33 protein-coding genes and 1 pseudogene (1 of these 34 running past the window's edge) are annotated in these 57,671 nt (G+C 68.8%); 13 read left to right on the top strand and 21 right to left on the bottom strand.

What is annotated here, in order from left to right; translation table 11 throughout:
• Nucleotides 1-142, bottom strand: a pseudogene (locus tag G9373_RS46595) (HNH endonuclease); the annotation flags it as partial.
• Between the two features lie 210 nt (nucleotides 143-352).
• Between G9373_RS46595 and G9373_RS21920 the strand changes: the two are divergent.
• From G9373_RS21920 to G9373_RS21930, 3 genes are all read left to right on the top strand, one after another.
• Entirely contained in the window at nucleotides 353-1,078 is a 726-nt protein-coding gene (locus G9373_RS21920; protein ID WP_052024113.1) for a GAF and ANTAR domain-containing protein, read from the top strand.
• Between the two features lie 244 nt (nucleotides 1,079-1,322).
• Nucleotides 1,323-1,772 carry an STAS domain-containing protein gene (locus G9373_RS21925; protein WP_240960660.1) on the top strand — a complete coding sequence of 150 codons (450 nt, stop codon included), beginning with the start codon at nucleotides 1,323-1,325 and terminating at the stop codon, nucleotides 1,770-1,772.
• An 11-nt stretch (nucleotides 1,773-1,783) separates the two neighbouring features.
• Nucleotides 1,784-2,464 carry an endonuclease gene (locus G9373_RS21930; RefSeq protein WP_167116764.1) on the top strand — a complete coding sequence of 227 codons (681 nt, stop codon included), beginning with the start codon at nucleotides 1,784-1,786 and terminating at the stop codon, nucleotides 2,462-2,464.
• Between the two features lie 15 nt (nucleotides 2,465-2,479).
• On the opposite strand, the gene G9373_RS21935 is transcribed toward G9373_RS21930, so the two are convergent.
• Both G9373_RS21935 and G9373_RS21940 read right to left on the bottom strand, forming a co-directional pair.
• Nucleotides 2,480-2,629: a hypothetical protein gene (locus G9373_RS21935; RefSeq protein WP_166680587.1), complete on the bottom strand. Its 150-nt coding sequence runs from the start codon at nucleotides 2,627-2,629 to the stop codon at nucleotides 2,480-2,482.
• Between the two features lie 72 nt (nucleotides 2,630-2,701).
• Complete coding sequence (locus G9373_RS21940; RefSeq protein WP_054246542.1) at nucleotides 2,702-2,926, bottom strand: hypothetical protein; 225 nt, start codon at nucleotides 2,924-2,926, stop codon at nucleotides 2,702-2,704.
• A 271-nt stretch (nucleotides 2,927-3,197) separates the two neighbouring features.
• On the opposite strand from G9373_RS21940, the gene G9373_RS21945 reads away from it, so the two are divergent.
• A complete protein-coding gene (locus tag G9373_RS21945) occupies nucleotides 3,198-3,605 on the top strand; it encodes a YciI family protein (RefSeq protein ID WP_206032470.1) in 408 nt (135 codons plus the stop codon).
• A 2-nt stretch (nucleotides 3,606-3,607) separates the two neighbouring features.
• Nucleotides 3,608-4,753, top strand: a complete 1,146-nt coding sequence (locus G9373_RS21950; RefSeq protein ID WP_005575080.1) for a DUF6596 domain-containing protein — start codon at nucleotides 3,608-3,610, stop codon at nucleotides 4,751-4,753.
• A gap of 556 nt (nucleotides 4,754-5,309) precedes the next feature.
• On the opposite strand, the gene G9373_RS21955 is transcribed toward G9373_RS21950, so the two are convergent.
• Nucleotides 5,310-6,293: a magnesium transporter CorA family protein gene (locus G9373_RS21955; protein ID WP_043794220.1), complete on the bottom strand. Its 984-nt coding sequence runs from the start codon at nucleotides 6,291-6,293 to the stop codon at nucleotides 5,310-5,312.
• Nucleotides 6,294-6,367: 74 nt separating this feature from the next.
• On the opposite strand from G9373_RS21955, the gene G9373_RS21960 reads away from it, so the two are divergent.
• Nucleotides 6,368-6,778, top strand: coding sequence for an NYN domain-containing protein (locus tag G9373_RS21960; RefSeq protein ID WP_005575084.1), 411 nt, complete (start codon nucleotides 6,368-6,370; stop codon nucleotides 6,776-6,778).
• A 12-nt stretch (nucleotides 6,779-6,790) separates the two neighbouring features.
• Here G9373_RS21960 and G9373_RS21965 read toward each other — a convergent pair whose 3' ends face one another.
• Both G9373_RS21965 and G9373_RS21970 read right to left on the bottom strand, forming a co-directional pair.
• Nucleotides 6,791-8,410: an NAD(P)/FAD-dependent oxidoreductase gene (locus tag G9373_RS21965; RefSeq protein ID WP_120661139.1), complete on the bottom strand. Its 1,620-nt coding sequence runs from the start codon at nucleotides 8,408-8,410 to the stop codon at nucleotides 6,791-6,793.
• Nucleotides 8,411-8,414: 4 nt separating this feature from the next.
• Nucleotides 8,415-8,879, bottom strand: coding sequence for an SRPBCC family protein (locus G9373_RS21970; protein ID WP_005255793.1), 465 nt, complete (start codon nucleotides 8,877-8,879; stop codon nucleotides 8,415-8,417).
• Between the two features lie 91 nt (nucleotides 8,880-8,970).
• Here G9373_RS21970 and G9373_RS21975 point away from each other — a divergent pair, with 91 nt between their 5' ends.
• Nucleotides 8,971-9,660, top strand: a complete 690-nt coding sequence (locus G9373_RS21975; protein ID WP_120661138.1) for an HAD family hydrolase — start codon at nucleotides 8,971-8,973, stop codon at nucleotides 9,658-9,660.
• Here G9373_RS21975 and G9373_RS21980 read toward each other — a convergent pair.
• Together G9373_RS21980 and G9373_RS21985 are read right to left on the bottom strand one after the other, a co-directional pair.
• Entirely contained in the window at nucleotides 9,657-9,884 is a 228-nt protein-coding gene (locus G9373_RS21980; protein ID WP_005575089.1) for a hypothetical protein, read from the bottom strand. The two genes, G9373_RS21975 and G9373_RS21980, sit on opposite strands and share 4 nt — an antisense overlap.
• Before the next feature lie 42 nt (nucleotides 9,885-9,926).
• Nucleotides 9,927-11,249 (bottom strand): NAD(P)/FAD-dependent oxidoreductase, encoded by a 1,323-nt coding sequence (locus G9373_RS21985; protein WP_120661137.1) that lies wholly within the window; start codon nucleotides 11,247-11,249, stop codon nucleotides 9,927-9,929.
• Nucleotides 11,250-11,382: 133 nt separating this feature from the next.
• On the opposite strand from G9373_RS21985, the gene G9373_RS21990 reads away from it, so the two are divergent.
• Nucleotides 11,383-11,652 (top strand): DUF4235 domain-containing protein, encoded by a 270-nt coding sequence (locus tag G9373_RS21990; RefSeq protein WP_054246545.1) that lies wholly within the window; start codon nucleotides 11,383-11,385, stop codon nucleotides 11,650-11,652.
• 38 nt (nucleotides 11,653-11,690) lie between these two features.
• The gene (gene phoU, locus G9373_RS21995) at nucleotides 11,691-12,338 is read left to right on the top strand and encodes a phosphate signaling complex protein PhoU (RefSeq protein ID WP_005255784.1); all 648 of its coding nucleotides are present in this window, start codon (nucleotides 11,691-11,693) and stop codon (nucleotides 12,336-12,338) included.
• A 13-nt stretch (nucleotides 12,339-12,351) separates the two neighbouring features.
• Here phoU and G9373_RS22000 read toward each other — a convergent pair whose 3' ends face one another.
• The 5 genes from G9373_RS22000 to G9373_RS22020 are packed head-to-tail and all read right to left on the bottom strand — an operon-like array spanning nucleotide 12,352 to nucleotide 16,341.
• Complete coding sequence (locus tag G9373_RS22000) at nucleotides 12,352-12,969, bottom strand: class I SAM-dependent methyltransferase (RefSeq protein WP_043794229.1); 618 nt, start codon at nucleotides 12,967-12,969, stop codon at nucleotides 12,352-12,354.
• The gene (locus G9373_RS22005) at nucleotides 12,963-13,736 is read right to left on the bottom strand and encodes a PIG-L family deacetylase (RefSeq protein WP_005575095.1); all 774 of its coding nucleotides are present in this window, start codon (nucleotides 13,734-13,736) and stop codon (nucleotides 12,963-12,965) included. Before G9373_RS22005 ends, G9373_RS22000 begins: the two co-directional genes overlap by 7 nt.
• Nucleotides 13,737-13,738: 2 nt before the next feature.
• Entirely contained in the window at nucleotides 13,739-14,704 is a 966-nt protein-coding gene (locus G9373_RS22010) for an acyl-CoA dehydrogenase family protein (RefSeq protein ID WP_064080453.1), read from the bottom strand.
• Nucleotides 14,701-15,366 (bottom strand): glycosyltransferase, encoded by a 666-nt coding sequence (locus G9373_RS22015; RefSeq protein WP_167116775.1) that lies wholly within the window; start codon nucleotides 15,364-15,366, stop codon nucleotides 14,701-14,703. Before G9373_RS22015 ends, G9373_RS22010 begins: the two co-directional genes overlap by 4 nt.
• Nucleotides 15,367-15,423: 57 nt before the next feature.
• Complete coding sequence (locus G9373_RS22020) at nucleotides 15,424-16,341, bottom strand: amidohydrolase family protein (protein ID WP_054246534.1); 918 nt, start codon at nucleotides 16,339-16,341, stop codon at nucleotides 15,424-15,426.
• Nucleotides 16,342-16,416: 75 nt separating this feature from the next.
• Here G9373_RS22020 and G9373_RS22025 point away from each other — a divergent pair, with 75 nt between their 5' ends.
• Genes G9373_RS22025 through G9373_RS22035 form a run of 3 tightly spaced genes read left to right on the top strand, consistent with a single transcriptional unit; the run spans nucleotide 16,417 to nucleotide 20,026 of the window.
• Nucleotides 16,417-16,944: a 2Fe-2S iron-sulfur cluster-binding protein gene (locus G9373_RS22025; protein WP_005255769.1), complete on the top strand. Its 528-nt coding sequence runs from the start codon at nucleotides 16,417-16,419 to the stop codon at nucleotides 16,942-16,944.
• Nucleotides 16,941-17,933 (top strand): xanthine dehydrogenase family protein subunit M, encoded by a 993-nt coding sequence (locus G9373_RS22030; RefSeq protein WP_054246533.1) that lies wholly within the window; start codon nucleotides 16,941-16,943, stop codon nucleotides 17,931-17,933. The genes G9373_RS22025 and G9373_RS22030 overlap by 4 nt, the downstream gene beginning before the upstream one ends.
• Nucleotides 17,930-20,026 carry a xanthine dehydrogenase family protein molybdopterin-binding subunit gene (locus G9373_RS22035; protein ID WP_167116766.1) on the top strand — a complete coding sequence of 699 codons (2,097 nt, stop codon included), beginning with the start codon at nucleotides 17,930-17,932 and terminating at the stop codon, nucleotides 20,024-20,026. The genes G9373_RS22030 and G9373_RS22035 overlap by 4 nt, the downstream gene beginning before the upstream one ends.
• A gap of 13 nt (nucleotides 20,027-20,039) precedes the next feature.
• On the opposite strand, the gene G9373_RS22040 is transcribed toward G9373_RS22035, so the two are convergent.
• The 7 genes from G9373_RS22040 to G9373_RS22070 all read right to left on the bottom strand — a co-directional run bounded on the left by G9373_RS22040 (nucleotide 20,040) and on the right by G9373_RS22070 (nucleotide 52,942).
• Complete coding sequence (locus G9373_RS22040) at nucleotides 20,040-20,360, bottom strand: hypothetical protein (RefSeq protein WP_005246323.1); 321 nt, start codon at nucleotides 20,358-20,360, stop codon at nucleotides 20,040-20,042.
• Nucleotides 20,361-20,365: 5 nt separating this feature from the next.
• Nucleotides 20,366-20,755: an OB-fold domain-containing protein gene (locus G9373_RS22045; protein WP_005570623.1), complete on the bottom strand. Its 390-nt coding sequence runs from the start codon at nucleotides 20,753-20,755 to the stop codon at nucleotides 20,366-20,368.
• Nucleotides 20,756-21,030: 275 nt separating this feature from the next.
• Entirely contained in the window at nucleotides 21,031-23,388 is a 2,358-nt protein-coding gene (locus G9373_RS22050; RefSeq protein ID WP_120661485.1) for a LuxR C-terminal-related transcriptional regulator, read from the bottom strand.
• 74 nt (nucleotides 23,389-23,462) lie between these two features.
• Complete coding sequence (locus tag G9373_RS22055; RefSeq protein WP_005255758.1) at nucleotides 23,463-24,149, bottom strand: SDR family NAD(P)-dependent oxidoreductase; 687 nt, start codon at nucleotides 24,147-24,149, stop codon at nucleotides 23,463-23,465.
• A 120-nt stretch (nucleotides 24,150-24,269) separates the two neighbouring features.
• On the bottom strand, nucleotides 24,270-25,490 hold the full coding sequence (locus G9373_RS22060; protein ID WP_005570621.1) for a lipase family protein: 1,221 nt from the start codon (nucleotides 25,488-25,490) through the stop codon (nucleotides 24,270-24,272).
• 117 nt (nucleotides 25,491-25,607) lie between these two features.
• Complete coding sequence (locus G9373_RS22065; RefSeq protein WP_167116769.1) at nucleotides 25,608-52,394, bottom strand: non-ribosomal peptide synthase/polyketide synthase; 26,787 nt, start codon at nucleotides 52,392-52,394, stop codon at nucleotides 25,608-25,610.
• A 215-nt stretch (nucleotides 52,395-52,609) separates the two neighbouring features.
• The gene (locus tag G9373_RS22070; protein WP_005246337.1) at nucleotides 52,610-52,942 is read right to left on the bottom strand and encodes a hypothetical protein; all 333 of its coding nucleotides are present in this window, start codon (nucleotides 52,940-52,942) and stop codon (nucleotides 52,610-52,612) included.
• Nucleotides 52,943-53,114: 172 nt separating this feature from the next.
• Here G9373_RS22070 and G9373_RS22075 point away from each other — a divergent pair, with 172 nt between their 5' ends.
• Nucleotides 53,115-53,453 (top strand): RNA polymerase-binding protein RbpA, encoded by a 339-nt coding sequence (locus G9373_RS22075; RefSeq protein WP_005255751.1) that lies wholly within the window; start codon nucleotides 53,115-53,117, stop codon nucleotides 53,451-53,453.
• 531 nt (nucleotides 53,454-53,984) lie between these two features.
• Here G9373_RS22075 and G9373_RS22080 read toward each other — a convergent pair.
• The coding region annotated (locus G9373_RS22080; RefSeq protein ID WP_277346609.1) for a non-ribosomal peptide synthetase crosses the window boundary (this coding region is incomplete at its 5' end): on the bottom strand, nucleotides 53,985-57,671 show 3,687 of its 12,963 nt. The annotated region continues 9,276 nt past the right edge of the window.

The raw sequence follows: 57,671 nt of genomic DNA on the forward strand, positions 1-57,671 counted from the left end.
CCGCACATCCGACCGACTTCAACGCCTCGATCGCGTCGAGCAGGTCGATCCCCAACCCCGCGTCCCGACCCGCCTCGACACATCGCAGCCGCGCCGTGAACGCACGCAACTCGTCCAGATCCGGTGCCATCAATTCCCCCACAACCAACCTCCCCCAAGGCCATTCGAATGCATGTTCGAGTCTCGCGAGTCGCCGCACGCGTGGCAATACTCGGACGGAAGACCTCACCGCACGCGATGCCGGCCACCCTCGGCCCACCAGGGGTCGTTACCGTTCTGGCAGAATTGACCAGACGTCGCGAGAACTGCGGCGCCGGTTCACGCCGCGTTGGTGCACTTCGGGAGGCGAACGATGCCGAATGATCCTTCGGAGATGACGCATACCGGAGACGATGGACCCAGCGCCGTCTTCGCGAAGCTGGCCGAGATGGTGTACAACGGCGACGAGTTCGCTCAGGTCTACCAGGCCATCTGCGATGCCGCCGCCACCCTGGTACCCGGGTGTGACCACGCCAGCCTCATGCTGAAGGAGAACGATCGCCACGTCACCGTGGCCGCGAGCGACGACATCGCGGCCCGGGTCGACGCCCTCGAGCGAGCCGAGCAGGAAGGGCCCTGCCTCGATGCGATCGAGAACGATGCACCGCAGGTCGAAGCCGAGCTGGCCCGTTCGACCCAGTGGCCACGCCTTGCCCGTCGGGCAACTGCCGAAACCCCGGTCCGGGGCGCTGCCGGGTTCCGGCTGATGATCCGCGGCCGCAAGGTCGGCGCACTCAATTTGTTCTCGGACAAACCAGGAGAATTCACCGACGAATCGATTGATCAGGCGATTCTGATCACGGCGTTCGCGGCGGTGACGCTGACAGCGCTCCACGAACACCAGGAAGCGCAGACCCTGCGTGAGGGCCTGGCCAGCAACCGCGAGATCGGAAAAGCGATCGGATTGTTGATGGCCTTCCACGACATCTCCGAGGGTAGAGCCTTCGACTTGCTTCGCAAGACGTCGCAGGACATGAACATCAAGCTCACGGGTGTCGCACGGGAAGTCATCGCGCATCACAATTCGAAGTTCGACTGACACGTCCTCGGCTCACGAGCGGGACCCCCACCTGCCTCCGTTAGAGCGCGTTGGCAATCGGTTGATGCCGATCTGGTGGAGACGTAGTGTTGATCGCGCGTGGTTGAGAACACAGCCGCAGATTGTCCGGAGGCCGCAGCAGTGCGCGGTGGACAAATATTGTGTGCACTCCCACTGCGGTCTTGGTGCCGCTGCGCTCCATTCGGCGCGCGGACACCAACTGAGTGCACGCGATCGGAGGGTCATGAAACCATCACGCACGTCGTTCCGGGTCACTCCCCTGACCGCAAAGCCGACCGGCCACGTCACACGGGATGCGCTCAACCGTGACCGTGGATTGCGGATGGCCGTCGAGTTCGCGCCGGACGCCGACGCCACGGTGGGACGAATCTCTGGCGACATCGATGTGCTCGCCGCTCCTGCCTTCGCGCTCGCTCTCGCGCACCTGACCGACGGGGGCGCCCGTTCACGCATCATCGTCGACATGACTGCAGTCGACTTCGTCGGAACCTCGGGATTGTCGATCCTGTCCGAGTTTGCGGAATCTGCTAGGCGGCAGCACATTGCATGGGTGCTGGCGGGCAATCGAGCGGTGCTCCGACCTGTCGAGGCCATCGGCCTCGACGCGATGATCCCCACGTGCCGCACGGTTCGCGACGCCTTCGAGAGGGTGGAGAAAATCGCACACAGCTGATCGGAGTCGACATGTCCGGGAAGCAGCCCACTCGTGGGCGTCAGGAGGCAAGCGTCGCGGAGACCGCGCGTGCACTTCTCGACAACGCCCGCCCGACGTACGCGTCCGCGTCGCACGTGACCTTGAAGGACACCCCGACGCCGCTCTTCCAACTGCTGACACTGTCTTTGCTGCTGAGCACGCGGATCTCCTCGGAGATCGCTGTCGCGGCGGCCCGGGAACTGTTCCGAGCGGGCTTGCGCAGCCCACGCGCGGTACGCACGGCGGACCGTCGCACCATCATCTCTGCACTCGGCAGAGCGGGTTACGTGCGCTATGACGAGAGCACGGCTACCCGTCTGCACGCCGCCGCAGTTCGAGTCGACGACGAGTATGGCGGCGACCTGCGCCGGCTGGCCCGAGCCTGCGAACAGGAGATCTCCGGAGCAGTTCGGTTACTGACGGAGTTCGATGGAATCGGCCCGGTGGGCGCCGACATCTTTCTCCGGGAAGTTCAGGACGTGTGGCCGTGGGTGCGGCCCTACTTCGACACGCGAGCGAGCAAGTCTGCGCGCGAGCTGGGACTGCCGGACGATCCCGACGCACTGTCCGCCCTTGCCCCGGAGGGTCGAGTGGCGGAACTGGCGGCCGCCCTGGTGCGGGTCTCTCTCGACACGCAACTTCGGGAGGATGTGCGCGGCAATACGTGCTGAGAACCGGCGCCGGTACTACTCCGCTCTGATCGCCTTCGACTGGCGCTCGTCGTCCTCGCGGAACATTGCTTCGATGCGGTTCTTGATCTCCATCGTGCTCATCGAGCCACGAGAGGGGGCGAAGCCGCGATTGCGAGCGGAGGTGGGCGTGGTGAAGGTGTTCATGTGAGTGCTTTCTGTCTTCTGCGCCGGCGAGTGCCGCGTGGTGGTCGAAGGGTGCGCCCGCGAGGCGGACGGTTAGATCAGGAGCGCGGCGAGTACTACGGCGGCGAGCATTGACACGGAGGTGGCGACGGCGACGAGCACGGATCCCGTCACGACGACTGCGGGCGCGGTTGCGGTTGCCGCCGAGACAGAGGCGATGTACACGGTCGGACGCAGCGTGTGGCGGCGTCGCGGCTCCTCGACAGTGGGCGGCGACGTCGTGCGCTGATCGTCCTGGTGCACCGTGGTGCGGGTCATGAGTTGGCGTACCCCGTTGTAGCAGCTGAGTGACTTGAGTCACAAACTTACGAGTATGTTGTACATCACAACATGCCCTCGCGCCAGTCGGTGCCATCTACACCATGCGCAGGCCGGAGGGGATCATCGCCGAACGGTGGAGCAGCTGACCGCCCGTCACGGATCGCGACGATCGAAAAGAATCCGTGCAGGGATGTCGAGAACCCGCGCGTCGCTTCGTCCCCGGAGTGAACACGGCCAGAATGGGCCGCACCGCACCAAGGAGAACATGATGGCCAAGTACCTACTGCTCAAGCACTACCGTGGCGCGCCCGCATCGATCAACGACGTGCCCATGGACCAATGGACGCCGGAGGAAATCTCGGCCCACGTGCAGTACATGAACGACTTCGCCGCCCGGCTCGAGGGCACCGGCGAGTTCGTCGACAGTCAGGCGCTCTCCGCGGAGGGCACGTTCGTCCGCTACGACGGCGAGGGGCGACCGCCGGTCACCGACGGCCCGTTCGCGGAGACCAAGGACCTGATCGCCGGCTGGATGGTGATCGACGTCGAGACCCACGAGCGGGCGCTCCAACTGGCCGGCGAACTGTCCGCGGCCCCAGGGGCGGGTGGGAAGCCGATCCACGAATGGCTCGAGGTGCGCCCGTTCCTGACTGAGCCCCCGACCATCACGGAGTGACGGTGGACGACGCACTTCTGCGGACCCTCACCCCCACCGTGATCGGCGTCCTCGTCCGGCGCGGAGCCGACTTCGCGGCGGCGGAGGACGCCGTGCAGGATGCCCTGATCGAAGCCGTGCGCGCGTGGCCGGACAACCCGCCGCGAGACCCCAAGGGCTGGCTGGTCACCGTGGCCTGGCGCAAGTTCCTCGACGCCACCCGCGCCGACAGCTCCCGCCGAAACCGCGAGGTGCTCGTGGAGGCAGAGCCCGTACCCGGCCCGGGCGAGGCGGTGGACGACACACTCCAGCTGTATTTCCTGTGCGCGCACCCGTCCCTGACACCGGCCTCGGCCGTCGCGCTCACGCTGCGCGCCGTCGGCGGCCTGACCACGCGTCAGATCGCGCAGGCCTACCTCGTGCCCGAGTCGACCATGGCCCAGCGGATCAGCAGGGCCAAGCGGACCGTCTCGAGCGTCCGGTTCGACCAGCACGGCGACGTCGCCACGGTGCTGCGCGTGCTCTACCTGGTCTTCAACGAGGGCTATTCCGGGGACGTCGATCTCGCCGTCGAGGCGATCCGGCTCACCCGCCAACTGGCGGCCATGACCATCCATGAGGAGGTCGCGGGCCTGCTCGCGCTCATGCTGCTCCACCACGCCCGGCGTCCGGCACGGACCCGCACCGACGGCAGCCTCGTGCCCCTCGCCGAGCAGGACCGCAGCCTGTGGAACACCCGCCTGATCGCCGAGGGCGTCGACGTGCTCCAGACAGCCCTCGCCCGCGACCGACTGGGCGAGTTCCAGGCCCAAGCTGCCATCGCTGCGCTCCACGCCGACGCCCAGAAGGCCGAGGAGACCGACTGGGTGCAGATCGTCGAGTGGTACGACGAACTGGTCCGCCTCACCGACAGCCCGGTGGCCCGCCTCAACCGCGCCGTCGCGGTCGGCGAGGCGGACGGCCCGAGAGCAGGCCTGGCTGCCCTTGCGGGGCTCGACCCCACCCTTCCCCGGTACTCCGCGGCCGCAGCGTACCTACACGAGCGCGACGGTGACCCTGCGACCGCAGCGCGGCTCTACGCCGAAGCTGCCCGGTCGGCGCCCAACCTCCCCGAACGCGACCACCTCACACGACAGGCCGCGCGGCTCAACACGCAGCTGCGCAGTTGAACCGCGTCGTATGTGTCGGTTGCTGAGGTGATTGGTTGAGGAGAGGACGTTGGTTGTTGTGGTGAGGACGGTTGGTTCCTGCTGACGCAACTACGGAGGTGTTCGGTAAACCATGGCGTTCCGTCACGGGCCGAATCATATCCTCGTGAGGGATGAAGATTGAGCGGCAATGACCAGCGGTTGCGCGATTCGCGATCCAGTTGTCCCCTGAGTGCCTGAGTGTCGGCCGATGTGTTCCACTCCCCCGTGACCGCTCGGCCGCCCTGGCAGGCCCTCTCCCCCGCTCCGGCATCGGGACAATCCCCAGGGTCCGAGCAATGGGAACGGGATGAATGAGGTCGGGAGTTGTCAGTGGTAGTGCCACTACCCCGGCTCCGTGAAATAGCCACGCCAGAATTCGGGTAATCAACGCGTTCCGTCCGAGTCCGAGTCAGATGTGTTGGATTCCGAGGGGCCTGATGCGGTGTTGCCGACGATCATGCAGAGACGACACACACGGTGGGGATCCCACGTACTGCCCTGCCGCCGAGTCCCCCACTCCCCCGATGGACGGACTTCAGAACCAGCCTTTGCGCTTCGCCCAGACGAGGAGTGCCCCGGACATGGCGAGCATCACGAGCACGATCGCGGCGACCGAGAGCCATTGTGTCCGTTCGTTCACGATCACATTCATGCCGATGATCGAGGACAAGGCAGTGATCGGCAACGTGACGGCCGCGATGACGGCGAGTCGCTCGGCGGCGATGGTCATCTTGGTGTTCGTGCGTGCCTGGTAGAACTCGATCGTGCCCTGGAGGTAGTCCTTCTGGCCCTTGGCCATCACGGTCAGATGCTGGAACTGGTCGACCGCATCGAGCAGGAGATCCTGCCCCTTGCCGGTGCCGAACGCCTCGATGGTGACCATTCGGCCGTAGACCTCTCGGCTCAACGCGGCCATGGTCCCGACCGTGAGCAGACCGTGTCGCACCCGGAACATCTCGTCGAGAAAGGTTTCCGGGTTACCGAGGTGCCCGCCGGTCACCTGTTGCTCGAGCTTCCACACGTCCTTGGTCAACTCGGCGGTGTACGCCCGCATCCGAGCCGTCAACGCGGCGAGCAACGCGAACGACAATTCGAACCCGGTGACCGGCTGCAACTTCCCCGACTCCAGCCGGCCCAGTACCGTATTCACCTCGACCATTGCGGTCGAGGGATCGATCGCAGGATTTACCGGGCCGTGCACCGTCACCAGGTACCGGCTGCCGATGAACTGGTCCAGTTCGACGTAATGTACGTGTCCGTGCGCTCCTGACTGCGGCGCGTGCAGAACCACGAAGAAGTGGTCCACATATCTATGCACCTTCGGCACCTGATTGCGGTTCATCGAATCCCGCACGGCGAGAGGGTGAAAGCCGAAAACCGTGGTCAATGCGTCGTCCGCCTGATCGTCCCAGGTCGGGACATCCACCCAGACCAACCCGTCGGGGCGGTCGAGCAACTCCCTCAGTTCCGTCACCGCACACGAACGCACACCGTCACGGGAGATGAAGCGGATATCCATATCGGCCTCCTCGCCACGACGGACCGTCACCTCTGTCATAGCACTGCGAGCAGAGACGAGAGGAGACTGAGGCCATGGCTGACGACAGGACTGTGCTGGTTGTGGTGGACGCTGCGAACGTCGTCGGCTCGCGACCCGACGGTTGGTGGCGTGATCGTGCCGGCGCGGCCCGACGATTACTCGCCGAGCTCGCCACCTTCGAACAGCGCCTGGATCAGCCCGCCGAGGTGGTGGTCGTCCTCGAGGGCGCGGCGAAGGCCGCCGTCACCGGAGCGACGAGCGCGGAATTCGAGGGCCTGCGGGTGGTATCGGCGGACAGTTCGGGCGACGACGCGATCGTCGACGTGGTGGCCGCAGCCGCCGAGGCGGACGGCGACCGGCCGATCATCGTCGTCACCGCAGACCAGGGACTCCGCAACCGAGTCGAGGCGCTCGGGGCCCACACGTTCGGTCCGCGCTGGCTCCTGGACCGTATCGACTCCTAGCGGTCCCGCCCCTCAGCGGTGGTGCGCGGACCGCTTACCGTCGGTGACCACGAGGTCGAGGATGCGGCCGCGGACCTTCCTCCGCACCAACCCCCACCGTCCGTGGTCGGCCAGCGCGGCACGGGCCGCGTTGTACCCACACATACCGTGGACACCGCCGCCCGGGTGGGTGGCCGAGCTGGCCAGGTACAGCCGGCCGATCGACGTGTCGGGCCCGGACGAACCGGGGGTCGGGCGGAAGACGAGCTGCTGGTACAGCTGGGCGGTGCCGCCGTTGACGGCGCCGCCGTGCAGGTTCGCGTTGCTCGCCTCGAGGTCGCCCGGACGCTGCACGTTGCGCCCGACCACCCGCTCGGCGAATCCCGGCGCGTGCGATTCGAGCATCGCGTCCACCCGGTGCGCGAGCAACTCCGCCGACTCGTCGTCCGTGATTCCCCGCGGCAGATGGGTGTAGGCCCAGGCGCTTTCGGTTCCCTCGGGCGAACGGCTGGGGTCGGATGTCGTCATCTGACCGAACAGCAGGAACGGGTGGGTCGGGATCACGCCTGTGGTCAGGTCCGCCATCCACCGGACCAGTCCGTTGTCGTCGGCGCCCAGATGCACGGTTCCGGCGGATTCGAGGCTCCGCGAGCGCCACGGAATCTTGCGGTCGAGTGCGTAGTTCACCTTGACGACGGGGGTATCCCATTCGAACTTCTCCAGGTCGGCTCGGACGCCCGCCGGCACCACGGAGGAATCCAGCAACCGTCCGTACAGTGCGGGCGCGGAGACATCCGCGAGCACCGCGCGTCTGGTCAGATAGCGGTCGCCGCCCGCAGTCCGAACCTCTGTCGCCACTCCCCCGGTGACCTCGATCGACGTCACCTCCTCGCCGCAACGAATTTCTGCGCCGTTCCGTCTCCCTCGTTCCGCCATCGCGGCGGAGAGTGCGCCGGCCCCACCGACCGGGACGACGTACCCGTCGTCCTGCGCGAGCATGGTCAGGAGATATCCCATGACTCCGCTTCCGGGTGCGTCGACCGGTGTGTCGGCGTGCATTGCGTTGCCCAGCAACAACACCCGGGCGGATTCCCCGTCGAACAGCTCGTGCGTCATCCGGCGTGCGGGCAGCATGAGGAAACGCACGAGCCGGAGTGCTTCCGCGGTGCCGAGCTGCGACAGCAGTCGTCGTGGTCCGCGGACGGGGGGAAACGGGCTGAACAGGGTGTCGAGGAACGGTTCCTTGACGTCCTTCCACTGCTCGAAGAGCCGGAGCCACGCCTGTCCGTCCCCCGGTTGCCTGCGCTCGAGGTCGGCCGCTGTGTCAGTGGGGTCCCGGTGGATCAGCGGGGCATCGTCGTCGTCCGGGTACCTGGGGTGCCCGACCGCAGCGGGCGCCTGACTCCATTGCAGACCCACACCCTCGAGGTCGAGGTGCCGGATCGCCGGCGACACCGCCGCCAGCGGATAGAACGCACTGAACAGGTCGGTACGGAAACCCGGGAAGAGTTCGGCCGACCTGACGGCGCCACCCGGTTCCGGTTGCTGTTCGAGGAGGACGACATCCCAGCCGGCCTCCGCCAGGGTGGCCGTCGCGGCGAGACCGTTGGGCCCGGCTCCGATGACGACGGCGTCGACTGTCCGCACTGTCACGGCGTCAGGGTTTCGTGTTTCGCTCGGCGAGGAACGAGAGCCGGCGCAGGCACTCCAGATTTCGGGGGAGGACCGCGAGGTCCTGCGCCGTCCGCGGAACCCACTTCAGCGGTACGGAGGCTGCGGCCTCGGACATCTGGAGGTGGCAGCCGGATCCACGCGGCTCCAGTCGCAGTCGCACAACAGCCTTCGTGGGCGTCACCTGGGCCAGCAGCCGCAGTTCACGATTCTCTTCGGCGAACAGGACCTCGGTGGAGTCGTCGATCAACGCGGGCCAGGCACCGACCGAGTGATGCAAACGGCTTCCGACGGCGGGCCAGTCGGCGGAGACGGCACGCATGCGTGACGCCCCGACCACCCAGGACGGGTACAGCCATCCGTTGGCGAGAACGGACCACACGTCCGAAGCCGAAGCCGACGTGTCGCAGTGTGCTTCGATGACGACCACTCCCTCGAACGAGTACCTCATGGACTCCCAGCGCTTACCCACGTTCCCCGGATCGAAAACGTGAGCTACGCAATGGTCGCCACGCACCGGGCACTGTGGTTTGCTCGAGCCTATGTCTTCGGAATCCTCTACCGCCGTGAGAGCAGCGCTGTTCGACGTCGACGGCACGCTGGTCGACTCCAACTATCTGCACGTGCGAGCGTGGCAGCGAGCGTTCCGGGAGGTCGGGCACGACGTCGACGCGTGGCGGGTGCATCGCGCGATCGGACTGGATTCGTCGCTTCTCCTGGAATCGCTACTCGGCGACGACGCGGACACGCTCGGGGACCGCGCGAAGGACCTCCACAAGACGTATTACCTCGGCGCGCGGGACAGCATGCGGCCGCTCGCCGGCGCCCGGGAACTGATCCGCGAACTGCACGGGCGTGGTGTGCAGGTCGTCCTCGCCACCTCCGCTCCCGAGGAGGAGCTGGACGTGTTGCGGGAGGTCCTGTCGGTCGACTCGTACATCGCGCACACCACGTCGTCCGAGGACGTCGATTCCGCCAAACCGGATCCCGGAGTGGTTCGCGCAGCGATGGACCGCTCGTCCACGTCCTCGGACACTGCGGTGATGGTGGGTGACGCGGTGTGGGACGGCAAAGCGGCGTCCCGCGCCGGGGTCACCTTTGTCGGTCTCCTCAGCGGCGGAATTTCCCGCGCCGAATTGACAGAGGCCGGCGCGGAGGCGGTGTTCGAGGATGCACAGGACCTACTGGACCACCTCGAGTCCAGTCCGCTCGCGAGGCTGTTGGGGTCCTAGGCTCCGCGGGACGACCACGCCTGCGCGATCTCGGGATACGCGTCAGCGATCTCGTCGACACGCTCGTCGGTCGCGGTGTCTATCTCGGCGCGATGGCGCTGCGCTGTGACCAACGGCCCCTCCGATCCCCCGGATCCCGAACCTCCGGCAGGCGCGTTCGCCTCCCATTCGTGGATCACCTCGTCGAGGCGAAGTGCGACGAATTCCTTCTTGCTCTCAGTCATCACCTGTTCCTTTCGTTGCGTCGTGCCGAAAACGCCGTGGTTTCACGACTGTGCCCCTACGCCCTCACCGGCTGCGAACCGCGATTCCGAATCGGTGACCAGCCCGATCGACACGAGTGGGCGGGGGAAGAGCAGATCGGTGAGGTAGGCAAGAGCGACCGCCCAGCGGTTGGCCGCGTTCGGCATCGCGTAGAGGTGGTAGGCGCGCGTGACCACCTTCGCGAGGAACCCCGACAGCTGAATGCCGAGGGGGTTCGCGACGGCGAACCCCGGGCCGAGATCCACGACGAGACCCATGTCGCGATGGCTGTACGGTTTCGGGTCGCCGACGCCCAGGCTTGCCGCGACGTTGCGGGCCAGGGCCTGTCCTTGCCGCACGGCGTGCTGGGCGGTGGGAGGGGTGACCGATCCGTTGTTCTTCGGATCGGGAACAGCCGCGGCGTCGCCGCCAGCGAAGACATCGGGATGCCCGTCCACCGAGAGGTCGGGGCGCACCGTCAATCTCCCCTTCTCGCTGGGTAACCCGAGCGTGTCGATGAGCGGGCTGGCGGTCACGCCCGTCACCCAGGCGACGGTGCGGGTGGGGACCACGGTGCCGTCGTCGAGCGTGACGTGGTCGGGTCCGAGTTCCGTGAGGGTGGTTTCCAGGCGCACGTCGATGCCCCGGGAGCGCAACACGTCCAGAACCTTGCCGCCCAGCTTCTCCCCCACCTCCGGCATCACCGTGTCGGCGGCGTCGAGCAGCAGAAACCGGATCTTCGCGGGGTCGAGTTTTCGCCGTGCGGCCGCTTCGTCGGCGAGGGCGCGCAGTTGCGCGGTGAGTTCCGTGCCCGCGTAGGACGCACCCACGACGACGACCGTTCGGCGGGCATCGGCAACCGAAGGGTCGGTGTCCCGCTCGGCGAGTTCGATCTGGGTGAGGAGCTGGTCGCGGAAGTACAGCGCCTCGGCCGGCGTCTCGAGCCCCCTCGCGTGCTCGGCGAGCCCGGGAATGTCGAACAGGCGGGTCACCGATCCGGGGGTGATTACCACCCGGTCCCAGGCCACGTCCTCGACGCCCTGCTCGCAGTCGGTCACGTGCACGGTGCGGGACTCGAAGTCGACGGAATCGACGCTGCCCTTCACCAGTTCGACGTTCGGCAGCGCCTCGGACAGAGGAACGGTGACGAACCGAGCGTCCAGGATTCCGCCCGCCACCTCCGGTAGGAGCGGGGTGTACAGCATGTAGTCGTGTGGCGAGATCATGGTGATGCGGGCATCGGTCCCCCGGAGACGCCGCACGAGAGCACGTGCGCATTCGAATCCGGCGAAGCCGCTTCCCACCACTACGATGCGAGTTGGCTCTCCAGCTGATTCGTTGGTCATACAGAACACTGTCCCCACCCTGGGATCGAACGAAACAATCGCCGGCGTCGCTGCACCGCGGTGTGAGGACGGCGAATACGGGTACTCGCCGTACCGAGAGCGATCGATGGGATCGAATGCGAAGGGCGGGAAGATGAGTGCCGTATCGAAGGCAATGTACAAACCGTTGGCGCTGGCCGCGAGTGTCGCCGGCGGAATCGCGGCCAGTGCGGTTTTCGGTCAGGTGTGGAAGCGTGTCGCCGGCGAATCGGAGGCTCCCGACCCCCAGGATCTCTCACGCAGCACCCGCGAAGTGCTGATCGCGGCGGCCGTGCAGGGCACCGTATTCGGCCTGGTCAAGGCGGCGGTGGACCGCGCAGGCGCGCAGGGATACCGGAAGCTGGCGCACGCCGACCCCCGGTAGATCGAGGCTGTTGTCATAGAACCCCTTAGGCTGAGCCGATGCGTACTCGTTTCGCGGAAAACCTCGACAGCCTGTCCGGCGATCTCGCCTCAATGTGCCGGCTGTCCGTTACCGCGATGTCGGAGGCGAGCGACGCACTGCTGCAGGCAGACCTCGAGCTCGCCGAGCACGTCATCGACGTGAGCGGCGAGCTCGACGATGCCGCGGCGCACTGGGAGAAGCGTGCCTTCGCCCTGCTGGCGCTGCAGGCACCGGTCGCGCACGACCTCCGATTCATGGTCGGCGGCCTCCACATTTCCGCGGATCTGCACCGCATGGGCGGTCTCGCTGTGCACATCGCGAAGATCGCCCGTAGACGGCATCCCGATCACGTCGTTCCCGACGAGGTGCTGGACGTGTTCACCGAGATGGGCGCCGTCGCCGTCGCGCAGGCGAGGGAAACCGAGCAGGTGCTGCAGCACCGCGATCCCGAGCGCGCACGCGGCTTGCTGACGGCGGACGAGGCGATGGACGATCTCCATCGGAGCCTGTTCACGATCACCCAGGCCGAGGACTGGCCGCACGGTGTCCAGTCGGCCGTCGACATCACCCTGCTCGGCCGCTTCTACGAGCGGTTCTGCGACCACACGGTCGAGATCGGCAGGCGCGTCATCTTCCTCGAGACCGGGAGCCTGCCCGAACAATGAGGGCGACTCCGGGTCAGCTCAACCCTTCCGCCGCGGCCACCGACGGCACCGGACCCCGGGTGTAGACGTCGAGGTGGAAGTCCGCGTCCCGGTACGCCCCGGCACGGTGGAGGCCGTCGGTCGCCGCGACCGTCTCGTGCACCGCGCGCCCGGTCTGCGGATACTCCGGTACCGAATGCTGCCAGTGGACCGCCACGAGGGTGCCACCCTCTTCGAGGGCGTCGACGGCACGTCCCAGCGTGGTCGTGAGGTCGGCGGGCGTCAGGTAGTACAGCACCTCACTGAGCACCACGAGGTCGAAGCTGCCGGGTGGCCACGGGTCGAGCAGCGATGCCCGGCCGAGTTCCACCCGGTCTGCCAGTCCTTCGCGACGCAGACGGTCCCGTGCGCTCTCCAGCGCACGCGGTACCACGTCGGTTGCGACGACCCGGTCGCAGCGTCGCGCCAGGTGCGCCGTGAGCACGCCGATCGAGCACCCCGGTTCGAACGCCCGCCGATAGTGCGGACGGGGCAGGGCCGCGAGAGTGAGCGCGTACTTGCGGCGTTCGTACCATCGTTCGTCGAAGCCCCACGGATCCGCCGATTCGGCGTACATCGTTTCGAAGTAGCCGGGATCCATCGCGCTCACCACAGCACCCATTCCGTTGTCCGCATCAGTCTCGCGAGCACCCACGGCGGGAGGATCGCGGCGTCCCGCGGGTCTTCGGAAAGCGGGAGAATCTGGGTGCGGAATTCGTCGACGGCACGGCGTTTGCGTTCCAGGATCTCCGCGGCCGGGGTCAGGACGCGTATCCGGTTCCAGGGCACCGCCGGATCGGCCGGCCGCGCCCAGTGCCACATCCAGACCGGATACTCGATCAGTCGGTGACCGGTGATCGAACAGGCTTCTGCCGCAGCTCTTCCGGTGGCTTCGTGATCGGGATGGCCGTCGCCTCGCCAGGTGGCGAGCACCCACACCCTCTCCGCTTCTCCGGGGGTCGCGGTGAGCACGTCGACGAGGCGGGTGGTGAGTTCGTGCTCGTGCGCGCTCACCCCGCCGTCCGGTATTCCGAGTCGCAGTGGTTCGCCGACACCCAGCAGTGCTGTCGCCTGGTTCGATTCCGCGATCCGTGCGGCGGCCAGTGCGTCGGGCGTCAGCGTCGGCGAGTCGGGGTGGGACGCCGCACCGTCCGTCACCGCCACCACCACGACGGGAATACCGGCGGCCGCGGCAGTGGCCATCAGCGCGCCCACACCGAGTACCTCGTCGTCGGGATGTGGTGCGACGACGACCAACCGGTCGCACTCCGCGAGTGGTACCGGCTGGAAGGGGGTGGACGCCAGCCACGGCTGCCATTCGTCCTCCGGTGTGCCGCGCGCGGCCACCGGGAGCTCCCGGAATCTGGTGCCGTTGTCCACTGTCAGTCCTCCCCCGCGACGAGTGCGCCGAGTGTCGCGAGATCGCGCTCGGCGTGGGATTGCCGGATGTACACGAGGAGGTCCGCGACATTGCGGGCATGGCCGGCATCCGTCGCGAGGGGCGCGGCACCCAGCGCGCGGCCGACGCGGTCGATAACGTCGCTCGCGGTCCGCTCGATCAGCGCCCGCACCCGGAACGCGCGCGTCTGAGCGGACCTCCGATCGAGGGGGCTCGCATCCACCTCCCCGGCCGCGGACTCGAATGCCCATCGTGCCGCGCTGACGGCGACGTCGATCGCGCCGAGGTGCGCGAGCTGGTGACTGTCCGCGCGGCCGCTCCGGGCCCGCACCCGCAGCGGTTCGGCGACGGCGAGCGCGCCCCCGAACCAGCACGCCGCCACCCCGATGCCGCCGTGCCAGAACCCGGGACGGTCGAGGTACTCGTCCGCAGCGCCGACCGGTCGCGCGGGAACGCCGTCGAACGTCACCGATTCGGTGTCGGTCGCCGCCATGCCCGAATTTCGCCAGCCTCCGTGGCCCGCCGTGACACCCGATTCCCGCAGGTCGACGGCGAACAGCCGGGGTTGCCCGTCGACTCGTGCCGTGACCAGGGCATGCGTGCACATCGACGCCCCGGAGCACCATGCCTTCGTCCCCCGCAGGCGCCACCCGGCCGCGTCGTGGGAGGCGTCCAGCACGGGGTGCGGTGGCTCGCTGGCCCACACACCCCAGAACTCGTTCCGGCCGGCGCGGGTCCCGTCGAGTTCGGCGAGGATCGCGTCCGCGTCTGCGTGCGCCTCGAGGAGCCGGCCGACCGAGAGGTCGTGGCGGCACCACTGCGTCAGCCGCGCCCATCGGGCTGCGGTCGAGCCGCCGCCCGGCAGCGGCAGTTCCGCGTCCCCCGATAGGATGATCGCCCGCACTGCTGCGGCGGCGGGGCTGCTGTCGTGGGTCACGTCGGCGCTCATCGGTCCTGCAATCCCTCGAGGTACGTGGCGAACCCCTGCGGAGCTCGGGCCTCGACTCGCGCCGACGTCTCCACCGGGGCGTCGATACTCCACACCACGTTCGCTCCCCGCCCGACCATCCGCTGCACCAGATCCACGTCCTCGTGCGCGGGCAGTGCGGCAAAACCTCCCACCGCCCGATACAGATCCGCGGAGAATCCGAGGGACGCGCCGTGCACGTGCCCATGGGCGGCGCCGGACCGGTAGGCGCTGCCGTACCACGACCGGACGTGGTCGGGCCAGCCCGACCAGTCGGTGACCGCCACCGTGCCCGCCACCAACTGCGCCCCACGACTCGCGTGCTGCAGGTGGGACGAGAGCCAGTGGGCGGGGACCTGCGAGTCCGCGTCCGTCGTGGCGAACCATTCGTGTGAGCGTGGGGCGACCCAGTCGAAACCCGCACGACGGGCCGCGCCGACGTTCCGCGCACCCAGGACCACGACGTCGACGTCCGCTTCACGGACGACGGCTTCGCTGCCGTCGGTACATCCGTCGAGCACCACCACCGTCGTGACCGGCACGGACACCTCCCGCGCGGCGGCACGCAACCCCTCCAGACAGTGCGGCAACAGCGCTTCTTCGTCGTGGGCGGGCACGACCACCGTGATGTGCTCGACGCGCATGACGTCCCCCTCCTGATCACTCACTGTTTCCGGGTTCAGCAAGTACCCAGTCCGTCGTCAGAGGAACCACAACCGTTCGGCGTTGACGACGGCAACCTGGTGCGCGACCGGGACGGGTAGCGCACCCAGCAACGTACGGATTTGACGTCCCCGGGTCTTCACCGTCTCCGCCCTGCCCACGGTGTCCGTGCCGACGACGAATCGGTCGCGATGCCGGGTGATCACTTCCACCCAGTCGGCGGCGACGTCGGAGCCGTCGACGATTCGATCCAGCAGCACCCACGACAGTTCGACGGTCAAGTTCGGGTGCCGACCCAGTAGTTCGCGGACCAGGCCCAACTGACCGCTGGGGTCGACGCGGCGCGACACGCCCGCGTGGCACCAGACGACGGAGGTCGACCGATGCCGTTCGAGGGCTCGCTCGAGTGCGCCGATGTATTCGTGCCTGCCCGGCATTCCGGTCGAGGCGGAGTCGTGATGGAGCGAGATCGGCACCTCCTTCTCGGCGCAGAACGCGAGAACCTCGTCCATCGCCACGTGGTCGGGAGAGGGCACCTCGCCGAGCGTGAGATTCGTGAGGTCGTCGTGCCGGAACATGACCTCACCGACACCGGCCCAGCGATCGGTGCGACTCCACACGAATTCGACATGCTCGACCGCGAGGCGGTCGGTGGGATCGAAACCACAGACGAGCGGCGCCACCGTCAACCGGCCGTCGGATTCGAGTTCGGGTAGCAGGTCGAGGACGATGGCGTCGGTCAGCGAGTGGTAATGACACGGCGCGTTGTCGTCGAGGTAGTAGTCCGGCCGCACCGGCTCGGCCGTCGACCACTTCTTCTTCAGCGGGAGACCGAACACCACGGCGCGCTGCGCACCGGCGTCGACCAGGGTGTCGCGTAATTCGTGCACGGCGGCGGGATGTTGCAGGAAGTCCACCAGATGCACGTGCGTGTCGATCCACTGAGCAGAGGCCATGTGGTCCGATATACCAGCAATTCCCGCGGGAGCCGACTCTGATTCGGGATCGGTGCCCGCGGGTAACCTCCCGCCATGAATGTCGCGGACAGCCCCCGCTACCGGAAGATCACCCTCACCGTGGACGGTGAGGAACGGACACTCGAAGTCGACACCCGCACGACGCTGCTCGACGCGCTTCGCGATCACCTCGGGGTGACCGCGCCCAAGAAGGGCTGCGACCACGGCCAGTGCGGCTCGTGCACCGTCCTCCTCGACGGCAGACGGGCCACGTCATGCCTCACGTTCGCCGTCGCCCACGACGGGGACCGCGTCGTCACCGCGCACGGACTGGCCGACGGAGAGGTGCTGCATTCCGTTCAGCAGGCATTCGTCGAGCAGGACGGACTGCAGTGTGGTTACTGCACGCCCGGTCAGATCTGTTCGGCGATCGGGATGTTCGACGAGTTCCTGGCCCTGCACCCGAGCGCCGTCACCGAGAACCTGACCGCTCCGCCCGAACTCACCGACGACGAGATACGGGAGCGGATGAACGGAAACCTCTGCCGGTGCGGCGCGTACCCGAACATCCTCGCGGCGATCAGGCAGGCGGCGGAGGCGTGATTCCCTTCGATTACGAGCGGGCCACCGACGTCGACAGTGCCGTCGCCACGGTCACGGGTGACCCGCGGGCGTCGTTCCTCGCCGGCGGCACCAACCTCGTCGACCACATGAAGCTGGGGGTGGCGCACCCGCATCTCCTCGTCGACGTGAGCCGTCTCCCCCTCGACGACGTCGTCGAACTTCCGGACGGCGGGCTCCGGATCGGGGCGGCCGTCCGCAACAGCGATCTCGCCGCGCACGACGTCGTCCGCGCCCGGTACCCGATGCTGTCGCGCGCGCTCCTCTCCGGTGCGTCGGGACAGCTGCGCAATGTCGCGACCACGGCGGGAAACCTGCTTCAGCGGACCCGGTGCGTGTACTTCCAGGACGTCTCGACGCCGTGTAACAAGCGGGAGCCCGGCACCGGATGTTCCGCGATCGGCGGTTACGTGCGCTACCACGCCATTCTCGGCGCGTCGGAGCACTGCGTCGCTGTGCACCCGTCCGACATGGCCGTCGCGATGGCGGCGCTCGACGGTGTCGTGGTGGTGCGCAGTGCCGACGGTGAACGGCGAATCCCGTTGAGCGAGTTCTACCGGCTTCCCGGGGACCGGCCCGAGCACGACACCGTCCTCGCGCACGGCGACCTCGTGACCGCCGTGGAGCTGCCCCCGCCGCCCGCCGGAAACCGGTCCGCGTATCGGAAGGTGCGCGACCGTGCCTCCTTCGCGTTCGCGCTGGTGTCGGTGGCCGCCGAGCTGACGATCGAGGATGCGTCGATCACGTCGGCACGGGTCGCGCTCGGCGGGGTCGCACACCGGCCCTGGCGCGCCACGCTCGCCGAGGAGGTCCTCGTCGAATCGCAGCCGACGGAGGACACGTTCACCGAGGCCGCTGGCGCGGAACTCGCGGCGGCACAACCACTTCCGGGAAACGAATTCAAGGTCGAACTGACCCGGCGGGTGCTCGTGTCGGTACTTCGATCACTCACCGAGGAGGCGCGCCGATGACCCTCGTCGATCCGAAGGTGATCGGAACCTCCGCCGAGCGGCTGGACGCCCACGACAAGGTGACCGGTTCGGCGTTGTATGCGTTCGAGTACCCCGTGGAGCAGCCGACGTATCTGCATCCGATCCTGTCGACGATCGGACGCGGCCGGGTCAGGGCGATGCACACGGCCGACGCGGAAGCCCTGGACGGGGTGCTCGCGGTCCTGACGGTGTTCGACGCGCCCCGCCTCGCGGACACCTCGGACGGGGAACTCGCGATCCTGCAGGACCCCGAGGTTCACTTCCGCGGCCAGTTCGTGGGTGCGGTGGTCGCGGAGACACCGGAGGTCGCCCGGCACGGCGCGAGCCTCGTGCGTGTCGACTACGACGTGGAATCCCACGACACCGACTTCCATTCCGGCCGGGACGACCTGTACGCCCCCGAAGACGTGAACGCGGGGTTCCCGACCGACACCGAGGACGGCGACGTCGACGCGGCACTCGCCGCCGCCGCGGTCACGGTCGATCAGGTGTACTCCACCGCGATGGAACACAACAATCCGATGGAACCGCACGCCGCCATCGCCCGATGGACCCCGGGCGGCAGCGGACCGGTTCTGACGCTGCACGATTCGACGCAGGGCGTCCACTCCGTGCGGCAGACGCTGGCACCGATGTTCGGACTTGAAGTCGAGCAGATGCGGGTGATCGCCCCGTACGTCGGCGGCGGCTTCGGCTCCAAGGGACTGCCGCACGCGCACGACGTGCTCGTGGTGCTGGCGGCGCAGCGGGTGGACGGCCGGCCGGTGAAGTTCGCGCTCACCCGGCAGCAGATGTTCGCCCTCTCCGCGTATCGCACCCCGACGGTGCAGCACATCCGGCTCGGGGCGGATGCGGACGGACGGCTGACCGCGCTCTCCCACGAGGCGATCGTGCAGTCCGCGAAGATCAAGGAATTCGCCGAACAGGCGGCAGTCCCGTCGCGGCTGATGTACTCCGCGGGCACCCGGTACACCACCCACCGTCTCGCGTCCCTCGACGTGCCCGCCCCCTCCTGGATGCGTGCGCCCGGCGAGACCCCGGGCATGTTCGCGGCCGAGGTGGCGATGGACGAACTGGCCGAGGCCTGCGGACTCGACCCGATCGAACTGCGGATCCGCAACGAACCCGACGTCGACCCGAGTACGGGCCGCCCCTGGTCGGGTCGGCGCCTCACCGACTGCCTGCGGGAGGGCGCCCGGCGCTTCGGGTGGGCGGACCGCGACGCGACGGCGCGGGCCGGGTCGGACTCCGAGTGGCAGGTGGGGATGGGCGTCGCGTCCGCAACGTATCCCGCCAACACGTCACCGGGATCGGTTGCCCGGATCGTGTACGAATCCGACGGCACGTACACCGTGCAGATCGGGTCGGTCGACATCGGCACCGGCGCATGGACCGCGCTCACGCAAATCGCTGCCGACGCTCTGGGCTGTCCCCTCGACGCAATCGTCCTGCAGATCGGCGACACGAATCTTCCGTCGGCGACCGTCGCAGGCGGCTCCACGGGTAGCAGTTCCTGGGGCAGTGCGATCGTCGCGGCGGCCCGGGCGTTCCGGGACCAGCACGGCACGTCACCCGCCCCGGGCGCGGCGACGAGTGCGGGGACGCCCGACAACCCCGACGCCGACAAGTTCGCGCTCCACTCGTTCGGTGCCCACTTCGTGGAGGCGCACGTCCACCGGGACACCTGCGAGATCCGCGTCGAACGCATGCTCGGGGTGTTCGCGATCGGCCGGGTGATCAACACCCGCACGGTTCGGTCGCAACTCCTCGGCGGGATGACCATGGGCATCTCGATGGCCTTGCACGAGAGCAGTGTGAACGACCCCCGATTCGGTCACGTCGTGACCCAGGACCTTGCCTCCTATCACGTCAGCACGCACGCCGACATCAGGTACCTCGACGCGGTGTGCCTCGACGACGTCGACGAGCACGCCAACCCGATGGGATCGAAGGGCGCCGGCGAGATCGGCATCGTCGGGGCCGCGGCCGCGGTGGCGAACGCTGTTCGTCACGCCACCGGCGTCCGGGTCCGGAAGGTGCCGATCCACCTGGACGATCTGCTGCCCGGGTGATCCACCGGGGCAGCTAGCGCACGTCCCACGCCTGCGCGAGGGACGTGCGCAGGTGACTTTTCATCGCACGGATCTTCTGGACATCGGTGGATTTCGGTGCGAGTCCCTCGAGCACGAGTTCCATGAAGCGTCGGCGGCTGACACCGAATCGCTCCAGCAGTTCCGCCGCGCTGGCACCACCGAACGGTGCCCACTGGATCGCGAAGCTGATCATCCACCGGGCATCCGAGCTCACCGAGTGCATCTGCGCGAGCAGATCGCACCGGCGAAGCGCCAGGCGCAGCCACTCGGTGCCGAACGCTTCCTCCGGTTCGTCCGCGGTCTGTGTCGTCACGCCGATCACCGCTGACCGGCGGAGCGGACCGCGAACACCGGCAATTGTTCCGCCCTCGACGCGGGGCGGAACTCGACGCGAACCGGACAGTCGGACGGTGCCGGGACGTCGCCGTCGATCCAGGTGTAGACCCACGGACCCTCGTCGAGTTCGACGATCGCGATCGTGCACGGGACGAGACCACGGTCCGCCTCGTTCACCTCACGGTGAACCACCTTCGAGGACACGATCGATCCGACGCCACACGACGGGACACGCTCGAGGTTCGACCCCTGACAAGCGGAGCAGGTGGCCATCAACGGCGCGAGCAGGGTCGTGCAGTTGAGGCAGCGTTGGATCATCAGCTCGCATTTCTGGGCGAGTCCCTGCCAGCGGGTCATGCCGTCCGTGGTCACGCCGTCACCCCCGTGAGTTCCTGCCCCACCACGTCGTCTGCCATTCGGTTTCCCCCGATCCACACAAGACACCGGTCGGTGTGCGCCCGACGGAGAATCGGGGGCCGTGGAAGTTGGGGGTCGGGCTTTCGGTGTGTTCGGGGATCAGTGGACATCGGGGGCCTCGGTCTGGAGCCGGATTGGGGGGACGCGTACGAGCATCCCGTCCGCGGCGGCGAAGTACAGCGGCTGAACGACCCGGGGACATACCTATTTCGTCCCGTGCAGGTGCCCGGTCAGGGGCGCGGGTCCTGTGCGTGTTCGACGATCCACGCCGCGATCTGGGTGCGCGAGTTGAAACCCAGTTTCGCGAGAATGTGCTCGACATGCCCCTGCGCCGTGCGCTGGGAGATCACCAACCGGGCCGCGATCGCCTTGTTGGTGAGCCCGTCGGCGACCAGTTCCGCGACCTGCCATTCGCGTCGGGTCAGGTGCGTCGCCCCGTTCGACGCCGACACCGCCTCCGGTCGCTGCTCGTCGAGCGCGTACGCGACCGCATCGTCGAACGACGTGTGCATACCGTGGTCGAAGGCGGCGTCGAACGCGCGGTCCCCGATCACGGCGCGGGCCTGCTGCTCGCATTCCGCGTGGTGGACGAGCAGGTTGGGGTAGACGGTGCTGGGGTTGCCGACGGTCTGCGCGACCGCCTCCGCGGCGCCCATCAGTTCGGCGGCCTGCTGGGCCCGGCCGGCACCCACGGCGACCCAGGCGAGCACCTCGAGTGCCCCGCACGCGCTGATCCGGTCGTCGACCAGATGGGACAGCCGCAGTCCCTGCTTCACGTAGTCGTCGGCGAGGGCGAGGTGTCCGCGTTGCCACGCAGCCATTCCCGCCGCCCACAGCGACCAGCCCCGGTACACGGACTCGCCGTGGGCCTCGGTCAGGGCGAAGATCTCGGATCCGCACATCTTCGCCACTGCCCCGTCGCCCTGCATGCCGCTCACCAGCGCCAACCCGAGCAGTCCCCACGTCAACTGGAGCAGGTTGCCCTTGTCGCGGAATTCGGCGAGCGCATCTTCGAAGCATGCCCGTGCGCGCGGGAGGTCCCCGGCGAACATGGCGCAGCACCCGGCGGCGTGGACCACCAGGGCACGCATCAGCATGTCACCGTTCCTGTCGGCGAGGACGGCGCCCTCGTCGACCAGTGCTTTCGCGGCCTCGCGGTCGCCGTGCATGCCCGCGAGCACGCTGTCGACGTACAGCGCCTCGATCCGTTCCCGGCTCGCGCCGCCCGGGTGCCGTCCCAGCAGCTGTCCGAGCCAACGGCGACCCTCACGGAGCAGTCCGCGGGCGCGCCAGTACGGGTACAGGGCGGCGGCGATCCGCAGCCCCGTCTGGGCCTCCCCCGGCTCGGTCAGGCTGAAATGGAGGGCCGCCCGCACGTTCAGCGTCTCCGCGTCGAGCCGGCTGATCCACATCACCTGCCGGGGTCCGATCCACTCGGCCTCGCACTGCACCACCAGCTGCTCGTACCAGTCGCGGTGCCGCCGGCGCAGCGACACGTACTCCCCGGTCTCCTGCAATTTCTCACGGCCGTAGTCACGCACCGTCTCGAGCAGGTGGTACCGCACCGCCGGCCCCGACTCCTCGCGGATCAGGATCGATTTGTCGATCAACGACGCCACCACGTCGAGGACGTTCTCCACCGGCAGGTCGCCGGCGCAGATTCCCTCCACCGCGTCCAGTTCGAAGCCGCCGGCGAACACCGACAGCCTCGCCCACAGCGCGCGTTCCTCCTCGGTGCACAGCTCGTGACTCCAGTCGACGCACAGCCGCAGGGTCTGCTGCCGGCTCGGCGCGCCCCGCGATCCGACCGTCAGCAGCCGGTAGCGGTCGGTCAGCCGCTGCAGGATTTGTTCCGCCGACATCACCCGCAGCCGCACCGCCGCCAGCTCGATCGCCAACGGCAATCCGTCCAGCCGGCGGCAGATCCGGGCCACCGCCACATGATTCTCCTCGGTGAGTTCGAACTCCGGCACCGCGGTGGCCGCCCGCTCGACGAACAACGTCACCGCCTCGTACTGCGGCAGCCCCTGCAGGGACGAGCGTTCGGGTTCGGGCACTGTCAGCGGCGGCACCCGCAGTACCGCCTCGCCGCCGATGGCCAGCGGTTCGCGGCTCGTCGCGAGGATCCGTAACTCCGGGCAGCTCCGCAATAACGTCTCCGACAACGCGGCGGCCGCGGCGACCACGTGCTCGCAGTTGTCGAGCACCAGCAGCAGTTGCCGGGTCGCGAGGTACTCGGTCAGCAGCACCTCCGGGTTCCCGGAGCGCTGCTCGCGCAGTCGCAGTGCCGCCGACACGGCGTCGACGAGTGTCGTGTCGTCGTCCAGCTCCCCCAGCTCGACCAGCCACACGCCGTCCTCGAATGCGCGGCTCGCATCGGCGGCCACGCGCAACGCCAGCCGGGTCTTCCCGACACCGCCGATCCCGGCGAGTGTCACCAGACGTGACACGGACAGCAGACGTCGCGCCTCGGTCACCTCACGGCGACGGCCGACGAAACTCGTCAGTTCGTGGGGCAGGTTTCCCACTGTGCCCTTCACTGCCGCCGGCATCACACCGTCACTCTCGACTCGCAGCCCCCTGCGCACACGGTACTCCCGGTGCGCGGCGGCAACGACGCTTTCGGCTGCGGGTCCGCGGTCTCGGGGCCCTGCGAACCGGATCACCTCGTCCAGCGGGTGGGCGCCCAGCGACCGGTGTAGGACCGGATGCGGTTGGCGCGGCGGGCCGGCCGGCGAGTGGCGGCCTCGGTCAGGCTGTGCGGGATCATGGCGATCCGGGCGCCGTCGACCACGTAGGCGGCCCCGGTGACGAACATTGCGGCCGGCGCGGTCAGGTACGACGCGACGGCGGCGACTTCCCGGTCGTCGGGGCCGGGCGATGCGAAGTCCGGTTCGACTGCGGGCACCACGACCGAGTTGACGGTGATCGAGTATCGCGCCAGTTCGGCGGCGAGCAGGCCGGTGAGTCCGCCGAGCCCGGACGACGAGGGGGTGATGTTGACGATCCGGCCGCCCTCACCGCTCGCGATCATGTAACGCACGGCGCGTTGAATGCACTCGACGGCGGTGCTGCCGGGGCAGCTGACGAGAACGCCGATTCCGCCCAGTTCCCGGGCGAACTCGTCGACGGCGGCCGCGGAGTCGGGCAGGTCGGCCAGATCCATGCGCTGCACGGCCGCGTTCACCGATCTGGACCGGATGTCGGCGGCGGTGGACTCGGCGCTGTCCCGGTCCGCGGCGTAGGCGAGGCCGATGTGGAACCCGTCGTCCGCGAGCGCCAGTGCGACCGCTCGGCCCATCGGCGAGTCCGATCCGGTCACGACTGCGGTGCGTGTGCTGGGGTGCATGAGTTCGGAATACCCCCTGGTAGATCTGCTCAAACGCTCAACTTTCGGACTGTGTACGGGCAGAACACAATCCGGCGACGAGCCGCACCCGCAACCCGTCGCTGATCGCCGCCGCACCAATCAGCAGTTGGACGGCGCCGGGTCGCCCCGGAACCGGGCGTCGAGGTAGTCCAGGGCGGTCGGCAGGCCCAGCACGGCGGTGGTCAGGTGGTCGGGGCTCGGGAACAGATCGGATTGCACCTTGGCGCCGGCGGCGCAGTAACGCGCGACGGTCGCCTCGATCGAGTCGACCGGGATGAGTACGTCTGTCGGGCTGTGCCATTCGAAGATCGGCGCGGTCGGAACACCCGGGTACAGCTCGACGCTGTTCTCGTTCAGCACCTCCCAGGCCTGCGGGCTGCTCATGAGGTCGGTGGTCTTGGCGACCTCCGTCGCGCTGCGACCGGCGCCGGCCGCCAGAATGCCGTTGGTGCACGCGTTGACCATCTCGTCGCGCATCGCCAGGCCGCGATCGTTGAGTTGCTCGCTGATCGGCAGGCGGTCCGGGTACTCACGCTCGAGTCCGAGTGCCGCCGCCATCGCGAGACCGAATGCCGGATGCGGTTGCATGCCGAGTCCGTTGGCCATCTTGCCGATGTTCATGGGCACACCGCCCTCGGCGACACCGACGATGTTCAGTTCCGGCGCGTACGTGGGTGCGAGCGCCGCGGCCCACGCCGACGCCATGCCGCCGCCGGAGTATCCGGCGAGCGCGACCGGGCTCTCCGCCACACCGAGTTCGGGCACCCGCTGAACCGCGCGGATGCCGTCCAGAGTGATGGTTCCGCCGAGTTTCGCGGCACCGTAGGCACTGTTCGGGCCGAGGTGGTCGGGAAGCGCGACCGTCCAGCCGCGCTGCAGTGCGAGGTTCAGTGCCGGCGCCTCCTTGATCTGGAGGTCGGGGTCGTTCGAGTACAGGGTCCGCGACGGCGCGCACCGCGGTCCGAGCGCGTTGATGATGTGCTGATACGACAGCAGCGGCCCGTTCACCGGCCGGGTGCGGGGTACCAGCACGGTGGTGACCGACGAGATCGGGTGGTCTTCCGAGTTGGTGGTGCGGTACTTCACCTGCCAGACGTCGGTGTCGGGGAAGGCGAGCAGCGGCGGCATCGGACGGACCGCGAGGGGCTCCCCGACCGCTGCAGCGGCCAGCCCCTGCGACTGCAGGTAGAAGGGGTCGGGGTCGGATGCGGGATAGATCGGCACGGCGGCCGCGACTCCGACGTTCGCGACGGTGGTGCAGGCGACGAACGCGGCACATAACGCACCCGCGGTGAGGCTCGTGATACGTGCGCGCTTCATGCCGCCTCCTAGTTTGCCTAGAGATCGATTGTTACCGAGTTCGCAGGAGATATCGGTATTCGGGCCCGCCCGTTACGGCAATGCAATGGACGGCGGGCCCGCCGCAACGAAATCGGGTCAATGCGTGCTCAGATAATCCTCGAGGACCGGCCCCACCACGGCCAGGACCTCGGGTTCGATCATCTGGTTGTGCTCGCACTCGATCTTCACTTCCCGGATGCCTCCGGTGACGGAACTCCGCCACTCCTCGGGTGAATGCTGGTCCGTCGACGCCGATCCGGCGGCGGTGAAGAACAGCAGATCCCCGTCGAACACCTGCGGACGGAAGTTGTTCATGATCCGCGAGGAGTTCGTGAATCCGGCGCTGATCCGCTCGAGGTGCTGCGGCGTCAGTCCCGTCTTCTGCCCGAATGCGTCGTCCAGCAACTCGACCGCGCGCTCGTAGGTGAGTTCCTCTCCGGAGACGGACTCGAGGTCCAGTCCGAGCCCGTGGAGCAACTCGGACACGGTGAGACTCTCCGGGCCCTGGTCGGTCCCGTTCGTCACGTAGCTGTCCATGACGGCCAGCGTGTCGACCGCCTCGCCTTCCCGCCGCAGTTCGACGGCCATCGCGTGGGCGATGACGCCGCCGAGCGACCAGCCCAGCAGGTGGTAGGGCCCGTGCGCCTGGACCTTGCGCATCTCCAGCACGTACTGGTGCGCCAGCTGCTCGATCGACTCGAAGCTCGGGCCGCCGCTGATGATCGGCAACTGCAGGCCGAACGCCGGCCGGTCCTGCGAGAGGTGCTGCAGGAGTCCCGCATAACCCCACGACAGGCCGATGCCGGGATGGATGCAGAACAGGGGCGGCTTCTCCCCTGTCGGCCGCAGCGGGATGACCACACCGAGCGCCTCGTCCACCGGCGACCCGGCCGCGTTCTCGGTGTCGACCCGCAGTGCCAGGCCCGCGGGTGTCGGGTCCAGGAACATCGACTGCAACGGGATCTGCCGTCCGAGGCGTTCCTGCAGCACCGTGATCACCCGGGTGGCGACGATCGAGTTGCCGCCGAGGTCGAAGAAACTGTCGGCGGTGCCGACCCGGTCGACGCCCAGCACCTCGGCGAAGGCCTCGACGATGATCCTCTCGGTCGCCGTCGTCGGGGCCCGGAAGGCCGCGCCGGTGGTGCCGAACTCGGGCGCGGGCAGCGCCTTGCGGTCGAGTTTGCCGACCGGGGTCATCGGGATCTGATCGAGGACGACCACGGCCGACGGGACCATGTGCGCGGGCAGGCGGTCGGCGGCGTGGGTACGCAACTCCGCCGGCTCGAGATCGTGTCCCTCGGCCGCCCGCACGTACGACGCGAGGAGCGTGTCCCCGGACGGTCCGGTGTGTCCGATGGTGGCTGCGAACGCGACCGCGGGGTGGCGGGCGAGGACGGCGTCGATCTCACCGAGTTCGATGCGGAATCCGCGGACCTTCACCTGGAAGTCGGTGCGGCCGATGTACTCGATGGTGTGGTCGCCGCGCCAGCGCACCACGTCGCCGGTGCGGTACATCCGGCGACCGGGCTCTCCGAAGGGGCAGGCGACGAACCGCTCCGACGTCAGCGCCGACCGGTTGTGGTACCCGCGTGCCAGTCCGGGTCCGGTGATGTACAGCTCGCCGGGCACACCCACCGGGACGGGCTGCAGGCGTTCGTCGAGGACCAGCGAACCGAATCCCAGCGCGGGTGCGCCGATGTTCACGACGCCACCCGGACGCATCGGGGCGCTGACGCTCGCCTGGATGGTGGTCTCCGTGGGCCCGTACCCGTTGTGCATGTTGCGGTGCTTGCCCCAGATCTCCACCAGTTCCGGCGGGCAGGCCTCACCGGCCACCGCGAGGACGCGGAGCGATTCGAGTCCCACGTCCTCGATGGACGACAGCGCGGTGGGTGTGATGAACGCGTGCGTCACCGCGTTGCGCCGGAACAGGTCCGCCAGTTCCGTGCCACCGAAGACGGTGGGCGGCACGATCACGACCCGGGCCGAAGCCCCGAACGCCATCATCAGCTCGAAGATCGACGCGTCGAAGCTCGGGGACGCCAGATGCGAGACCCGCGAGTCGTGCGTGACCTGGAACCGTTCGTGTTCCTCCGCGGTGAGGTTGGCCATGCCGCGGTGAGTGACGATGACGCCCTTCGGTTTACCGGTCGATCCCGACGTGTAGATCAGGTACGCCGGATTGGCCAGATGGAGGGGGCGCGGGCGGTCGGCGTCGGTGACCGGCGCCGAGGAGACGGCCGCGACCTGCTCGGCGAACGACTCGTCGTCGAGCACCAGCCACTGCACGGTGTCCGGCAGATTGTCGCGACGATCGGCGACGGTCAGGCCGACGGACGCGCGGCAGTCGGTCAGCATGTAGTCGATGCGGTCCCGCGGGTAGGTCGGGTCGACGGGCACGAACGCCGCACCCGACTTCGCGACCGACCAGATCGACACCACTTCCTCGATCGATCGCGGCATACCGATCGCCACGAACGTCTCCGGCCCGACGCCCTGGGCGCACAGCACCCGCGCCAGCCGGTTGGACCATTCGTCGAGTTCGCGGTAGGTGACCTGCCGGTCCTCGAAGGACAACGCGATCGAATCGGGGTCGAGTGCCGCGGCGGCCGTCAGCAGGTCGGGCCACACCTCGGGGCGCACGTCGGGCTTGCCGCGCGCCGGGACCATCTCCTCGATCTCCGCGTCGTCGAGCAGCGGGAGGGTGCCGATCGACCGGTCCGGGTCGGCGGTGACGGCCGCGAGGATCCGGACGAAGCGGTCCGCGATCGAGCGTGCCGTGGCGGGGTCGAAGAGGGAGACTGCGAAGTCGAGTCCGCCGGCGACACCCGCGGGCGCGCCGTCCTGATCGAACCGCTCGGCCAGGATCACCTCGAGATCCTCTTTCACCACCTTGGTTTCGAGGTCCACGTTCTCGACCCGCAGGCCCGGCAGTTCCAGTGTCGGGTTCTCGTTGTTCTGGAATTCGAGGGCCACCTGGAACAGCGGTGAGTACGACGTGGACCGGGTCGGGTTGAGTTCCTCGACGAGCCGCTCGAACGGCAGGTCCGAGTGCTGGAACGCGGCCAGGTCGGTTTCCCGGATCCGTTGCACCAGTTCGGTGAACGTCGACGCCGGGTCGATCCGGTTCCGCAGGACCAGCGTGTTGACGAACATGCCGACCATGTCGTCCAGGGCGGCTTCACCGCGCCCGGCGACGGGGGTGCCGATGACGACGTCGTCGGTGCTGCCGAGCCGCGCGAGCAGCACGGCCAGCGCGGCGTGGACCGCCATGAACATGGTGGCGTTGTTGGCCCGGGCCAGTGCCGTCAGCCGCTGATGGATGTCGGCGTCGATCGCGAACTCGACCCGATCGCCCTCGAACGTCTGCTGGATCGGGCGCGGTCGGTCGGTCGGCAACTGGATGACATCCGGCACGCCGGCCAGCGTCTCCGACCAGAACCGCAACTGCTGGTTGATCATCGACTCGGGATCGTTCTCCGAGCCGAGTCCGGCGTGCTGCCACAGCGTGTAGTCGGCGTACTGGACGTGCAGCGGATCCCACTGCGGGCCGTCGCCGCCGAGCCGTGACGAGTACGCCACCATGACGTCGCGGGCGAGCGGCGCCAGGGAGAAGCCGTCCGCGCTGATGTGGTGCACCACGATCGTCAGCACGTGATGGTCGGGCGCAATCCGGAACAGCGCCGCCCGGACCGGCACGTCGGTGCTGACGTCGAACCCCCGGGACACCAGATCCATGATGTGCCGCGGCAGGTCGTCCGCCGCCACCGCGACGGTGTCGACCTCCGGTTGCGTATCGGCGGCGGGCAGGATCCGCTGGGTCGGTTCGCTGTCGACCGTCGGGAAGACGGTGCGCAGCGTCTCGTGACGTTCGAGGACGTCGGCCATCGCCAGCCGCAGGGCGTCCTCGTCCAGGGCCCCGGTCAGCCGGACGGCCAACGGAATGTTGTAGGCCGGTGAGGACGTGTCGAACTGGTTGAGGAACCACATCCGCTTCTGCGCCAGCGACAGCGGAATCCGGTCGGGCCGTTCGACCGGCGCGAGCGCGGGGCGGGCGCCGCCGCTCACGCTGTCGGCGACACGTGCGGCCAGGGACCGGACGTCGGGCGCCTCGAACAAGGCGCGCACACCGATGTCGGTGTCGAGGGCGTCCCGCAACCGTGCCGTGACCCGGGTGGCGACCAGCGAGTTTCCGCCGAGATCGAAGAAGTTGTCGTCGATGCCGATCCGTTCGATACCGAGGACGTCGGCGAAGATGTCCACGATCGTGCGTTCGAGATCGTTGGTCGGCGGCTGGAACTCGGTGGTGGTGACGTGGAACTCGGGCGCGGGCAGCGCCGATCGGTCCAGTTTGCCCACCGGGGTCAAGGGGATCTCGTCCAGGAACATGACGCTCGTCGGCACCATGTGCGCGGGGAGCCGGGTCGACAGGTGCGCGGTCAGCTCGGCCGGGTCGATGCCGCCGGCCGTGTTGGGCAGCAGGTAGGTCACCAGCACCGTGTCACCGGACGGGCCGGGAACACCGAGGGTCGCGGCGAAGCTGACCCCGGGGAACGTGGCGATCTCGTTGTCGATCTCGCCGAGTTCGATGCGGAATCCGCGGATCTTCACCTGGAAGTCGCTGCGGCCCACGTACTCGACGGTGTGGTCGGCACGCCACCGGACGATGTCGCCGGTGCGGTACATCCGCTCCCCCGCCTCCCCGAACGGGTTGGCGACGAACCGCTGGCTGCTCAGTTCCGGGCGGCGGTGGTAGCCGCGGGCGAGACCCGCACCGGTGATGTACAGCTCGCCGGGCACCCCGACGGGCACCGGCTGGAGACGTGAATCCAGCACGAGCTCACCGACTCCGCGGATCGGGCCGCCGAGAGTGATGGGTTCGCCCACCGTCATCGGGTCGCTGATGTTGGCCATCACCGTGGTCTCGGTGGGGCCATATGCGTTGGACAGCTGCCGGCCGGGCGCCCAGCGGGTCACCAGTTCCGGCGGGCACGCCTCGCCGCCGAACACGACGTGCTGGAACTCGTCGAGCCCCTCCGGGTCGACCGTGGACAGCGCCGCGGTGGTGACGAAGGCGTGGGTGACGTGTTCGGACCTGATCAGTTCGGCCAGTTCCGCTCCGCCGTACACCGTCGGCGGTGCGATCACCATCGTGGCGCCGACCCCGAACGCCTGCAGGTACTCGAACACCGACCCGTCGAAGCTGGGCGTCGAGAAGTGCAGTGTGCGGGACGTCTGCGCGGCGGCGAAACGCTGCCGCTGGTCCTCGGCGAAGTTGTCGAGGCCCTCGTGGGTGACCACGACGCCCTTCGGCTTGCCCGTCGAACCGGAGGTGTAGACGATGTAGGCGGCGTTGTCGAGGCTTATCGGCGACCGTCGATCCGAATCAGCCACCGGCAGAGCAGGTTTCGACTGGCAGGCCTTCTCGAACTTGGGCGAGTCGAGCTGCAGCCACGGCACCGAGTCGGGCAGCGCCTTCTCGTACGCGGCCATGGTCAGTCCGATGGTGGCACCCGAATCGGTGAGCATGTGCTCGATGCGGTCCATCGGGTAGTTCGGGTCGACGGGGACGAATGCGGCGCCCGTCTTGGCCACCGCCCACACGGCGAGGACCGACTCGATCGACCGGGGAATGCCGAGCGCCACGAACGTCTCCGGGCCGGCGCCGCGGGAGATGAGGACCCGGGCGAGCTGGTTGGAGCGTTCGTTGAGTTCCCGGTAGGAGACGTTGCGGCCCTCGAACGTCAGCGCCGTGCGGTTCGGATCCAACGCGGCGGCGTCCTCGAAGATCTGCGGCAGCGTCCGGACGGAGAACCCCGGGCGGCCGCGTACCGGCGCGAACTCGGCGAGTTCGGCCTCGGTGAGCAGTTGCATGTGGGCCAGCGGAATCTGGGGCCGGTCGGCGAGGGCGTCGAGCACCCGCTGCAGCCGGTCCGCGATCTCGTCGACCGCGCTCTCCTCGAACACCTCGGGGAGGTACTCGAACTTGAAGTTCAGCCGCGCGTCCCCGGAGGCGACGACGGCGAGCGGGTAGTGCGCGGAGTCCTTGCCGTCGATGCCGGTGACGAACATCCCGGCGATGTCGGTCTGTTCCGTCAGCCCCGCCTCGTCCACCGGGTACGACTCGAACACGGTCAGCGTGTCGAAGGCACCGCCGCCGCCGACCGCCGACTGGATGTCGGTCAGGCCCAGGTAATGATGATCGAGCAGCGCGGCCTGCTCGCTCTGCACACGTTCGAGCAGCTCACCCAGCGACTCCCACGGGTCGAGGGTCACCCGCACCGGCAGGGTGTTGATGAACAGACCCACCATCGATTCGATGCCCGCGATCTGCGGCGGCCGGCCCGAGACCGTCCCGCCGAACACTACGTCGGAGCGGCCGATCAAGCCGCCCAGCACGATTCCCCACGCCGTCTGGACGACGGTGTTGAGGGTGAGCCCGCGTTCCCGGCTCAAGTCCCGCAACCGGGTGGTCTGCTCCTCCGACAGTGTGAAGGCCGTTTCCTCCGCGACAACGGAGTGCGCCTCACCCCGCTCCAGCGGGGCCAGGAGGGTCGGCTCCTCGACCCCGTCGAGCGCGGTGCGCCAGGCGTCGAGGGAGTCCGTGGTGTCGTGGCGCTTCATCCACGACAGGTAGTCACGGTAGGAATGGACCCGCGGCAGCAGGCTGCCGTCGGCGTCCAACGCGTACAGGGTCAGCAGGTCGCGGATGACCAGCGGAGTCGACCAGCCGTCGAGCAGGATGTGGTGGTTGGTCAGGATCAGCCGGTAGTCGTCCTCGGTGAGCCGGACGAGGGCGAGGCGCAGCAACGGCGCGTTCGCCATGTCGAACTTCACCGACCGGTCCCGTGCCACGATCCGGTCGTATTCGCGGGTGGTCTCGTCGGGGTCGAGTGCCGAGAGGTCGAACTCCGACCACGGCAGTTCCACGTGCTGCTGGATGATCTGGGCGGAGGCCCCCGCACTGTCGTGGACGAACGCGGCCCGCAGGTTGGGGTGCCGCTCCAGCAGGGCCTGCCCGGCCCGGCGGATCCGGTCCGGGTCGACGTCGCCGCGCAGTTTCAGCGCCAGCTGCACCAGGTACGGGTCGACCGTGGCGTCCGAGAACTGGGCGTGGAACAGCAGCCCGGACTGCAGCGGTGACAGCGACCAGATGTCCGACAGCGCCGGGAACCTGGTCTCGAGCCGGTCGATCGCGTCCTGGTCGAGGGTGACCAGATCGAGGTCGGACGGGGTCACGCCGCCCGCGTCGGGTCGCGCGACGTGGGTGGTCAGCGCGGCCAGGGCCTGCACCCACAGGTCGGCGAGCGTGCGGACCTCGGACGGGGTGAGGACCCCGGTCGGGAACGCCCACGTGGCCCGCAGCCGGTTGCCGTCGGCCCCGGTGCCGGTGACGGCGTTGATGTCGAGCGCCGATGCCACCGGGATGTCGGAGGCCGGAATGTCGTCGAGCTTCGTGTCCGTCACCGGAACCCAGGCGTGACCGTGGATGTCGGTGGACGTCGCGCCGCCCAGCCGGCCCAGGTAGTTGAACGTGACCTGCGGCTTCGCCAGCGCCCGCAGCTGATCGGCGCTCTCCGGGTCCAAGTAGCGGAGCATGCCGTAGCCGATGCCGTGGTCCGGGATCGCGAGCAGCTGTTCCTTGATCGCCTTGATCGCGGACCCGGCGGCCTTGCCACCGGCGAACGCGTCGTCCAGGTCGATGCCCGACAGGTCGAGGCGCACCGGGAACATCGCCGTGAACCAGCCGACGGTGCGGCCCAGATCGGCGCCCGGCAGCACCTGGTCCTCGCGGCCGTGGCCTTCGAGACTGACCAGCGACTCCCGGGTGAAGTCGCCGTGGGTGCGCCGCCACTGGGCCAGTGCCAGCGCCAGCGCGGTGAGCAGTCCGTCGTTGACGCCGCCGTGGTAGGCCTCGGGGACACGGGTCAGCAGTGCGTCCGTGACGTCGGCGGGCACCTCCACCGTGACCTTCTCGACTGTCCCTGCCACGTCGATCGCGGCGTCGAGTGGACGCGATCCGATCAGCGGGTCGTCGGCTTCGAGCACCCGGCGCCACAGTTCGATCTCGTCGGCGCGGTCGCGTGTCGCCTCGACGAGTCCGTGCGACCAGCGTCGCATCGATGTGCCGACCGGCTCGAGGACCGGTTCCTGACCCGAGGAGACCTGCGCCCACGCGGTCGCCAGGTCGGGGACGAGGATCCGCCACGACACGCCGTCGACCACCAGGTGGTGGGCGACGACCAGCAGCCGTCCGCCCTCGTCGCCGGCGTCGAACCACACCATCTGCAGCATCACGCCGGCCTCGGGGTCCAGTCGTCCTGCCGCGGCATCGAGTTCCCGGGTCGCGGTCTCCGCGAATCCGGAACCGACGACCGACGCGACCTCGACCCGGTGCAGCACGTCGTCGACGTCGACCGCGCCCACGGCCTGCACCTCGATCCGCCACTGCGGCTCGGCACCGAGGAGACGCGCCCGCAGCATGTCGTGGTGATCCACGACCGCCGCGATCGTGCGCTTCAGCAGTGTCTCGTCGGCCGCGGCGGGCAGGGAGAGCAGCGCGGTCTGGGTGTAGCGGCGGAAGTCGCCACCCCGTTCGAGCAGCCACGCGGTAATCGGGGTGATCGGCATCTCGCCGATCCCGCCACCGGGCAGTTCGTCGAGCACCACCACGTCTGCGGCGCCCGCCCAGGAGGCGGCCTCGGCGAGCGCGGCAACGGTCTTGGCCTCGAACACGTCCCGCGGGGTGAGCACCACGCCCGCCGCCTTCGCGCGGGCCACCAACTGGATGGACATGATGCTGTCGCCGCCGAGTGCGAAGAACGAATCGTCCACACCCACCGATTCCAGACCGAGCACCTCGGCGAACAGACCGGCGAGGACGGTTTCCATCTCCGTGGCCGGGGCGCGGCCCGTCGACACCCGGGCCCCGAAGTCGGGTTCCGGCAGCGCGCGGCGGTCGAGTTTGCCGTTGCTCGTCAACGGCAGCGCGTCCAGCACCACGAGGGTGGCGGGCACCATGTACGAGGTGAGCTGGGTGCCGACGAATTCGAGCGCCGAGGACACCTCGACGGTGGCGCCGGATTCCGGAACCACGTAGCCGATCAGCCGGTGACCGCCGTGCCCGTCGTCGCGGGTGAGGACGACGGCCTGGGCGATGCCGCGGTACCGGAGCAGCGCGGATTCGATCTCGCCGAGTTCGATGCGGAAACCGCGGATCTTCACCTGGAAGTCGCTGCGGCCCAGGTACTCGAGCTGGCCGTCGGTGTTCCAGCGCGCCAGGTCACCCGTGCGGTACATCCGCGCCCCGGGACGGAGCGGGTCGGCCACGAACCGGGTCGAACTGAGCCCGGCCCGGCCGAGGTAACCGCGGGTCACCTGGTCACCCGAGACGTACATCTCCCCGATGGTGCCCGGGGGAACCGGGTGCAGGCGCCGGTCGAGGACGTGTACGTGCAGCCCGGCGATTCCGCGGCCGATGACGCTGGCCGACGCCGACTCGGCGAACTCGCGGTCGAGCGCCAGATAGCTGACGTGGACCGTCGTCTCGGTGATGCCGTACATGTTCACCAGGGTCGGGGCGGAGTCGTCGTGCCGGGAGTACCAGCGGCCGAGCTGTCCGAGGTCGAGAGCCTCACCACCGAAGATCACGTACCGCAGCGCCAGTGCCGCGGCGTTCACGTCGATCTCCGAGACGATGCGGTCGGTCTCGGCGAGCTGATAGAACGCGGTCGGGGTCTGGTTGAGGACGGTGACCTGCTCGTTCCGCAGGAGTTCGTGGAACATTTCCGGCGACCGCGCCGTGTAGTAGTCGACGACGACGAGTCGGCCGCCGTAGAGCAGCGGACCCCACAGCTCCCACACGGAGAAGTCGAACGCGTACGAGTGGAACATCGTCCACACGTCGTTCTCGTCGAACCCGTAGAGCGGCTGTGTGTTCGCGAACAACGTCAGCACGTTGCGGTGCGAGACGACCACGCCCTTGGGGCGGCCGGTCGACCCGGAGGTGTAGATGACGTACGCCACCGACGAGGAGTCGAGCGGTGTCACCCGGTCGGCGTCGGTGATCGTCGCGGGCGACTGATGCACGAGGTCCGCGGTGGTCTCGGGGTCGTCGAGCAGGATCGCCGGGGTCTCCGAGTCGGGCAGGGCGGAGACGTCTCCCGTGGTGGTGATGACACAGTTCGGTGCGGCGTCCTCGAACACGAACGCCAGCCGGTCCGCCGGGTAGGTGATGTCGACGGGCAGGTAGCCGCCGCCGGTCTTGATCACCGCGAGCAGAGCGATGATCAGATCGCAGGTGCGTGGGAGTGCCACGGCCACCAGCATTTCCGGCCCCACTCCCTGGGCGATGAGCAGGCGGGCCAGCCGGTTCGACCGGGCGTCGAGCTCGGCGTAGGTCAGTGCCACGTCCTCCGACGTCACGGCTGTGGCGCCGGGGAACCGGGCCACGCTCTGCGCGAAGCGGTCTGCGAGGGTGTCGGTGCCCGCGTCGAGTCCGGCGGTGTTCCATTCGGTCGCCATCGCCGACCGCTCGGCGGCGTCGGTGATCACGATGTCACCGACCGGGGCGTGCGGGTCGGAGGTGACGGCGCCGAGGATGCGCAGGAACCGGTCGGCGAACGTGCGGACGGTGCCGGCGTCGAACAGATCGGTGGCGAAGATGAACGACGCGGCGATACCCGACGCCACCCCGTCCGCGTCGAATCCTTCCTCGACGCTGAGCTGCAGGTCGAACTTGGCGACCTCCAGATCGAAATCGACGGCGGCCGCGGTCAGTTCTGGGAGCTCGAGCCGCGGTGTCTCGTTGTTCCGGAACTCGAGCAGCGCCTGGAACAGCGGCGAGTGCGCGGTGGAGCGCTCCGGCGCGAGGACGTCGACGAGCCGCTCGAACGGCAGGTCCGAATGGTGGAACGCGGCGAGGTCGGTGGCCCGCACCTGATCCATCAGGGCACCGAAACCCTCCGCCGGGTCGACGGCGCTCCGCAGCACCAGGGTGTTGACGAACATGCCGACCATGTCGTCGAGTGCCGCGTCACCACGGCCCGCGATGGGTGTGCCGACCGCGATGTCCTCGGTGGACGACAGCGCGGACAGCAGCACCGACAGGGCCGCGTGGACGGCCATGAACATGGTGGAGTTGTGCTTGCGCGCCAACGCCGCCAGCGCCCGGTGCACGTCCGCCGGAATCGTGAAGTCGACCTGCGCGCCGCGGAACGACTGCTGGACCGGTCGCGCCCGGTCGGTCGGCAGCTGCAGGAGTTCGGGCAGGTCGGCCAGCTGATCCGTCCAGTACCGGAGTTGCTGGGAGATCAGCGATTCGGCGTCGCTCTCGTCGCCCAGCAATTGGAGCTGCCACAGCGTGTAGTCGGCGTACTGCACCGACAGCGGGTTCCACTGCGGCGCGCTCCCCGCGATGCGGGCCGCGTACGCGGTCATGACGTCCCGGGCGAGCGGGGTGAGCGAGAACCCGTCGGCGCAGATGTGGTGCACCACGATCACGAGCACGTGATCGTCGGGGGCGAGTGCGAACAGCGCCGACCGCATCGGCACGTCGGCCGTCACGTCGAAGCCGGCGGTCGCGAGACCGGCGATGTGCCCCCGGAGTTCGTGCTCGGACACCTCGACGATCTCGAGGTTCGGCGTCCACTGACCGGGTGAGAGCACCACCTGGGTCGGTTCGCCGTCGTGGGACGGGAACACGGTCCGCAACGATTCGTGGCGGACGAAGACGTCCGTCACCGCTGCACGCAGCGACTCCACGTCCAGGTGACCGGTCAGCCGCACCGCCAGGGGGATGTTGTAGGCCGCCGACGACGTGTCGAACTGGTTGAGGAACCACATCCTCTTCTGCGCCAGCGACACCGGCACGTGCGCGGGCCGCGGCACCGGGCCGAGCGGGATCCGGACGTGGGCGCCGTCCTGCGCGGGTGCGAATGCCGTCGACTCGATGAGGCGGGCCAGCTGATGGATCGTCGGTGCCTCGAACAGGGTGCGGACGCCGATGTCGGTGTCCAGTTCCGCGGTCAGGCGTGCGGCGACACGGGTTGCGATCAGCGAGTTTCCGCCGATGTCGAAGAAGTTGTCGTCGATGCCGACTCGTTCGATTCCCAGGACCGTCGTGATGACGTCGGCGATCGTGTGTTCGAGGACCGTCGACGGCGGGCGGAAGTCGTCCGACGTGGGCAGGAACTGCGGTTCGGGCAGCCCGGCCCGATCGAGCTTGCCGACCGGGGTCAGCGGGATCTCGTCGAGGATCATGATGCTCGACGGCACCATGTGCGCGGGCAGCAGGTTCGCCGTCCACTCCTTCAGTTCCGGCGGTTCGAGTGCCGACCCGGTCTCCGGCAGCACGTAGGACACGAGCACGGTGTCGCCGGCGGGGCCGGGGCGCCCGAGTGTGACGGCGAACGACACGGACGGATGCGCGGCGAGTGCGCTGTCGATGTCGCCGAGCTCGATGCGGAAGCCGCGGATCTTCACCTGGAAGTCGGTGCGGCCCAGGTATTCGACCGTGTGATCGGACCGCCACCGCGCGAGGTCGCCGGTGCGGTACATCCGGTCGCCCGGTCCGCCGTAGGGGTTGGCGACGAACCGCTCGCTGGTCAGCCCGGCGCGTGCATGGTAGCCGCGGGCCAGGCCCTCACCGGAGATGTAGAGCTCGCCGGCGACGCCGACGGAGACCGGTTGCAGCCGCGAGTCGAGAATCACCTCGGAGACGCCGCGGACGGGGGCACCGATGGTGACCGTCTCCCCCACCTGCAGGTGGTCGCTGAGGTTGCTCATGATCGTGGTCTCGGTGGGACCGTAGCCGTTGTACATGGTGCGGCCCGGTGCCCAGCGGGTCACCAGTTCCGGAGGAACCGCCTCACCGCCGGCGACCACGTTCTGGAACACCTCGAGCCCCTCGGGGTCCACGGAGGCCAGCGCCGCGGGGGTGACGAACCCGTGGGTGACGCTCTCGGTGCGGATCAGCTCCGCGAGTTCCTCGCCGCCGTACACGGACGGCGGCACGATCACCATGGTCGCGCCGACGGCGAACGACAGGAGGTATTCGAGGACGGAAGCGTCGAAGCTCGGTGAGGAGAAGTGCAACGCCCGCGACGTCGAATCCGTCGCGTAGCGGGTCCGCTGCTCCTCGGCGAAGTTGTCGAGACCGCGGTGGCTGACCACCACGCCCTTCGGTTTGCCGGTGGAACCGGACGTGTAGATGACGTACGCGGGGTGTGCGAAGCGCAGGGGCGCGACGCGGTCGTCGTCGGTCACGGTGTCGGTGGACATCGCCAGAATGGCGGCGTCGGTGTCGGGGTCGTCGAGGGTCAGCCAGCTGACCGTGTCCGGGAGCCGGCCGTGGTCGGCGTCCAGGCGGAGACCGAACGTGCACCCGGAATCCGTGACCATGTGCTCGACCCGCTCGCGCGGGTAGGTCGGATCGACCGGAACGAACGCCGCGCCGGTCTTGGTGATCGACCAGACCGCGAGGACCGATTCGATGGACCGTGAGATACCCAGGGCCACGATGTCTTCCGGTCCGACGCCGCGGTCGATGAGCAGGCGCGCGAGCTGGTTGGACCGTTCGTCGAGTTCCCGGTAGGACATCCGGCGGTCGCCGAACACGAGGGCGGTGGCGTCGCCCGAGGTCGCGGCCGTGTCGGTGAACATCTGCGGCAGTGTGCGCACGGAGCGGCCGGGCACGCCGCGGGCCGGAACCAGTTCGGCTTCCTCTGCCTCGGTGAGCAGGCGCAGCTGCGCGAGCTTCATCCCGGGGTGCTCGGCGAGCGCGATCAGTGCCCGGATGATCCGGTCGCCGATCCGCTCGACGTCGGCCCGGTCGAACAGTTCCTCGACGTACTCGAGCTTCAGCTGCAGATTCTCGTGCGCCGAGGCGATCAGCGCGAGCGGGTAGTGGGCGGCGTTCGCGCTGTCGTGCACGTCGAGGACGTGCATGCCGGCGATGTCGGTCTGATCGGTCAGCCCCTCCCGGTCGACGGGATACGACTCGAACACCGTCAGCGTGTCGAAACCGGTACCGGGACCGGCCACCGACTGGATGTCCGTCAATCCGACGTAATGGTGGTCCAGCAGCGCGGCTTGCTCGCCCTGAATGCGTTCGAGCAACTCCCCCAGCGTTTCCCGCGGATCGAGAACCACCCGCACCGGCAGGGTGTTGATGAACAGACCCACCATCGACTCGATTCCGGCGATCTGCGGAGGTCGACCCGACACCGTCCCACCGAAGACCACATCGGAGCGGCCGACCAAGCCGCCCAGCACGATTCCCCACGCGGTGCGGATCAGGGTGCTGAGGGTCAGACCGTGCTCGCGTGCGAGCACACTCAGCTGATCGGTGCGGTCGACGTCGAGTTCGACGAGCAGTTGACCGGACTGCGTGTCGCTCTGCACCGACGCGTCGGCCGGGGCGAGCAGCGTCGGCTCCTCCACCCCGGCGAGGGCACGCTGCCACACACCGAGCGAGTCCTCGGTGCTGCGGTGCGACATCCAGGCGAGGTAGTCGCGGTACGGGTGCACCCGCGGCAGCGCCGTGGCGTCACCTTCCGTGGCGTACAGGGTCAGGAGGTCGCGGATCAGGAGCGGCATCGACCAGCCGTCGAGCAGGATGTGGTGATTGGTGACGATCAGGCGCTGCTCGTCCCCACCGATCTGGATCAGCATGAACCGCAACAGCGGCGGGGTGGCCATGTCGAACCCGCGGCGCCGGTCGGCGTCGAGGAGTCGCACGATCTCGGCTTCGCGGCTCTCCGCGTCGAGACCGGACAGGTCGATCTCGGTCCAGGGCAGTTCCGCATACCCGTGGATCGCCTGGACGGGGGTGCCGCCCTCGTCGTAGACGAACGACGCCCGCAGGTTCGCGTGCCGGTCGAGCAGGGCCTGCCCGGCCACCCGCATGCGGGACGGCACGGCACCGCGCAGTTCGAGTGTCACCTGCACGGTGTACGAGTCGATCGTCTGATCGGCCAGCAGTGCGTGGAAGAGCAGTCCGGACTGCAGCGGCGACAGCGACCAGATGTCGGACAGCGCCGGGAAGCGCGATTCGATGCGATCGATGGCGTCCTGGTCGAGGCTCACCAGTTCGAGGTCGGACGGGGTCACGCCGCCGGCGTCGGGGCGGGCCGCGTACGTCGTGAGCGCGGTGAGCGCCCGGACCCACAGTTCGGCGAGTTCCCGGACCTCGGCGACGGTCAGGACACCGGCCGCGTACGCCCAGGTGGCGCGCAGCTGAGGCCGGTCGTCCACCTCGGTGGTGACCGCGTTGACGTCGATGGCCGAGGTGACCGGGGTGTCGAGGTCCTGCGCGCGGTCCATGTCGACTTCACCGGTCGGCGTCCAGCCGGCGCGGGTGGCCGCCTCGGACAGGTCGGCGGCGAAGCGTCCCAGGTAGTTGAAACTGATCTGCGGCAGCGAGCGGGCCGCGAGCAGCGGTCCGGTGTCGGCGTTGAGGTACCGCAGCATGCCGTAACCCATGCCGTGGTCCGGGATCGCGAGCAGCTGCTCCTTGATCGCCTTGATCGCGGACCCGGCGGCCTTGCCACCGGCGAACGCGTCGTCGAGGTCGATGCCCGACAGGTCGAGACGCACCGGGAACATCGCCGTGAACCAGCCGACGGTGCGGCCCAGATCAGCGCCCGGCACGACCTGGTCTTCACGGCCGTGCCCCTCGAGGCTCACCAGGGTGCCCTCGACGGACCTGCCGTGCAGGGTGTGGCCGCGGGAGCGCCGCCACTGGGTGACCGCCATCGCCAACGCGGTGAGCAGTCCGTCGTTCACGCTGCCGTGGATCGCCTCCGGTAGAGCCGTGAGGACGGCCTCGCTGACCTCGGCGGGCAGCTGGACCGTGACGCGGCCGACGGTCGCGTTGACGTCGATGTCGGGGTCGAGCGGACGGCTGCCGACGAGCGGGTCCTCGCAGTCGAGGATGCGCTGCCACAGGTCCAGTTCGCCTGCCCGGTTCGCCGCCTCGTCGACCAGTCCGTGCGCCCACCGGCGCATGGACGTGCCGACCTGTTCGAGGACCGGTTCCTGGCCTGCCGAGATCTGCGCCCACGCGGTCGCGAGGTCGGGGACGAGGATGCGCCACGACACACCGTCGACCACGAGGTGATGCGCGACGACGAGCAGGCGACCGCCGGATTCCCCGGCGTCGAACCACACCACCTGCACCATGACGCCGGCCGCGGGATCGAGGCGGTCCAGCGCGGCGTCGAGTTCCGCGATCACGGTCGCCGCGAACGCCCGGGTTCCCGGGGCCGTGGACACGGCGACCCGGCGGATCAGGTCCTGCGCGTCGACCGCACCGACCGGGCGGACGGCGAGGTGCGAGTCCTCGGCGGAGACGATCAGCTGCGCGCGCAGCATGTCGTGCCGGTCGAGGACGGCCTGGAACGTGGCGATCAGAGGTTCGAGTTCGCGGAGGTTCGGCGGTGCGGTCAGCAGCGCGGACTGCGACATCCGGTTGAACTCGCCGCCCCGTTCGAGCAGCCACTTCGTGATCGGGGTGGTCGGCATGTCGCCGACTCCGCCACCGGGCAGCTCGTCGAGCACGACGATGTCAGCGGCGCCCACCCACGACGCCACCGCGGCGAGACCGGCAACGGTCTTGGCCTCGAACACGTCCCGCGGGGTCAGCACCACACCCGCCGCCTTCGCGCGGGCCACCAACTGGATCGACATGATGCTGTCGCCGCCGAGGGCGAAGAACGAGTCCTCGACACCGGCGGTTTCCAGACCGAGGACCTCGGCGAACAGTCCGGCGAGCACCTCTTCCATCTCCGACACCGGCGCGCGGCCGGTCGATACCCGGGCCCCGAAGTCCGGCTCGGGCAGCGCGCGGCGGTCCAGCTTGCCCGCGGGAGTGAGCGGCAACTCGTCGAGGACGATCAGTGCGGACGGCACCATGTACGGGGCGAGGAATCCGCCGACGAAATCGAGGACCGCCTCCGGGTCGAGTTCCGCGCCCGCCGTGGGGACGAGGTACCCGACGAGCCGGTTGGCGCCGGTGCTGCCCATGTGCGCGGACACCACCGAACGGGCGACTCCCGGGTAGCGGGTGAGGGCGGTCTCGATCTCGCCGAGCTCGATGCGGAAACCGCGTATCTTCACCTGGAAGTCGCTGCGGCCCAGGTACTCGAGCTGACCGTCACCGTTCCAGCGCGCCAGGTCTCCGGTCCGGTACATGCGGGCGCCGAGGCCCCCGTACGGGTTGGCGACGAAACGCTCCGCCGTCGTGCCCACCCGGTCCTTGTAGCCGCGGGCCAGACCGGAACCGGTGACATACAGCTCGCCGGTCACCCCGTTGGGCACCGGGTGCAGGCGTGAATCGAGCACCATCTCCCCGGTTCCCATCGGCGGACGGCCGATGGTGACGCCCTCACCGGGAAGCATCGGTCCCGTCACGCTCGACACGACCGTCGCCTCGGTGGGGCCGTAGGCGTTGAACATCCGCCTGCCCCCGGTCACCCACTGCGCCACCAGCTCCGGCGGGCAGACGTCGCCGCCGGTGGCGACGCACTCGAGCTGGTCGAGGCCCGCGGGGTCCACCGACGCCATGGCGGCGGGGGTGATGAACGCGTGCGTGACCCGGCCCTCCCGGAGCACGTCGGCGAGTTCGGTGCCGCCGATGACGGACGCCGGAGCGATCACCATGGTCGCGCCGGAGCCGACCGCCAGCAGCAGTTCCAGGATCGACGCGTCGAAGCTCGGCGACGAGAAGTGCAGCGTGCGCGACCGCGGGGTGACCCCGAAGCGGACGCGTTCATCGGTCGCGAAGTTCGCCAGGCCGCGGTGGGTGACGACGACACCCTTCGGGGTGCCGGTGGACCCGGACGTGTAGATCAGGTACGCCGGGTTCTCCAGCGCGAGCGGGTGTGTCCGGTCGGCGTCCGTGACGACCGCGGCGGAGTGCGCACTCACCTCGTCGTCGAATCCGGGTGCGTCGACCACGACGTAGGACGTGCAGTCCGGCAGCGTGGGACGGAACTCGGCGACGGTGAGCGCGAGCGCCGCACCGGAGTCGCTGAGCATGTGGACGATCCGGTCGGTCGGGTAGTTCGGGTCGACCGGGACGAACGCGGCACCGGTCTTGGCGACCGCCCACAGTGACAGGACCGACTCCGGCGACCGCGCCAGCGCCAGCGCGACCACCGATTCGGGGCCGATGCCGCGCCCGATCAGCAAGCGGGCGAGACGGTTCGACTGCTCGTCGAGTTCGCGGTACGTCACCTCGCTGCCCTCGTAGGACAGCGCGGCCGCCTTGGGATCCACGGAGGCCGCGGCCGCGAGCAGTTCGGGCAGGGTCCGCGGTTCGGCGTCGGGCCCGTCCATCACCGGGGTGAGCGCCGCACGTTCGGACGCCACCATCAGGTCGATGTCACCGACAGCCATGCCCGGCTCGGACGTCACCGCGTCGAAGATCCGCTGCAGGTAGTCGGCGAAACCGGCGATCGTGGACGCGTCGAACAGGCTCGACGCGTACGTGAAGGCCGCGGAGATCCCGGCGGGCTCTCCCGACACCCCGAATTCCTCGGTGAGGGTGAGTTGCAGGTCGAAGTTGGAGATGTCGGTGGCCAGGTCGAGGCCGGTGACGGTCAACCCGGGCAGCTCCAGCCGCGGCCGCTCGTTGTTGCGGAACTCGAGCACCACCTGGAACAGCGGCGAATGCGACGTCGCGCGTTCGGGCGAGATCGCATCGACCAGTCGCTCGAACGGCAGATCGGCGTGGTGGAAGGCGCTCAGGTCGGTGTCGCGGACCGTGGACAGCAGGTCGGTGAACGTGTCGGCCGGTTCGACCGGGGTGCGCAGCACCAGGGTGTTGACGAACATGCCGACCATGTCGTCCAGGGCGGCGTCACCACGACCGGCGATGGGGGTACCCACCGACACGTCGTCCGTGTCGCCCAGCCGGGCCAGCAGCACGGCCAGCGCCGCGTGGACGGCCATGAACACACTCGAATTGTGTTCGCGGGCAGTCGTGATCAATCGGCCGTGCACCTGTGGGTCGATACTGAACGAGTGGATGCCGCCGCGCATCGACTGCTGCGTGGGGCGGGGGCGGTCCGTCGGCAGCGCGAGCAGTTCCGGAAGCCCGGCGAGCGTGTGCGTCCAGTAGTCGAGCTGGGCGGCCAGCAGGCTGTCGGGGTCGTCGGCGTTGCCGAGTACCCGGTGCTGCCAGAGTGCGAAGTCGGCGTACTGCACCGGCAGCGGCGTCCAGTCCGGTGCCTGTCCCCCGGTGCGGGCCACATAGGCGGTCATCACGTCCCGGGCGAGCGGGGCCATGGAGAAGCCGTCGGCGCTGATGTGGTGGACGACGATGACGAGAACGTGCTCGCCGGGATCGGTCCGGAACAGGGCGGCGCGCACCGGCACCGACACCGTGACGTCGAAACCGGCGCCCGCCAGTCGCGAGATGTGCTCGGGCAGTTCGGCTTCCGTTGTCACTATCGGCGACAGATCGGGCACCACGTCCTCGGTCGGCAGGATCACCTGGACGGGTTCGCCCTCCACCATCGGGAACCGGGTGCGCAGCGACTCGTGCCGGTCCATCACGTCGGCGACGGCGTCCTGCATCGCGTCCTCGTCGAGGTCACCCGTCAACCGCACCGCGAGCGCGATGTTGTAGGCCGGGGAGTCGAGGTCGAACTGGTTGATGAACCACATGCGCTTCTGCGCCAGCGAGACCGGCAGTCGGTCGGGGCGCACCCCGGCCACCAGCGGCGGGCGTTCGGCGCCCTGCACGGCCTCGGATTCGATCCGGGTGGCGAGGGTCGCGACGGTCGGGGCGTCGAAGATCTCCCGGACCCCGATCCGGCTGCCCAGCGCGGCATTGACCCGCGCCACCAGCCGGGTGGCCACCAATGAGTTGCCGCCGAGGTCGAAGAAGCTGTCGTGCACGCCGATACGGGGTGCGTCGAGCAGATCCGCGAAGATCGACGCGAGGATCTCCTCGATCGGGTTGCGCGGGGTGACGAATTCGGCGGACGGGCTGAGGAATTCCGGTTCGGGCAGTGCGCCCCGGTCCAACTTGCCGGTGGCCCCGAGCGGGAACCGGTCGAGGACGATGATCCGGGTCGGCACCATGTAGGCGGGCAGCGCCTCCGCCGCCGCGTCGCGCACGACGGCGGTGTCGATGTCGGCGCCTGCCACGGGGATCACGTAGCCGACGAGGCTTTCGCCGGTGGCCTCGCTGCGATGCACGGTCACGACGGCCTGCGCCACCGACGGGTGCGCCAGCACCGCCGCCTCGACCTCGCCGAGTTCGATGCGCTGACCGCGGAGCTTGACCTGGAAGTCGCGGCGGCCGATGTATTCGATGTTGCCGTCGGCACGCCAGCGGACGACGTCGCCGGTGCGGTACATCCGCTGTCCCGGCGCGCCGAACGGGTTCGCCACGAACCGGTCCGACGTCAGATCGCTGCGCCCGACGTACCCGCGGGCCAGCTGGGTGCCGGCCAGGTACAGCTCGCCGTGCACCCCGACCGGCACCGGGTGCAGCCGGGAGTCGAGGACGTACACCTGCGTGTTCCACACGGGCGCGCCGATCGGGACCGAGGCCCGGTCGCCTTCCGTGCACTCCCAGTAGGTGACGTCGACGGCGGCCTCCGTCGGGCCGTACAGGTTGTGCAGCGCCGCGGAACCGAATTCCCGGAATGCGTCGGCGGTGGCGGGCGGGAGCGCCTCACCGCTGCAGAACACCTGACGCAGCGAACCGCAGAGTTCCGGTTCGGCGCCCGCCGTGAACACCGCCAGCATCGACGGCACGAAGTGCATGGTGGTGACCTGGTGGTCGGCGATGATGTGGGACAGGTACGTCGGGTCGCGGTGTCCGTCCGGCGCGGCGAGGACGAGTCGCGCACCGACCTCGAGCGGCCAGAACAGTTCCCACACGGACACGTCGAACGTGACGGGGGTCTTCTGCAGCACCACGTCCGTGTGGTCCATCCGGTACGTGTCCTGCATCCACAGCAACCGGTTCACGATTGCGCGGTGGCTGACGGCGACACCCTTGGGCCGGCCCGTCGATCCGGACGTGTAGATCACGTAGGCGGTCGAATCGGGGTGGATCGGACCGCCCCGCTCGGCGTCGGTGATCGGGGTGCTCGGCCGCCGGGACAGGTTCAGGGTGTCGATCTCGATCACGGACGCACCGGCCGCGCCGTCGACGCCCTCGCACCGGTCGCGGGAGGCGGTGAGAACGCATGCGGGTTCGGCACTCTCGATCACGTAGGCGATCCGCGACGCCGGGTGGTCGGGGTCGAGCGGAACGTATGCCGCCCCGGTCTTCTCCACCGCGTAGATCGCGATCATCAGCTCGAGCGAACGGCGCAGGGCGACGGCGACCCGGGATTCGGGTCCGACGCCGCGCGCGAGGAGTTCGCGGGCCAGCCGGTTGGCGCGGGCATCGAATTCCGCGTACAGCAGTTCCTCTTCGGCGAACACCACGGCGACGGCGTCCGGGGTCCGTGCCACCTGCGCCTCGAACAGGCTGACCAGGGTCGCCGAGTCCGGTACGGCGACGTCGGTGTCGATCCACTGCTCGAGCATCCGGTGGGTCTCGTCCGCGCCGATCAGGTCGATGTCGCCGACCTTCGCGTCCGAACCGGCGGTGATGGTCTCGAGCAGGGTGACGAAGCGTTCGGCCAGCGCCGTCATCGTCGGCGGGTCGAACAGTTCCGACGCGTACGAGAATTGGACGTCGATCGCACCCGGGGCGCCGGATTCCTCGGTGTGCTCGGTGAGGATGACCTGCAGGTCGAACTTGGCGGCACCGGTCTCGAGGGCCTCGACCTCCACGTCGAGGCCGGGCAGCTCGAGCCGCGTGTTCGCGAATCCCTGCAGCACCAGCATCACCTGGAACAGCGGTGAATGCGCCTCGGAGCGGGTCGGCTTCAGTTCGTCGACGAGCCGCTCGTACGGCAGATCGGTGTTGCTGAACGCCTCCAGATCCACGGAGCGGGTGTGCGAGAGGATCTCGGGGAAGCTGCGATCGGGGTCGACGGTGGTGCGCAGGACGACGGTGTTGACGAACATGCCGACGACGTCGTCGAGTTGCCGTTCGCCACGCCCGGAGACCGGGGATCCGATCGACACGTCGGACGACCCGCTCGACCGGGACAGCAGGACCGCGAGGGCGGCGTGCACCACCATGAACAGGCTGGCGTCGTTGGCGCCTGCGATCTCGAGCAGCGCGGCGTGGATGCGCGCCGGGATGGAGAAGTCGGCGGTGGCGCCGATCATCGACTGCCGGGCCGGGCGCGGCCGATCGGTCGGCAGATCCATGACCTCGGGGGCGCCGTCGAGGGTGCGGGCCCAGAACGCCAGCTGCCGGGCGAGGAGGCTCGTCGGATCGTCTGGGGAACCGAGCAGCTCGCGCTGCCACACCGCGAAGTCGGCGTACTGCACCTCGAGCGGCGCCCACTGCGGCGTGTCGCCTGCGGCACGGGCGTGGTAGGCGACCATCACGTCCCGGGTCAGCGGTGTCATCGACAGGCCGTCGGCGGCGATGTGATGCACCACGAAGACCAGCACGTGATCGTCGGTCGCGGTGCGGTAGAGCTCCGCCCGGATCGGCGGTTCGACGGTGACGTCGAACCCCGCTGCGGCGTCGGCGATCAGGCGGGATTCGAGCTCGTACTCGGCCACCTCGACCGCGTCGAGGGGCGGGCTCACCTCCGCGACCGGCAGAACCACCTGGATGGGACCGTTGGGGGTGTTCGGGAACACCGTCCGCAGCGACTCGTGCCGGGTGAGGACGTCACTCACCGCGGTCCGCAGCGCCTCCACGTCGAGCGTGCCGCGCAGCCGGATACCGACGGGAATGTTGTATGCGGGCGAGGCGGTGTCGAGCTGGTTGATGAACCACATCCGCTGCTGCGCCAGCGACACCTGCACCGGGCCGGACCCCGCCCGCGGAGCGAGCACGGGCCGGGCGGAGGTGCGGGGCCCGAGAGCGTCCACGCGGGCACTGAGCAATGCGACGCTGGGCGCCTCGAACAGATCGAGCACCCCGATCTCCGTGCTCAGCGCCGCGTTGACCCGGGACACCACGCGGGTCGCGACGAGGGAGTCGCCGCCCAGGTCGAAGAAGCTGTCGTCGACACCGATGCGCTCGACTCCCAGAAGCGCCGCGAACACCTCCGCGATCTGCATCTCGGTGGGTGTCACCGGCGCCCGGTAGACAGTGGAGGTGGCCTCGAACTGCGGCTCCGGCAACGCCTTCCGGTCGAGTTTGCCCGCCGGGGTCAGCGGGACCTCGCGGAGCACCATCACCCGGGCGGGCACCATGTGCGCGGGCAGCGCTGCTGCGGCGTGTTCGAGGATGTCGCCGACGACGACGTCCGTCCCGTCCTCGGGGAGCACGTACGTCACCAGCACCGTGTCGCCGGACGGTGCGGTCCGTCCGACCGTGGTCGCGAACGCGACACTCGGGTGCGAGCGGACGACGGCGTCGATCTCGCCGAGTTCGATGCGGAAACCGCGGATCTTCACCTGGAAGTCGGTGCGGCCCAGGTATTCCAGCTGACCGGCGGCGTTCCACCGCGCCAGGTCGCCGGTGCGGTACATCCGCTCGCCCGGCGCACCGTGGGGGTCGGCGACGAACCGTTCGGCCGTCGGGATCGACCGATTGTGGTACCCACGTGCCACACCGTCGCCGGTGATGTACAGCTCGCCGGGGACCCCTCTCGGGACGGGGTGCAACCGCGAATCGAGCACCAGCAGACCGCAACCGCGGGACGGGCGGCCGATCGTCACCGGTTCACCGACCGTCAACGGTCCTGCCACGCTCGCGACGACGGTGGCCTCGGTCGGTCCGTATGCGTTGAACATGACCCGTCCCGGCGCCCACTGTGCCACCAGCGCAGGCGGACAGCTCTCGCCACCGGTGACGACGCACCGGAGGTGGTCGAGTCCGGTGGGATCGACGGATGCCAGCGCGGCCGGGGTGACGAACGCGTGCGTGACCCGTTCGCGGCGCAACAGGTCCGCGAGTTCGGTGCCGCCATACACCGTCGCCGGTGCCACCACCATCGTGGCGCCGGCACCCACGGCGAGAAGCAGTTCCAGGATGGACGCGTCGAAACTCGGTGAGGAGAAGTGCAGGGTGCGGGCCCCCACGGTCACGTCGAACCGCTGCCGCTCGTCTTCGGCGAAATTCGCCAGGCCGGCGTGGGTGACGACGACGCCCTTGGGTGTGCCGGTGGAGCCGGACGTGTAGATCAGGTAGGCCGGATCCGCGGTCCGCAACGGGCGGAGACGATCGGCGTCGGTGACCGCGCCGGCCGCGTGCTTCGGCAGGTCCCGGGCGAACGACGCGTCGTCCATCACGAGCCACGGCGTGGTCTCGGGCAGCGACGACCGGTGCGCCGCCACGGTGAGACCGACGACCGCACCGGAATCGGTGAGCATGTGCTCGATGCGGTCGGCCGGATAGTTCGGGTCGACCGGGACGAACGCGGCCCCGGACTTCGCGACTGCCCAGGTGGCCAGCACCGACTCGATCGACCGCGCGATCGCCAGCGCCACAACAGAACCCGGCCCCACTCCGTGGCCGATCAGCATGCGGGCGAGACGATCCGACTGATCGTCGAGTTCGGGGTAGGTCAGCGTGCGTCCCTGGTAGACGAGGGCGTCCCTGTCGCCGCCCGCCTCCGCGGCGCGCGCGAGCAGCGCGGGAAGCGTGCGGGGCTCCACCGAGGGCTCGTCACGGACCGGCGCGAGTTCCGCGTACTCGACCTGTTCGAGGAGGTCGATGTCCCCGACCGGTGCGGCGGGGTCCGCCGTCACCGCCTGCAGGATGCGGACGAAGCGCGCGGCGAGCGCCTCCGCGCTGTCACGGTCCCACACGTCCGTGGCGAACCGCAGGCGGCCGTTGATGCCGCCCGTCTCGGATTCGGTGAGGGAGAACACCAGATCCAGTCCCAGGGCCCGATGTTCGCGCTGGATCGGGCTGACCGTCACGTCCCCGGACGTGTCGTGCGGCTGCCCGCCGTCGGTGAATTCGAGCATCACCTGGAACAGCGGCGAGTGCGACGGATCGGATTCGGCCCCGAGGGCGGCAACGAGATCGTCGAAGGGCAGCGCCGCATGCGAAAACGCGGCCCGGTCGGCGTCCCGGACACGGCTCAGGTGGTCGACGAACGACGATGCGACATCCACCTGCGACCGCAGAACGGTCTTGTTGAAGAATGCTCCGGCTTCCGGGTCGTCGGAATCGGACGCCTCGCGCCCGACGATCGGCGTTCCGATCACGACGTCGTCGGTGTCGCCCAGCCGGCCCAGCAGGACCGCGAGCGCGGCGTGCAGCGTGGTGAAGATCCCGGTGCCCGCCTCCTCTGCCAGCTGCGCCGCGCGGCGCTGCACGTCGCCGTCGACGGCGAACCCGACGACCTCGCCCGCCCCGAGCCGCTCGGTCGGGCGGGGCCGGTCCAGCGGCAGTGCCGTCACCTCCGGCAGGCCCACCAACTCCCGCTTCCAGAACGCGAGCTGGGCCTCCCGCTCGAGGAACCGCGCGCCGAGGCGTGCGCTCTCGGCGTGGATGTCGGCGGTCCGCGTCTGCGGCTCGGCCGTGACGAACTCCTCGACCAGCTCCACGAACCTGCGGTGGTGTGCGCGCAACTCCTCCGAGCCGTACCGGTTGGGGTTGCCGCGGAAATCGAGGAGCGTCTGGCCGTCACCGCTCTGATAGATGTTGACCAGCAGGTCGTCCACCGGGCCCGACGTCACGATGTGGTACTCGCCCGTGACCGTGCCCAGCGTGAACGCCTGATGGAACAGCATGACGTTCACCATCGGACCGGCGAGGCCCTCCGCGGTGCCGGCGAGTCCGGCATCGCGGCGGATGTCCTCGAGACTGCACCGCTGATGGCGCAGCGCACCCATCAGCTCGAGCTGCGTCCGCTGCACGAGCTCGGCCACCGTGTCCTCCGGGCGGACGGTGATCCGCAGCGGGGCGACGTTGACGAGCATGCCACCGGACCGCTGCAAGGGCGCCGTGGTGCGCGCCGACACCGGCAGGTTGATGAGCACGTCCCGCTTGCCCGTCATACGGGACAGGTAACAGGCGAACCCGGCGAGCAGGACGGCCGCCGACGTGGCGCCGACCCGCTGATCCGACTCTCCGAGGAAACCCAGTGCGGTTTCGGAGATCTTCGCGCTCTCGAGCCGGCTCTTCGCCGCCGCGGGCGCATCGTGGGTGGCGAGTGTCGAACCGTGCTCGATGCCGACAATGCGTTCGGCCCAGTACAACCGGTCGTTCTCGAATCGGCTCGACGCCCGGTACTTCTGGTCCAACTCGTAGAGGTCGCGCAGATCCAGCGCACGGTTCGGTTCCGGTTCGGTGCCCTCGACCGCCGCGGTGTACAGTGCCGCGATCCGGTTCACCATGGTCATACCGCTGTACCCGTCGAGCGCGACATGGTGAATCCTGGTGTACCACAAGTAGTGCTGATCGCCGACCTGCAGGACGGTCATCTCGACGAGTCGGTCCCGGGTGAGCCGCAGCGGCGTCGCGTAATCCTCGTCGATCCACACCTGCGCGGCGGCCATCGGGTCCGACTCGCCCCGGAAGTCGAGGAAGCCGATCGACGGGTCGATGCTGAAATCGACCGCCTGGTAGGGCTCCCCGTCGACGTCCAGCAGTCGCAGGAACGGCGACTGGAACTCCTGACCGGCCCGCACCGCAGCATCGCTCAACAGGTCCAGGTCGATCTCGCCCCGCAACTCGATGTACTGGGCGATGAACTTGGGAACCGTCGGGCTCAGTTGCTGGGCAAACCACATGCTCCGTTGCACCGAGGAGAGCGGGAAGGCCCCTTCGGGAACGTTCACATCTTCGGCGCCGTTATTCGGCTGCGGCGAATTCACACTCGTCATCGCGTTCCCCCAGCGGGTAGAAGACCTTGGATGCGCAAGTCCTGCGCGTGAGACGGACCAACCGACGCCGGTCTCCCACGCTGTACTGATCGTGCTGTACGCGTGGGCCCGGTGTGCGTCGATTCGTGATGTTCGTTTCGGAATCGCCATCGACAGGCGACGGTCGGACCGGTCGAGCAGAGTGCGTCCTGCGCTCCCCTGCCTCTGTCCGAGGCTCAGCGGAAGCGTTCGGCCTCACGCGCGAGTTGCACGAGGTCGGCGCACAGGGACTCCACCTCATGGGCCGCCGCACCTTCGGCAACGGCTGTCGCCACGTCCTCGGCGGCACATCGAACCTGGAAAACCCGGTCGACCATGGCGGAGGCTTCCTCCGAGGTGAGCACCACCGCATCGGCGGGGATGCTCGTGCCTTTGACCTGGTTGCGCTGCTCGTACGCGCGCTGCCGGCAGGATTGGCGGCAGTACCGGCGGCGCCGCCCCATCCCCGTCTCGGCCACTTCCCTCCCGCACCACACACAGGAATCGGGTCTGCGGGAGGCGCCGGTCATGGTCAACCACCTTACTGCGCGGCGCCTCGAGGCCCGCCCGGTAAGATGTCGAGGTTGCATCTGCGCGGCGTGCGGGAACCAATCGGGAGGCCGTGGCGTTGTAGATGAGTGTGAACGCTTGGTTCTGGTCCAGGCGTACTCGCGCGGAGACGATCGAGGAGAGGACACAACCATGGCAGATCGCGTACTTCGAGGAAGTCGACTCGGAGCGGTGAGCTACGAGACCGACCGTGACCACGACCTCGCGCCCCGTCGGATGGCCAAGTACCGGTGCGACAACGGTGAGGTGTTCGACATTCCCTTCGCCGACGATGCCGAGATTCCCGGCACGTGGCTGTGCCGTAACGGCCTCGAGGGAACCCTGGTCGAGGGGACTGCGCCCGAGGCCAAGAAGGTCAAGCCGCCGCGTACCCACTGGGACATGCTGCTCGAACGCCGTTCCAAGGAGGAACTGGAGGAGCTGCTGAAGGAGCGCCTCGACCTGCTGAAGGCGAAGCGCCGCGGAGCCTGACACAGGCAACCGAACCGTACGAACGCCGTCTCGGCTCTGCCGGGGCGGCGTTCGCCGCGTCCGGGGAAGTTGCGACCCCGGCTTCGGCGCGGACGGGGTGTTCGACACGGACAAGCTTCTGTTGGTCACTGGGCTGGTCACCGTCTCGACAGGACTCATCCAAGTACTCCGATCTGCTGAACGCGGGCGCGTTACATTCCGAGCACACAAAGCACCGAGCGTCACGCCCCGAACACGCAGTCGAAGAAACCACGTATGACCGACCTCTCGGGCTTCCGTACCATTTGAGAGGTAGGTCACATGACCGCTCTCAATCTACTATTCGGTACCGCGGAGTCAAGGGTTTGGTCTTCTCTTCGGGTAAATCTCACACCTGGGGTATGAAATCGGCACCCCGAAACCACGACCGGTCGGGCGTCCACGATATTCGGGGTGGTCAACCGCTCGTTTTCTGTACAACCACTGCCATTTCGTGGTATTCCCCCATCACCGCCCAAACCAAACCTTCCGGTCTGTCGGGCGGTGCTGCGGTCAGCGCACCGAGTGCGGCCGGTTCGCGCTGTCGTCGGGATCGCTGTCCCTGCCGGTGTCGGGCGCGGCGTGCCGCGGCCGACGATGCGAACGCTCGAGGTGCGGTGCGATCGCGGCGAGAGCAGCCGGCGTCGTCATCGTCCAGTGCGTCGCGTCCACCGGATGCTCGACGATGCTCCCGCGCACGAACTGTCCCCAGCAGGTCACCGGGTCCACGTGGAAACCGTCGTCCAGGGCGGCGGTGAAGAACACCAGATCGCCCGCGAACACCCTCGGCCGGTGTGCGTCGATCAGTGTGGGGGCTCGCAGCGCATTGCCGTAGATCCGTCCGAGTTCGGGAGCGGTCAGCGCCGCCAGCGGCCCTCCGACGACCCGCAGCAGTGCCGCCGCACGCTCGGCGTCGAACTGCCCGTCCGGCGCGAGTTCGTCGAGCACGCTGTCGTCCGGGAGGTCCAGGCCGACTCCGCCGAGAAGATCCGCGGTGGTCGCGGAGTTCTCCACGCTGCGGTCGATCCCGACATAGCTGTCGAGGAGCCCCAGCAGACGCACCTCTTCACCGGCGTCCTGCAACTGCACCGCCATCTCGTGAGCGATGACTCCACCCAGCGACCACCCCACCAGGTGGTACGGGCCGTGCGGCTGGATCGAACGGATCTCCCGGACGTAGCGGGCCGCGAAGTCGGTGATCGTCTCCAGGTGCGGCTCGTCCTCGGTCAGCGCCGGCGACTGCAGCCCGTAGATCGGCCGGTCCTGGGTCAGCTCGCGGCCGAGCCCCGCGTAGCTCCAGGCGAGCCCGATGAACGGATGCACACAGAACAGCGGCTCCGCCGTCCCTCTCGTGCGGATCGGGAGAAGCACGTCGAGTGACGCACCCGCACCGTCCACCCCGTCGTTCGTCCACTTCTGGATGCGTTGTCCCAGCGACTCCGGCGTGGGGTCGCTGAACATCCATTGCAGCGGGAAGTCGATTCCCAGCTCGGACCCGAGTAAAGACGCGACTCGGGTGGCGATCAGCGAGTTGCCCCCGAGGTCGAAGAAGCTGTCCGTGACTCCGACGCTGTCGATGCCGAGTACGTCGGCGAACACCGTGGCGACGGCGCGCTCGGCCGCCGTCCGCGGCGCCTGGTACTCGTCGGCCGCCGACCGGACGGTCGGTGTGGGCAAGGCCTTGCGGTCGAGTTTGCCGTTCACCGACAGCGGCAGTGTGTCGAGGTGCACGACGTGCACCGGGATCATGTACGACGGGACGCGGGCCGACAGGTGCGCCCGCACGTCGGACCAGTCGGCCGCGGGCCGTCCCACCAGGTACGCCACCAGCGCTTCCTCGCCGCGGTCGTCGCGGTGCACCACCACGACCGCCTGCGACACGTCCGGATGGGTCTCGAGCGCGGTCTCGATCTCCCCCAACTCGATCCGCTGCCCCCGCAACTTCACCTGGAAATCCGTCCGCCCCACATACTCCAACGCACCGTCGCGGCGGCGACGCACCAGATCACCCGTGCGGTACATCCGCCCACCCGCCACGTGCGGGTTCGCCACGAACCGGTCCGCCGACAGATCCGGACGATTCAGATATCCCCGCGCCAGCTGATCCCCCGCCAGATACAACTCTCCCGCCACCCCGTTCGGCACCGGATGCAACCGGGCATCGAGCACATGCAACTCGGTGTTCCACACCGGACGCCCGATCGGCACCGTGTGCGTGTCCGCCGGACCCGTCTCCCAGTACGTGACGTCGACCGCCGCCTCCGTCGGCCCGTACAAGTTGTGCAGATCCGCACGACTGACCGACCGGAACCGCGACACCTGCTCCGGCGTCAACGCCTCCCCCGAACAGAACACCAACCGCAACGAATCACACACCGCCGCAGCGGGTTCGGCAGTGAACACCGACAACATCGACGGCACGAAATGGGTGGTCGTCACGTGACGTTCCTGTATCAGCCCTGTCAGGTACCGCGGATCGCGGTGTCCGTCCGGCGCGGCGATCACCAGGGAGGCTCCCACCTGCAGCGGCCAGAATAGCTCCCACACCGAGACGTCGAACGTCACCGGAGTCTTCTGCAGAACGACGTCCGCACTGGTCAGGGTGTATTCGTGCTGCATCCACAGCAGGCGGTTCACGATCGCACCGTGGGTGACCGCGACGCCCTTCGGCCGGCCCGTCGACCCGGACGTGAAGATCACGTACGCCGTGTTCGCCGGGGACAGCGGCCACAGCCGGTCTGCATCGGTGATGGGCGAGTTGTCGAAGCCGGAGAAGTCCTCGGACGCGACGTCGAGGACGGGGACCGATCCGCCGCCGGGGAGTCCGGTACCGCTGACCAGCACACATGCCGGCCGTGCGGTGTCGAGTACATACGCGGTGCGCTCGGCCGGATGGTCCGGATCCACCGGCAGGTAGGCGCCACCGGCCTTCACGACGGCGTAGATCGCGACGAGCAGATCGATCGACCGGCGCATCCCGACCGCGACGACGGACTCGGGGCCGACGCCCTGCTCGATCAGGCGGCGCGCCAGCCTGTTCACGCGGGAGTCGAAGTCGGCGTAGGTCAACTCGTCCCGGTCGAAGACCACCGCGATCCGGTCGGGGTCGGCCGCGACCCTCGTGTCGAACAGCGACGCCAGGGTCCCGGCGAGCACGTCGTGTGATGTCGCGTTGGTGCCGGCGATCTGCTTCCGTTCGCCGTCGCCGAGGACGTCGATATCTCCGACCGCGGTGTCCGGACTGTCGGTGGCCGCGCGCAGAATCTGCAGGAACCGCTGTCCGAACACGTGCATGGACGGCTCGTCGAACAGGTCGGAGGCGTACGTGAGGCGAGCAGCGATCCCGTCCGGACGGCCCTCGGAGTCGAACTGCTCCATCAGGGTGAGCTGCAGGTCGAACTTGGCGATGTCGACATCGAAGTCGAAACCGCTCACCGACAGATCACCCAGTCGGAGGGTCGCCTGGTCGAGGTTCTGGAACGTCAGCATCACCTGGAACAGGGGATGCCGCCCGGTGGACCGCGACGGATTGACGACCTCCACGAGGCGCTCGAACGGAACGTCCGCGTGAGAGAAGGCGGCGAGATCGGTCTCGCGCACGTCGGCGACCAGTTCGGCGAAGGTCTTGCCTCCGTCGACCTGCTGGCGCAGGACCAGTGTGTTGACGAACATGCCGATCAGGTCGTCGAGTTCGCGTTCGCCACGTCCCGCGACGGGGGTGCCGATGGCGATGTCTCCGGTGCCGGAGAGTCGGCTCAGCAGCACCGCGAGCGCCGAGTGCACGAGCATGAACAGGGACGCGTTCGCGTCCCGCGCCGCACCCAGGAGCATGCCGTGCAGGTCGGCCGGCACGGCGAAGTCGACGGTGCCGCCCCGGTACGACGCCACCGCGGGACGCGGGCGGTCGGTGGGCAGGTCCAGCTGATCCGGTGCGCCCGTGAGGGTCTGCGTCCAGAACGCGAGTTGCCGTGCCGAGACCGAATCGGGATCGGCCTCGTCGCCGAGGAGTGCCCGCTGCCACAGTGCGTAGTCGGCGTACTGCACCGGCAACGGCGCCCAGTCGGGCGTGGTGTCCGCCGACCGCGCCGCGTACGCCGTCATCACATCGCGCACCATCGGCGCCATCGACCAGCCGTCGCCGGAGATGTGGTGGACCAGCAGGGCGAGAACGTGCTCCGTCGGGGACATGCGGAAGATCCG

The organism is Rhodococcus sp. A14, assembly GCF_011603105.1.
Taxonomy (GTDB): domain Bacteria; phylum Actinomycetota; class Actinomycetes; order Mycobacteriales; family Mycobacteriaceae; genus Rhodococcus_F; species Rhodococcus_F opacus.

Excerpts from the sequence above, each read along its gene's own strand:
- G9373_RS21945 (WP_206032470.1), top strand. The coding sequence starts at position 3,198 with ATGGCCAAGTACCTACTGCTCAAGCACTACCGTGGCGCGCCCGCATCG.
- G9373_RS21980 (WP_005575089.1), bottom strand. The coding sequence starts at position 9,884 with ATGACTGAGAGCAAGAAGGAATTCGTCGCACTTCGCCTCGACGAGGTG.
- G9373_RS22010 (WP_064080453.1), bottom strand. The coding sequence starts at position 14,704 with ATGAGCGCCGACGTGACCCACGACAGCAGCCCCGCCGCCGCAGCAGTG.
- G9373_RS21985 (WP_120661137.1), bottom strand. The coding sequence starts at position 11,249 with ATGACCAACGAATCAGCTGGAGAGCCAACTCGCATCGTAGTGGTGGGA.
- G9373_RS21975 (WP_120661138.1), top strand. The coding sequence starts at position 8,971 with ATGTCTTCGGAATCCTCTACCGCCGTGAGAGCAGCGCTGTTCGACGTC.
- G9373_RS21935 (WP_166680587.1), bottom strand. The coding sequence starts at position 2,629 with ATGAACACCTTCACCACGCCCACCTCCGCTCGCAATCGCGGCTTCGCC.
- G9373_RS21925 (WP_240960660.1), top strand. The coding sequence starts at position 1,323 with ATGAAACCATCACGCACGTCGTTCCGGGTCACTCCCCTGACCGCAAAG.
- G9373_RS22065 (WP_167116769.1), bottom strand. The coding sequence starts at position 52,394 with ATGACGAGTGTGAATTCGCCGCAGCCGAATAACGGCGCCGAAGATGTG.
- G9373_RS22035 (WP_167116766.1), top strand. The coding sequence starts at position 17,930 with ATGACCCTCGTCGATCCGAAGGTGATCGGAACCTCCGCCGAGCGGCTG.
- G9373_RS21930 (WP_167116764.1), top strand. The coding sequence starts at position 1,784 with ATGTCCGGGAAGCAGCCCACTCGTGGGCGTCAGGAGGCAAGCGTCGCG.
- G9373_RS22075 (WP_005255751.1), top strand. The coding sequence starts at position 53,115 with ATGGCAGATCGCGTACTTCGAGGAAGTCGACTCGGAGCGGTGAGCTAC.
- G9373_RS22055 (WP_005255758.1), bottom strand. The coding sequence starts at position 24,149 with ATGCACCCCAGCACACGCACCGCAGTCGTGACCGGATCGGACTCGCCG.
- G9373_RS21990 (WP_054246545.1), top strand. The coding sequence starts at position 11,383 with ATGAGTGCCGTATCGAAGGCAATGTACAAACCGTTGGCGCTGGCCGCG.
- phoU (WP_005255784.1), top strand. The coding sequence starts at position 11,691 with ATGCGTACTCGTTTCGCGGAAAACCTCGACAGCCTGTCCGGCGATCTC.
- G9373_RS22015 (WP_167116775.1), bottom strand. The coding sequence starts at position 15,366 with ATGCGCGTCGAGCACATCACGGTGGTCGTGCCCGCCCACGACGAAGAA.
- G9373_RS21920 (WP_052024113.1), top strand. The coding sequence starts at position 353 with ATGCCGAATGATCCTTCGGAGATGACGCATACCGGAGACGATGGACCC.
- G9373_RS22070 (WP_005246337.1), bottom strand. The coding sequence starts at position 52,942 with ATGACCGGCGCCTCCCGCAGACCCGATTCCTGTGTGTGGTGCGGGAGG.
- G9373_RS22025 (WP_005255769.1), top strand. The coding sequence starts at position 16,417 with ATGAATGTCGCGGACAGCCCCCGCTACCGGAAGATCACCCTCACCGTG.
- G9373_RS21960 (WP_005575084.1), top strand. The coding sequence starts at position 6,368 with ATGGCTGACGACAGGACTGTGCTGGTTGTGGTGGACGCTGCGAACGTC.
- G9373_RS21970 (WP_005255793.1), bottom strand. The coding sequence starts at position 8,879 with ATGAGGTACTCGTTCGAGGGAGTGGTCGTCATCGAAGCACACTGCGAC.
- G9373_RS21940 (WP_054246542.1), bottom strand. The coding sequence starts at position 2,926 with ATGACCCGCACCACGGTGCACCAGGACGATCAGCGCACGACGTCGCCG.
- G9373_RS22060 (WP_005570621.1), bottom strand. The coding sequence starts at position 25,490 with ATGAAGCGCGCACGTATCACGAGCCTCACCGCGGGTGCGTTATGTGCC.
- G9373_RS21955 (WP_043794220.1), bottom strand. The coding sequence starts at position 6,293 with ATGGATATCCGCTTCATCTCCCGTGACGGTGTGCGTTCGTGTGCGGTG.
- G9373_RS22020 (WP_054246534.1), bottom strand. The coding sequence starts at position 16,341 with ATGGCCTCTGCTCAGTGGATCGACACGCACGTGCATCTGGTGGACTTC.